This is a genomic window from Kitasatospora sp. NPDC093806 (assembly GCF_040683335.1).
GTDB lineage: Bacteria > Actinomycetota > Actinomycetes > Streptomycetales > Streptomycetaceae > Kitasatospora.
The window spans coordinates 1-55482 of sequence record NZ_JBFBDO010000037.1; the positions used below are offsets into that span (position 1 = coordinate 1).

The following is a 55482-nucleotide window of genomic DNA, read 5'->3' on the forward strand; positions in this document are numbered from 1 at the left end:
TAGTTGTGCTCGTGGTGGGGGTGTTCGGCGTGGTGTATGTTGTCCTGCGGCCTGCTGGCGTGGGAGTGGGCCGCCCGCAGCTCGCTGCGGGCGGCGGTCCAGTCGGGCGGGTTGGGGGCGCGCATGAGAAACCTCCGAGGAAGAGGCGGGGGAGGGATGGAGGGAGACGCGTCGCCGCAGGTCGGTGCCCTGCGGCGTGAGAGGCGGTAGGTGCCTACCGCCCGGCAAACAGTCCGTGCTGACGATCCGTCGGATCGCGACTGAGGCCGACGCTACAGCAAGAGTTCCCTATGTGATACTCATGCACTCAAACATCACTCCCAAGTGGGAAGCCGAGAAGATCGATGGACCGATCCGCCTGCCAGAGGGCAGACTTGGCCCCATCCACGTGAGGAAACGAACGCATGCCGCCACGCCGTCACCCATCCCTGAGGCAACGCCGGCTCGGTGCCGAGCTGCGGAGGATTCGCGAGGCTGCCACGCTCGGCGGTCCGCAACTCGCCAGGATCCTCGACATCGACGTGAGCCAGATCAGCCAGATGGAGTCCGGCCGGATCGGAGTCAGTCGTCAGCGTCTGCGCGCCATCGCCAACGCCTGCAAGTGCCTCAACGATCCCCTGATCGACGCGTTGGGCAACATGACGCAGGATCGGACGAAAGGATGGTGGGAGGAGTACCGCGGCCTGCTCCCCAGCCCCTTCCTCGAATCCGCGGAGCATGAGGATTTCGCCGCAGGACCGATCAAGGTGTGGACGTGCGCATTCCTGCCGGGGCTCCTGCAGACCGGCGACTATGCGAAGGGGATGTTCGGTCGGACGATCCCGCCGCTCACCGTTCAAGAGGTCGATCTGCGGACCGCCTTCCGGACGCAGCGGAGGAACATCCTCCTCCGGAATCCTCAGAGGAAGCTGGAGGCATACCTCCACGAGTCCTGCCTGGTCACACGCTTCGGCGGCACCGCCGTACTGCGGCAGCAGCTCGACTGTCTGGTCGATGACTCGCTCAGGGACAACATAAGCATCCGCGTGATCCCCTTCAGCGTGGACACCCATCCGGGGCCGATCGAGAGCATCATCTACAGCTTCGGCGAGGTTCCGGAGCTTGATACCGTCGAAATGGAGTCCTCGCGCGGCCCGTTCTTCTTCGACGCGCCGAGCGAACTCGGCTCCTACCGTGCCATCTTCGACCGCATCGAGAAGGCCGCGCTCACCGATGAGGAATCACGCGAGCTGATCGTTCGGACGGCCCGAGACCTGTGAGGACCGAAATGCATCAGCGCAACTGGCGGAAGTCTTCCTTCAGCAGCTCGAGTGAGAACTGCGTGGAGGTCCGGACCATGGACGGGATGGTCGAAGTCCGCGAGTCCGATGACGGTGACATCGTCATCCGCACCACCCCTGCTGGTTTTGCCCGGTTCCTTCGGGGTGCCAAGGCCGGTGAGTTCGACCATCACGCCCATTAGTGCATCTCTACTGCACAGGAAGTCGGCCCGTCCGACTTCCTGTGCAGTGGAGGTGAACGGCGGCGGCCCCTCGCAGAAGCGAGGGGCCGCCACCGTTCGGTTCCCGGTTCCTCCTACTCCGTGGCCGGGGGCGGGCCGGCGGCTTCTAGGCGGTGGACGAGGGCGCGGAGGGCGCGGAGTTCGTGGTCTAGGGCGTGGGCGCCGTTGGGGGTGAGGGTGATCCAGGTGCGGGGGCGGCGGCCGGCGTAGCCCTTGTTGACGGCGACCAGGCCGGACTCCTCCAGGACCTTGAGGTGGCGCGAGAGGTTGCCGTCGGTCAGGCCCAGCTCCTGCTTGAGGAAGGCGAACTCGACGCTCTCGGCCTCGCGGGCGATGGCCAGGATGCCGAGCCGGACCCGCTGGTGGACGGTGTCGTCCAGGGCCAGGGTCGGGTGCCGCTCCTCGGTCTCGTCCGCAGTGCTCATGGGGTGACCGTACGGGATGCGGCGGGCGTGCGGCGTTCCGCGGTCCACTGGGCCAGGCCGGCGGCGAGCAGGAGGGCGGCGAGCACCAGCGCCTTCGGCTGCGGGCCGTCGAGCCAGCCGCTGCCGGAGCGGCCGAGCCACGGCAGCCAGCCGCTGTCCCAGTCGGCCCCCAGGTAGAGGGTGAGCAGCACGGTGTGGACGAGGCCGGTGCCGGCCACCAGCGGGCTGCGTTCGGTCAGGCCGAGGACGAGCAGGCCGACGCCGACCACGTACCAGGGGGAGGCGTAGTCGTTCCCGAGTATGGAGAGCGAGAACGGCACCCGGTGGGCGAAGACCAGCGTGAGCACGACGGCGATGACCAGGACCGTGGCGATGGCCGTGCTGCTGAGCCAGGCGTTGCGGTGCGGGACGATGCCGCGGGCCTCGCCGCGCCGCCGGTACCAGCGGGCCAGGGCGAACCAGGCCAGCGGGAGCAGCGCGAACCAGATCCCCCAGCCGAGGAAGCGCAGGATCGCACCGTCGAAGTCACCCCGCTGGCACGGGCCGTCCATGCTGTGGGAGACGCAGAGATCGATGTACTCCGAGTAGGCGAAGTACGGGTACGAGGTGATGCTCCGCCCGTTGGCGCCGAAGTTGTAGGCCTGCCCGGCGATCGGCACCGCCGCCAGGGCGAGCAGGCCGAAGCCGAGCAGCGGGACGCCCGCGCCGCGCAGCCGGGTGCGGGCCCGGGCGCGTAGTCCCTCGGTGGCGGCGAGCAGTCCGGCCGGGTCGTCCCGGTGCAGTGTGTCCATGTTCCACCCCTCGTGACGTCGTGTCAGTGCACACACTTTGCATCGCAAAGTAGATTGCGGTCAAGAGTTCATGGCAGAGCAAAGCAAAGGGCCCGTCGCGGCGTGCGCGACGGGCCCGAAAGAGGGGTGAGGCTCAGGCGGAGAGGGACTCCAGGACCCGCTCCAGGGAGGTGCCGAGGTTCCAGCGGGTGGCCAGGGACTCCAGGGTCATCGGGTCCAGCGGCTCGGTGGGGAGTGTGGCATCGAAGGCGGGGATCGGGATGTCGGCGGCGACCCGGACCACGGTCGGGGCGACGTCGAGGTAGGGGGCGGCCTCGACGATGTTCCGGCGGCGGGCCGGGGTGAGCTTGGACGCCGGGTCGAGCGCGGCGGCCCGGATGTCGGCCAGCTCGCCGTACTCGTGGATCAGCTGGGCCGCCGTCTTCTCGCCGATGCCCTTGACGCCGGGCAGGCCGTCGCTGGCGTCCCCGCGCAGGGCGGCCAGGTCGGCGTATTGGGCGCCGCGCACGCCGTACTTCTCCAGCAGCAGCGCGTCGTCGGTGACCTGCAGGTTGCCCATCCCCTTGACCGGGTAGAGCACGGTGATCGCGCGGGCGTCGTCCACCAGCTGGAAGAGGTCGCGGTCGCCGGTGACGATCTGGACCGGGCCGGTGGCGCGGGCGGTGAGGGTGCCGATCACGTCGTCCGCCTCGTAGCCGGGGGAGCCGATCCGGGCGATGCCGAGCGCGTCCAGGACCTGCTCGATCACCGGGACCTGCGGGGCGAGGGTGTCCGGCACCTCCTCCTCGCCGTCCTCGGCGGCCTCGGCGACCCGGTGGGTCTTGTAGGAGGGGATGAGGTCCACCCGCCACTGCGGGCGCCAGTCGGCGTCCATGCAGGCGACCAGCTGGTCGGGCCGGTGGTCCTGGACGAGCCGGGCGATGAAGTCGAGCAGGCCCCGGACGGCGTTGACCGGCTCACCCTGCGGGGACCGCAGGGTGTCCGGCACGCCGTAGTAGGCCCGGAAGTAGAGGCTGGCGGAGTCGAGCAGCATCAGGCGGGGTGCGGTCACGCCTCCGATCATGCCGTACCGGGCGGACAGGGAACGCGGTCAGTGCTCGTGCGGGCCGGCGCGGTGGACGGGGCCGTGGGCGTCGGCGCAGTGTTCGGGGGTGAGGTCGCCAGGGGTGGTGATCTGGAGCAGCGCGCCCGCCTCGTCCTCGCCGACGTGGTCGACCTGGAGGGTGCTGTGGGTGATGCCGTACTCGTCGGCGAGCCGGCGCTGGAGTTCGCGCCGGACGGCGTGGCAGTCGCCGCCGGGGGTGACCAGGATGTGCGCGGAGAGCGCCGGCTGGTTCGAGGTGATCTCCCAGATGTGCAGGTCGTGGATCTCCTCGACGAGCGGCTGGGCGACCAGCCGGTCCGCCACCGCGTCCGGGTCGACGCCGGCCGGGGCGGCCTCCAGGAAGATCCGCCCGGAGTCCCGGACCAGGCCGATGCCGGCCTTCAGCATCAGCGCCACCACGATCAGCGAGGCGATCGAGTCGGCCCGCGCGAAGCCGGTGGTCACCACGATCACGCCGGCCACGGCGGTCGCGATGAACGCGTACAGGTCGGTGAGCACGTGCTGGAAGGCGCCCTCGACGTTCAGCGAGCTGCGGTTGGCCTTGGACATGCACCAGGTGGCGGCCAGGTTGACGACGATGCCGATCAGCGCGGTGATCAGGACCAGCGAGCCGGTCACCTCCGGCGGCTCGAACAGCCGGGTGATCGCCTCGTAGCCGAGCCAGGCCGAGAGGACGAGCAGGGTCACCCCGTTGGCCTGGGCGGAGAGGATCTCGGCGCGCTTGAGGCCGTAGGTGTAGCCGCCGCGCGCCGGGCGGGCGGAGAGCCGCATGGCGATCAGGGCGAGGACGATCGACGCGGCGTCGGTGAGCATGTGCGCGGCGTCCGAGATCAGGGCCAGCGACTGGGCGGCGAAGCCGACCACCACCTCGCCGGCCATGAACACCACGATCAGTGCGAGGGCGCTGAGCAGCCAGCGGCGGTCCGCGTCGGCGGCGACGCCGTGCGAGTGGCCGCCGTGGCCGCCGTGTGAGTGCCCGCCATGGCTGTGGCCGTGGTTGTGGCTTTTGCCCGGCTTGTGGTCATGCTCATGATCATCGTGGGAGTGCTCGTGGCCGACCATCGAAGTCCTCTCCTGGAGCTCCTGAACGCACGGGGGTAAGGGGCGGAGCGCACGACGGCCCCGCACTCGAAAGTGAACCGCAGATCGAACGAAGATCCAAAGGCTGCATTGGAGACCGTTGTCATTGCCGTCGCCGCCGCCGGGCCGTAACCCCCGTCGGGTATCGTCACGCCGCCGCTGAACAGGGGAGACGCGCATGGAGCCGACCGGACGGGTGAGCCTGGGGACGATCGCCCGCGAATGGGGCCGGATCGGGGTCACCGGCTTCGGCGGACCGCCCGCGCACATCCTGCTGCTGCGCCGGCTCTGCGTGGAACGGCGGCGCTGGCTGACCCCGGCGGAGTTCGAGGACGGCATCGCGGCCACCAACCTGCTCCCCGGTCCGGCCTCCACCCAGCTCGCCATCCTCACCGCCTGGCGGCTGCGCGGCACCCCGGGCGCGCTGGTCGGGGGAGTCTGCTTCATCGCCCCCGGACTGGCGCTGATCCTCGCCCTCGCCGTCCTCTTCCTGGCCGGCGACCCGCCGCTCTGGGTGCTCGGCGCGGCCGCCGGCGCCGGGGCGGCCGTCCCGGCGGTCGCCGTGCAGGCCGCCACCTCGCTGATCCCCGGCAGCTTCACCCGGGCGGGCCGGAGCCGGGCCGCCCGCGCCCGGTGGGCGGGGTACGCGCTGGCCGGCGCCGGCGCGGCGGTCCTCACCGGGCCCTGGCTGGTCCTGGTGCTGATCGCGGCGGGACTGGCCGAGGTGGCGGTCCGTGCCCGGGGCCGCCGGGACATGGACGGCGGGCCGGGGCGGAAGGCGCGCCGGTCCGCCGCCCTGCCGCTGGCCGCCGGGCTGCCCGCGCTCGGCGGGCTCGCCGCGGTGGCCTGGGTGGCGTTCAAGGTGGGGGCGCTCTCGTACGGGGGCGGATTCGTGATCATCCCGCTGATGCGGGACGACGCGGTCAACCGCTACCACTGGATGACCGACGGACAGTTCCTCAACGCCGTCGCCCTCGGCCAGGTCACCCCCGGGCCGGTGGTCCAGACCGTGGCCGTGGTCGGCTACGCGGCCGCCGGGATCGCCGGCGGGCTGCTCGCGGCGGCGGTCGCCTTCGCGCCGTCCTTCCTGTTCGTGATCCTCGGCGGCCGCCACTTCGACCGGCTGCGGGCGGACCGGCGGGTGCAGGACTTCCTCACCGGCGCCGGACCGGCCGTGATCGGCGCCATCGCCGGTTCGGCGCTGCCGCTCGCGGCCGCGCTCGGGTACGGCTGGCAGTGGGGCGTGCTGGCCGGGGCGCTGCTCTGGCTGGTCGCCGCCCGGCGCGGGGTGGTGCTCGCGCTGCTGGCGGCCGGGGTGGCGGGCGTGCTCGCCACGGCGGCCGGACTGCCCCCGGCGTGACGGCCGTGGCCGCGCGAGCGTCCGTCGACCCCGCGCGTGTGCCCGCCACCCCCGCGCGGGCGGCCGTCCGGTCGCCGGCGTGAGCTCCGGCGCGACCTCACCGCCACCGGCGTGAACCACGCGAAAGGGGCTCACCCGACCGAGTGAAGCCGGTTTGCGCGCCCCCGTGCGCCTGCGCCACGATCGACGCCCGTGAAGATCGACACGGCCGGAGCCGTCCACTGGCTCGCCGAACTGGAGCCCATCGTCGAGGTGCTGATGAACCGTCATCTCGCGACGGCGCGCGAGTGGTTCCCGCACCAGTACGTGCCGTGGAGCCTCGGCCGCGACTTCGACGGCCCGCTCGACGGCGAGCCCTGGCGGCCCGAGCACTCCACGCTCGCCCCGGCCGTCCGCTCCGCCCTCGTCGTCAACCTGCTCACCGAGGACAACCTCCCCGGCTACCACTGGACCATCGGCGCCCAGACCTCCCGCGACGGCGCCTGGGGCGCCTGGCTGCACCACTGGACCGCCGAGGAGGACCGGCACGCCTGCGCCATCCGCGCCTACCTGCACGCCTCCCGCGCCGTCGACCCGATCGCCCTCGAACGCGCCCGGATGGCCCAGGTCGCCACCGGCGCCGTCCCCGAACCGACCGGCGCGCTCGGCGTCGTCTGCTACGCCGCCGTCCAGGAACTCGCCACCCGGGTCAGCCACCGCAACACCGGCCGGCTCAGCGGCGACCCGGTCTGCGACCGGCTGCTCGCCCGGGTCGCCCAGGACGAGAACCTGCACATGGTCTTCTACCGCGAACTGCTCCGCGCGGCCCTGGAGCTGGCCCCCGGCCAGGTGCTCACCCGGCTCGATGCCACCGTCCGCGCGTTCGCCATGCCCGGCCAGGGCATGCCCGGGTACGCCCGGCTGGCCGGTGAGATCGCCGTGGCCGGCGTCTACGACCTGCGGGTCCACCACGACGAGGTGCTCGTCCCGCTGCTCCGCGCCCTCGGGGTGTTCGAGCTCACCGGCCTCGGCCCGGCCGGCGAACAGGCCCGCGAACGGCTCGCCGACCACCTCGCCCGGCTGGACGCCCGCGCCGCCCGGTTCGTCGAACGCCGCGAACAGGCGCTCGCCGTCCGCGCCGCCCGCCGCGAACGGGCCGCCACCGCCTGACCGGCGCCGCCGGGCGCCACCCGGCACGCCATCGCGACCCGCCCCCCAAGAGCAGGAGAGGCATGACCGCCACCACCGTCGGCATCGGCACCAGCGCCGCCGACATCGAGTTCCACTACGACCTCGGCAACGAGTTCTACGCCCTCTGGCTCGACGAGACGCGCACCTACTCCGCCGCCGTCTGGGACGGCATCGACCCCGCCGAACCCCACACCACCGCCCTGCCCCGCGCCCAGCGCGCCAAGCTCGACCTGCACCTCGACCTGGCCGGGGCGCCCCGTCCCGGCACCGGCGGCACCGCCTCGACCCCCAGTACCGGACTGCGGCTGCTCGACGTCGGCTGCGGCTGGGGCGGCCTGCTCGCCCACGCCGTCCGCACCGGCCGGGCCGCCGAGGCCACCGGGCTCACCCTCTCCCGCGCCCAGCACGCCCACGTCCGCTCCCTCGGCCTGCCCGGCGTCGACGTCCGCCTGGAGGGCTGGGACCGGCACCACCCCGAGCGGCCCTACGACGGCATCGTCTCCGTCGGCGCCTTCGAACACTTCGCCACCGCCGACCTCGACGCCGCCGGTCGGCTCGCCGCCTACCGCGCCTACTTCGAACGCTGCCACGGCTGGCTGCGCCCCGGCGCCCGGATGTCGCTGCAGACCATCGCCTATGACGGGGTGGCCGGCGGGGACGGCCCGGTCGGCTCCTTCGTCGCCGCCGAGATCTTCCCCGGCGCGGTGCTGCCCCGGCTGGGCGAGATCGTCCTCGCCAGTGACCCGTACTTCGCCGTCACCACCGTCCGCGCCTCCGCCGAGGACTACGCGCGCACCCTGGCCGCCTGGTCCGCCCGGCTGCTGCGGGCCCGCGCGGCGGCGGAGGAACTGGTCGGCCCGGACGGCTACCACCGCTACCGGCGGTACCTGCGGGCCTGCGAGGTCACCTTCCTGCGCGGCGCCGCCACGCTGTACCGGATCGGCTTCCGGCGGCGTGACGAGCCGCTCCGGCTGCCGGTCTGAGGCCCGCGTGCACCCCACGACCGCCGAGGCACCCGGCCCCGCCACGCCGCCCGGCCCCGCCGAGGCCCCCACCGGGGCCACCGCTCCCGCCGAAGCTCCCGCTCCCACCGAAGCCGCGGCTCCCACCGGCGGCCCGGATCCCGCACCGGTCGGGCGACGGCGGGCCTGGGCGGCGGTGGCCGTCGTCTGCGCCGCGCTCTTCCTGCTCGGGCTGGACTTCACCGTCCTCAACGTGGCGATCCCCGGCCTGCGCGCCGACCTCGGCCCCACCCTCGCCGAGACCCAGTGGATCGTCGACGGCTACGCACTCGCCCTCGGCGGCTGCGTGCTCGCCGCCGGCGCCCTCGGCGACCGCTACGGCCGGCGGCGCGCCTTCGCCGCCGGACTCGTCCTCTGCTCGCTCGCCTCGGTGGCCGGCGCGCTCGGCCGCGACCCGGCCGAACTCGTCGCCGCCCGCTGTGCGATGGGCCTCGGCGCGGCGCTGTTCATGCCCGCCACCCTCTCCACCGTGGTGCACGTCCTGCGCGCGCCGGACGACCGGCGGCGGGCGATCGGCATCTGGGCGGCGGTGGCCGGCGTCGGCGCCCTGTTCGGTCCGGTGGTCGGCGGCTGGCTGGTGGAACGGCACGGCTGGCAGGCCGCGTTCTGGCTCAACCTCCCCGTGGTGGCGGTGCTGCTGGCCGTCACCCCGGTGGTGCCGGAGTCCCGCGACCCCGGGGCCCGTCCGCTGGACCGGCTCGGCGTGCCGCTCTCCTGCGCCGCCCTGCTCGCCCTGGTCTGGGGCATCATCGAGGCGCCCGGCCGGGGCTGGACCAGTCCGGCCGTGCTCGCCGCCCTGGCCGTCGCCGGGGTGCTGTTCGCCCTCTTCGCCCGCCGCCAATTCCGTTGCGAGGAAGCGATGGTGCCGGTCCGGTTGCTGCGCGGGGGACCGGTCTGGCCGGCCACCCTCTGCCTGGCGCTGATGTCCTTCGCGATGTTCGGGGCGATGTTCCTGCTCACCCTCTACCTGCAGCAGGTGCGCGGCCTCTCCGCCTGGCAGGCCGGACTGCGGATGGTGCCGCTCTCGCTGGGCCTGGCCGTCGGCGCCGTGCTCGGACCGGTGGTCGCCCGGCACGCCGGCGCCCGCGTCCCGGCCGCCGCCGGACAGCTGCTGATCGCCGTCGGATTCGTCCAACTGGCGGGTCTCGGTGTGGAGTCGGGGGACGCGCCGCTGTTCGCCTTCGAGGCGGTCTCCGGGCTCGGCGCCGGACTGCTGGCGCCGGTCGCCACCGAACTCGTGATGAGCGCCGTCCCGGCCGCCATGGCCGGCGTCGGCTCGGCCCTCAACGACGCCACCCGGCAGGTCGGTTCGACCCTCGGGGTGGCGGTGCTCGGCTCCGTCCTGGCGACCACCGCGGCCGACGCGCCGCCCGGCGACCGGGCCGCGTTCACCGACGGCCTGACCGCCGCCGCCCAGGTCGGCGGGGCCGTCGCGGCGCTCGCCGTGCTGCTCGCCTGGCTCCGGCTGCCCGGCCGCGAGCCCGTGCCCGTGCCCGAGGCCGGCCCCGGATCCGAACCCCGCCTGGAAGCCGAGAGCCAACCCCGACTCGACTGAACCGCACCACCGTTCGTCCGTCCCCGAAGCGAAGAACCGAAAGGGCCTCCCGTGTCCGACACCTTCACCGTCCTGCGCGACTGCCTGGTCCAGGAGTTCGACGTCTCCGCCGCCGTGGTGACGCCCGGCGCCACGCTCGCCTCGCTGGAGCTCGACAGCCTCGCCCTGGTCGAACTCTCGCTGCTGGTCGAGGAGCGGATCGGCGTCACCGTCAGCGACATCCGCCCCGAGTCCACCCTCGGCGACCTGGCCGCCCACGCCGACGCCAAGCTGACCGATGCCAACCAGAGCGACGCCCACCTGACCGATGCCAAGCTGATCGCGGGCACCGTCAGTTGAGCACGCACGCGAAGCCCGGCCGGGCGGTGGCCGTCACCGGACTCGGTCTGGTCACCCCGGCCGGCTTCGGCACGGCGGCGAGCTGGGCGCGCCTGCTCGACGGCACGCCGACCGCCCGCACCGACCCCCGGCTCACCGGGCTGACCGTCGACTTCTCCTGCCAGGCCGAGGACTTCGACGCACCCGCCCGGCTCGGCGGCCGGCTCGCCCGGCGCCTCGACCGGTTCTCCCAACTCGCCGTCCTGGCGGCCCGCGAGGCCGTCGCCGACGCCCGGCTCGACCCGGCGGAGTGGGACGGGTGCCGGGTCGGCGTGGTGCTCGGCGTCAGCGCCAACAGCACCCACACCTACGAGACCGAGTACGCCCGGCTCGCCGACGGCCGGGCCGACCGGGTCTCCCCGCTGATGCTGCCCCGCTCCATCCCCAACATGGCGGCCGGCGAGGTCGGCCTCGACCTCGGCGCGCGCGGCCCCAACCTCACCACCAGCACCGCCTGCGCCTCCGGCACCACCGCCCTCGCCCTGGCCTGCGACCTGCTCCGCGCGGGCAGCTGCGACCTCGTGCTGGCCGGCGGCACCGACAGCGGCCGCGCCCCGATGATCTCCACCGCCTTCGACCGGCTCGGCGCGCTCTCCCGGCGCCGGCACGACCCGGCCGGTGCCTCCCGCCCGTTCGACGCCGACCGGGACGGCTTCGTCCTCGGCGAGGGCGCGGGCGTCCTGGTCCTGGAACGGGTCGCGCACGCCCGGGCGCGCGGCGTCCGCCCACGCGCCTACCTGGTCGGCCACGGCTCCACCGCCGACGCCCACCACTTCACCGCCCCCCACCCCGAGGGCGACGGCCTGGCCCGCGCGGTCGAGGCGGCGCTCGCCGACGCCGGACTCGCCCCGCACGACATCGGCCACGTCAACGCGCACGGCACCGGCACCCGGCTCAACGACACGGCGGAGGCGGCGGCCCTGCACCGGGTCTTCCACCGGCCGCCGCCGGTCACCGCCGTCAAGAGCGTGATCGGCCACGCCATGGGCGGCGCCGGGGCGATCGAGGCGGCGGTCACCGTGCTCACCCTCCAGCACGGGCTGATCCCGCCCACCGCCAACCTCGACCGACCGGACGGGGCGCTCGGCCTCGACGTGGTCGCCAAGGTGCCGCGCCGCCTCGCGCTGCACGCCGCGCTCTCGGTCTCCAGCGGCTTCGGCGGCCAGAACGCGGCGGTCGTCCTCACCGCCGCCTGACGCTGGCCCTCACCCCTTCTCCCTCCCTCTCCCCGGAGCCCCGTCATGCCCGCCGCCCCGGCCTCCTTCCCCTCCCGCCCCTCCCGTCGGCCGCTCGCCCGGGCACGGCTCGCCGCCGCCCGGCTGTACAGCGGGCTGCTGATGAGCCGCCCGCCCGCCGACTGGTCCGTCCCGCCCGCCGACGGCCGCTACGGACCGCCCGAACCCGCCGACCACCGGCCGCTCACCCTGCTCATGCTCGGCGACTCGCTCGCCCGCAGCCTCGGCGCCGGCCGCCCCGAGGAGACCCTCGGCGCCCGCCTCGCCCAGGCCCTCGGCGAGCACCTCGACCGGCCGGTCGACCTGCGCGTCCACGCCCGGGTCGGCGCCACCACGGCGGCCCTGCGGCACCAGGTGACGCGGGCCGAACGGCTCCGGCCGGGCATCGCGGTCCTGATCGTCGGCGGCAACGACGTCCTGCTGCCGCTCCCGGTCGGCCGGGCCGGGCGGCGCTTCGCGCTGTTACTGCAACGGCTCCGCGAGACCGGCTGGCACCCGGTCGTCGTCCCCTGCCCCAACCCCGGCTACGCCCCCGGCTTCCGCGCCCCCGTCCGCCTGCTCGGCGCGCCCCGCTCCCGCCGCCTCGCCCGCCGCCAGACCCGCGCCGCGGAACGCACCGGCACACCGCTGGCACCCTCCTCCGGCCCGGAGTTCCGCGACCACGCCGACCGCCTGCTCGGCCCGGACGGGGTCCACCCCACCGCCCAGGGCTACGCCGACCACGCCGCCCGCATGCTCCCCGCCCTCCTCACCGCCGCCACCCACCTCCCCACCCCGATCCCCGCCTGACCCCACCACGAAGGCCCCCACCCGGTCTCCACCCCGCTTCGTTCATCCATCAGGCGTGTGGGGCCCGCACAGGATGGGTGGGGTCCGTCGGGGCGGGGGCCTCGTCCCGGCTCGGGGGTGTGGGGCCCGCACAGCATGGGCGGGCCCCACCAGGGGCGCGGGGAACTGCGCGGGGCGGTAGGTACGGGCCCGTCACCCGTCCGCCGTTCCCCGGCCCCCGGCCTCCGGCCTTCGCCCGGGTGGGGCTACCCCACCTCCACCGGCTCCAGTTGCACCGCCCGGGCCGCCGTGGCGGCGCGGACCAGGGCCTGCATCACGCGGAGGTCGTCCCCCTGCTCCGGGTGCCACTGCACGCCGAGCGTGAAGCCCGGCCCCTCGACCGCCTCCACCGTCCCGTCCGGTGCGTGCGCGCTGACCCGCAGCCCGGTCCCGAGCCGGTCCACCGCCTGGTGGTGGAAGGTCGGCACGTCGAGCTCGGGCTCCGGCAGCAGCCCGCCGAGCAGCGTCCCGGGCACCGGCCGCACCGGGTGCGTCCCGTACTTGCCGGGCGTCCCGCCGTGCACGTCGACCTCGACGACGTCCGGCAGGTGCTGCACCAGGGTGCCGCCGCACACCACGTTGAGCACCTGCATGCCCCGGCAGATGCCCAGCAGCGGCATCCCGGCCGCCAGCGCCGCCCGCAGCAGCGCGCACTCCCAGACGTCCCGTTCGACCGTGTCGACGTCACTCAGCGGGTGCGGCGGCTGCCCGTAGTAGGCGGGGTCGATGTCCGGTCCGCCCGCGATGACCAGCGCGTCGAGGCGGGCGAGGACCTCCGGCGCGCGTTCGGGGGCGTCCGGCGGCAGCAGCACCGCGATCCCGCCCGATTCCTGTACGTACGCGGTGTACCGCTCGGGCACCAGGGCCACCCGGCGGTTCCGCCAGTCGCTCCAACTCACGTCCACCAGATAGGTGCTGACGCCGACAAAAGGCCTGCGATCCATGGCGGGCATTCTCCTCCGGCACCGCCCGCCACGCCGCCAACCTCGCACATCGGCGCGCCACACCCGTCCGCCCTCTTCCGCGCTGTCAGTGGCAGGCCGTACGGTTCGCTGTGACCGCTTGATCTCGCTGAGTGATCGAGGAGGAGGGTGTCCGTCATGCCCGATCCCACCGCCGCCCCCGGCGCCGCGCCCACCACCGCCCCCGGCACCGAGCCGCGCCGGGCCCCGCTGACCCTGGACGAGCTGCGCGCCCTGGTCGACGCCGGCGAGGTCCACACCGTCGCGCTGGGGTTCACCGACATGCAGGGCCGGCTCCAGGGCAAGCGCTTCGCCGCCCGGTTCTTCCTGGACGAGGTGGCCGAGCACGGCGCGGACGCCTGCGAGTACCTGCTGGCCGTCGACATCGAGCTCAACACGGTGGACGGCTACGCCCTGACCTCCTGGGAGGCGGGGTACGGCGACTTCGCGATGCGCCCCGACCTGTCCACCCTCCGGCTGACCCCCTGGCAGCCGGGCACCGCCCAGGTCACCGCCGACCTGGCCGGGCACGGCGGCCACCCGGTGACGGCCGCGCCCCGCCAGCTGCTGCGCCGTCAGATCGCCCGGCTGGCCGAGCACGGGCTGGCCGCGGACATCGGGACGGAGCTGGAGTTCCTGGTTTTCCGGGACACCTACGAGCAGGCCTGGCAGGGCGGCTACCGCGGCCTGACCCCGGCGAACCTCTACAACGTCGACTACTCGCTGCTCGGCACCGCCCGGGTGGAGCCGCTGCTGTCCCGGATCCGCTCCGAGATGGCCGGGGCCGGTCTGGTGGTGGAGTCGGCGAAGGGCGAGGCGAACCTCGGGCAGCACGAGATCGCCTTCCGGTACGCGGACGCGCTCACCACCTGCGACCAGCACAGCGTCTACAAGACCGGGGCCAAGGAGATCGCCGCCCAACTCGGCTGCGCGCTCACCTTCATGGCCAAGTACGACCAGCGCGAGGGCAACAGCTGCCACATCCACCTGTCGCTGCGGGACGCGGTGGGCGCCCCGGCCTTCGCCGCCGCGGACGGCCGGATGACCGACACGATGCGGCACTTCCTGGCCGGGCAGCTGGTCGCGCTGCGCGAGTTCACCCTGCTGTACGCGCCGAACATCAACTCCTACAAGCGCTACCGCCCGGGCTCGTTCGCGCCGACGGCGGTGGCCTGGGGGCGGGACAACCGGACGTGCGCCTACCGGGTGGTGGGCCACGGCGCGGGGCTGCGGATGGAGAACCGGGTGCCCGGTGGGGACGTCAACCCGTACCTGGCGGTGGCCGGCATGATCGCGGCCGGTCTGCACGGGGTGCAGCAGAAGCTGGAGCTGCCCGCGCCGTGCCTGGGCAACGCCTACGCGGTCGAGGAGTACGCCCGGGTGCCCGGTTCGCTGCGCGAGGCGGCCGACCTGTGGGCGTCGAGCGAGCTGGCCCGCGCGGCGTTCGGGAGCGACGTGGTCGAGCACTACCTGCACATGGCCCGGGTCGAACAGGCCGCCTACGACAGCGCGATCACCGACTGGGAGCGCTACCGATCCTTCGAGCGGATGTGAGCACCATCGACACCACCGTGAGCACCACCGCAGGCACCACCACCGTCGTCGACGCCGAGCCCGCCGGCTGCACCGTCCGCAACCCCGCCACCGGCGAGGTCCTCGCCACCGTGCCGGACACCACCCCGGAGCGGCTGGACGCCGCTGTCCGGCGGGCCGTCCGAGCGCAGCGGGGCTGGGCCGCCCTCGCCCCGGGCGAGCGGGCCCGGCTGCTGCGGCGCTTCGCCGACCAGGTCGAGGTGCACGTCCCCGAGCTGGCCGCGCTGGAGGTCGCCGAGGCCGGTCACACCACCGGCAACGCGACCTGGGAGGCGGGCAACGTCCGGGACCTCCTGGAGTACGCGGCCGGGGGAGTGGAGCGGCTGACCGGGCGGCAGATCCCGGTGGCCGGCGGGCTGGACGTCACCTTCCACGAGCCGGTCGGCGTGGTCGGGGTGATCGCGCCGTGGAACTTCCCGATGCCGATCGCCGCCTGGGGGTTCGCGCCCGCCCTCGCCGCCGGGAACGCGGTGCTGCTGAAGCCCGCCGAGGCGACCCCGCTGACCGCTCTGCGGCTGGCCGAGCTCGCCCTCGCGGCCGGGCTGCCGGAGGGCCTGTTCCAGGTGGTGCCGGGGGCCGGGCCGGTGACCGGGCGGGCCCTGGTCGACCACCCGGCGGTGCGCAAGATCGTCTTCACCGGCTCGTCGGTGGTCGGCAAGGAGGTCGCGGCCCGCTGCGCGGCCCGGGTCAAGCGGGTCACCCTCGAACTCGGCGGCAAGAGCCCCAGCATCGTCTTCGCGGACGCGGACCTGGCGGGCGCCGCCGACCCGATGTCCTTCCTCGACAACAGCGGCCAGGACTGCTGCGCGCGCAGCCGGATCCTGGTCCAGCGCGAGGTGATGGACGACTTCCTCGCCCTGCTGCTGCCCGCCGTGGCGGCGGTCCGCACCGGGGACCCGGCCGATCCGCGGACCCAGCTGGGCCCGCTGATCTCGGCCGCGCAGGTCCGCCGGGTGGCCTCGTACGTGACGCCCGAGCTGCCGGTGCTGGCGCGCGGCGAGGTGCCGGCGGGGCCGGGGTTCTGGTACCCGCCGACGGTGCTCGCGCCGACCCGGCCGGACGTCCCGGCGGTCACCGAGGAGATCTTCGGCCCGGTCGCGGTCGTGCTGCCGTTCGAGGACGAGGCGGACGCGCTGCGGCTGGCCAACGCCACCCGCTACGGCCTCTCCGGCTCGATCTGGACCCGGGACCTCGGCCGGGCGCTGCGGCTGGCCCGGGGCGTGGCGGCCGGGAACCTGTCGGTGAACTCGCACTCCTCGGTGCGGTACTGGACGCCGTTCGGCGGCTTCGGCGAGTCCGGGGTGGGCCGGGAGCTGGGGCCGGAGGCGCTGGCGCGCTTCACCGAGACCAAGAACGTCTTCATCCGGACCGAGGAGTAGGAGCCCGCGTTGACCCAGAAGGCCCGGAAGTCCCAGGACCAGGCGGAGTCCCCCGAGGGCGAGGCCCCGGTCTGCCGCCGGCTGGTCGGCCGGACGGCCGTGATCACCGGCGCGGGCAGCGGCATCGGCCTGGCCGCCGCCCGCCGGCTCGCCGCCGAGGGGGCGAAGGTGGTGTGCGCCGACGTCGACGAGACCACCGGCAAGGCGGCCGCCGAGGAGGTCGACGGCCTCTTCGTGCACACCGACGTCACCGACCCGTACATGGTGGAGGCGCTGTTCGACGAGGCCTACGAGACGTACGGCAGCGTGGACGTCGCGTTCAACAACGCGGGCATCTCGCCGCCGGAGGACGACTCGATCCTGACCACCGGCCTGGACGCCTGGCGCAAGGTCCAGGAGGTCAACCTGACCTCGGTCTACCTCTGCTGCAAGGCGGCGCTGCCGTACATGCGCCGGCACGGGCGCGGCTCGATCATCAACACCGCGAGCTTCGTGGCCCGGATGGGCGCGGCGACCTCGCAGATCTCCTACACCGCCTCCAAGGGCGGGGTGCTGGCGATGTCCCGCGAGCTGGGCGTGCAGTTCGCCCGCGAGGGCATCCGGGTGAACGCGCTGTCGCCGGGGCCGGTGGACACCCCGCTGCTGCGCGAGCTGTTCGCCAAGGACCCGGAACGGGCGGCTCGCCGGCTGGTGCACATCCCGCTCGGCCGCTTCGCCCGCCCCGAGGAGATCGCGGCCGCGGTCGCCTTCCTCGCCAGCGACGACTCCTCGTTCATCACGGCGAGCGAGTTCCTGGTCGACGGCGGCATCGCCGGCGCCTACGTCACACCGCTGTAATCGGCCGGTCGCCGGTTGCCGATCGAGGCGGTGATCACCGCCGATCACCTTCTCACCGTAATCTCATGGAAAATGCCGGGAATTGGGCGTCCCGCTGATTTCGCGTTTATCCGGATGCCTTTAGATTCTGTGTCGTGAGTGAGCAGATCCCCGCCGGGTGGTACCCGGACCCGAAGGACATCACCAGCGACCCGAGACCGCAGCGCTGGTGGGACGGGCTGGGCTGGACGGCCAGCACCCGGCCCGCACCCTCGGACGCGCCGCCGCCGGAGCTCCCGGCGGCCGGGGCTCCGGGGCCGGACGCGACCGACGAGACCCGGGCGCCGGAGGGAGAGCTGCCGGAGGGCGGGCCGTCGGTCCGCCACCCCGAGCCGCCCCCCTTCGGCACCGCCTACGGCTCTCCGGTGCCGCCGCTCCCGAAGCGGCGCCGCAAGCCGTCCAAGCTGGTGATCGCGGCGACCGTGGCGGCCCTGCTCGGCCTGGGCGTCGGCTCGGGCGTCACCTACCTGGCGATGGACGGCCACGGCGACCGGCACCGGTCCGCGCGGCCGGCCTTCCCGGTCGGCCCGGGCGGCGACGGCCCGTACGGCGAGGGCCCGTGGAGCGGCCTGCCGGACTTCGGCGGTCCCGGCGGCCAGGGCGGCCAGGGCAACGGCGGTGGCGGCAACGGCGGCAGTGGCGACAGCGGCCAGGGCCAGGGCAAGGGCAACGGAAACGGCAACGGGAACGGCAAGGGGAACGGGAACGGCCAGGGCGGCGACGGCACCGGCCGCAACCGCGACCGGGCCGTGGACGTGGTGAACCGGCTGGTCCTGCCCGTCCCCGCCGGCTGGGAGGGCGGCACCACCCGGGACGGCTACGCCGGGCTCACCGTGGGCTCGTACACCTGCGAGGGCGGTGGCAACTGCTCGCTGGGCGGCGCCAACACCGGCCGGATCGCCGGCGGCGGCACCGACCCGCAGGCGGCGGCCAAGGCCGACATCGAGAAGGCGGCCAAGGACTCGTACAACGAGATCAACTCCCACGAGGAGCTGAAGTCCGAGGCGGTCAAGGTGGACGGGCGGGACGGCTACCTGGTCCGCTGGAAGGTGGACGCCGCCAAGGGCAACGACGGCTACGTGCAGACCGTGGTCTTCCCGTCCGCCGACGGCAAGACGCTGGTCTCGGTGCACTTCGGCTTCGACATCGCCGCCAAGGCGCCCGACGTCTCGCTGATGGACACCATCGTCAAGGGCATCGGCGACTACAGCGGCAAGCTGCCGGCGATCCCGGGCTTCCCGGGCGGCGCGGAGGACGGCGGCCCCGGCACCGCGAAGACCTGACCGGCTCCTCGGCTCACGCACGACGGCACGGCGGCGGCCCGCCCGGAACACTCCGGGCGGGCCGCCGCCGTCCTGCGGGAAATCGGCCGGGGCCGGACCGTACGGGGGAGGGACGGTCCGGTCCCGGCTTCCGGCGGTCAGCCGTCGTGTCGCACAGCCTCGACGCGACGGCGCCGGAGCACCATGCCGGCCCAGCCGACGCCGATCGCGGCGGCACCGGTGAGCAGCAGCGGGCCGGTGGCCGAGCCGCCGCCGAGCGCCGCGCTGTTGCTCGCGACGACCTTGCCGGCCGGCTCGTCGGCGTTGCCGCCGTGCCCGTGGTGGGCGACGGTGGACTTGGACTGGCCGGCGGCGATCTGCGCCTCGCTCGGCGCGGCCGGGGCCTGGGCGGCGAGCGCCTGGACGGCTCCGCCGTCCACGGCCGCCTTGCCGCCGAAGTCGATGTCGGAGCAGCTGTAGAACGCCTCGGGGCTGTCGGTGCGCTGCCAGACCATGTAGAGCAGCTGGCGGCCGGTGCGCTGCGGCAGGTTGCCGCTGTAGTAGTAGTAGCCGTTGTCCGAGGTGCGGCTGGTCGGCACCTGGGCGACCGGCACCGGGTCGAGGTCGGACCACTTGAGCGGCTGGGTCGGGTTCCAGCTCTGCTTGGTGATGTAGATGGTCTGGTTGCCCTGGTGCGGGGCGGTGACCCGGAACTTGAAGTCGACCTTGCCGCTGGTGACCGGGCTGGCGGGCCAGTCGGCGCGCGGCAGGTCCAGCGCCTTGTACTTGTCGCGGTTGGCGGAGCAGAGCTTGCCGTCCGGGATCAGCGCCTGGTGGTGGCCGTCGGCGTTGGCGATGTTGACCTCGTTCCAGTCGTACAGCGGCTGGGTGCCGCTCAGTGCGACGAGGTCCTTGCAGATCTGCGACTTGGGGTTCTCGGGGCCTTCCGCGTAGCACGCCGCGATTCGGCTGACCGGGTTGGTGACGGTGCCGTGCGCGCCGGCCGCGCCGATGCCGACCGACGTGACGGAAAGGAACGCGGCGCCGATGACGCCGACGGACAGGGCGGTTCGCTTCATGGACATGGGGTGGGGACTCCTTGACCGGATACCGGGTCGAGGCGTGGGGGAGTGCCGGACACGTCTGCCCGAGGGGCCCGCCGACCCGGCACGCCGGCCCCTGGGCTGAGCGTATGATTGGACTAGACCAACTGGCAATAGCCCGTTGTGGGCCACTTTTTGACGGACTGTAGCCCTGTGTGCAGCGCAAGGGCCCGATGATGCGCCTGGGTTAGGCGTTCCATCGGGCCCGCTTAAGGTCCGGCCAAGGTTCCCGGCGACGCGCCGGCCCGGGATCAGCCCGCGGGGCGCCCGAACGGGCCGGACTGCCCGCCCGGGAGCGGCCCGTTGACGAAACCGGCCTGGATCACGGTGCCGTGCGAGCCGCCGCTCAGTGTGTTGGTGCTCTGGTACACCGTGATCCCCGGCTGCGGCTGCGCCGTCGCGAACTCGGCCAGGACGGTCCGGAGCAGGTCCGCCGCCTGCGGGTCCTCGCGGAGCAGCCGGCGGATCCGGTTGCGCAGCTCGCCGGTGCAGTCGTCGACCAGCTCGGAGTCGTCGCCCGCCCGGACCACCTCGACCCGGATCTCCTCCAGCTCGGCGGTGACCTCCTCGGTGTCCCGGCCGCGCCCGAACAGCGCGGCCAGCCGCGAACGGGCCTGCGTCCAGGCCTCGGTGGCCATCAGCCCGACCACCGTGCTGGCACCGGTCGTCACCAACTGCGCGATTTCGACCTCCATGGCCTCACCCTCCCGTCGTCCCGGGCACCCCCGTACCCGGCCGGTACCCCCGTACCCCGGTCGCGCCGGTGGAACCGCGCAGCTCAGAGGAAGGTCCGGCCCTCGCCCCGGTAGGTCGGCACGGTGCGCACCACCGCGTCCCCCTCGATCAGGTGCAACTCGGGGAAGCGCTCGCACAGTTCGCCCGCCTTGGCGTGCCGGAACCAGACCCGGTCGCCGATCAGCAGGTCGTCGGCGGCCGCGCCGAGCAGCGGGGTCTGCACCTCGCCCGCGCCCTCCATCGGGTCGTAGCGCAGCCCGGTCGGCAGATACGGCACGGGGGAGCGGTCCGGGCCGGCCGCGCCGGACGCCGGGTAGCCGCCGCCGAGCACCGTCACCACGCCGACCCCGGGCCGGCGGACCACCGGCTGGCCGAACAGCGCGGCCGGCCGGCCCCGGAACGCCCGGTAGTGGTCGAACAGTTGCGGCTGGTACAGGCCGGAGCCGGCCGCCACCTCGGTCACCGCGCGCTCGGCCACCGTGGACTCGACGCTGCCGGTGCCGCCGCCGTTGACGAACTCCAGCTCGGCCACCCGGCGCAGCAGCCGGACCGTCGCGGCCCGCCGCTCGGCGAGTTCGGTGCGGGCGCGGTCCTGCATCAGCCGGATCAGCCGGGAGCGCAGCGGGCGGCCGGGCACCGCGTCGCCGACCCCGGCGACGTGGCCCTCGTAGGCCATCAGCCCGACCACCCGGAAGCCCCGGCGGCGCTGCACCAGTTCGGCGAAGGCGGCGAGGTCCTCGGGCGTGCGCAGCGGGGAGCGGCGGGCGCCGACCCGGACCCGCCCGCCGAGCAGGTGCAGCGCGGTGTCCAGCTCCAGGCAGACCCGCACCTCGGCGGAGCCCGTCCGGGCGGCGTCGATCAGGTCCAGCTGGGCGGGGTCGTCCAGCAGCACGGTGACGGCGCCGGCCAGCGTCGGGTCGGCGGTCAGCTCGGCGAAGCCGGCGCGGTCGGTCGACGGGTAGGCGAGCAGGATGTCGCGCAGGCCGGAGCGGGCCAGCCAGAGCGACTCGGCGAGGGTGAAGCCCATCACCCCGGCGAAGCCGTCCATCGCCAGCGCGCGTTCCAGCAGCGCCCGGCAGCGCACCGACTTGCTGGCGACCCGGATCGGCTTGCCGGCGGCCCGGCGCACCAGGTCGGCGGCGTTGGCGTCGAAGGCGGCCAGGTCGACGACGGCCACCGGGCCGTCCAGGTGGGCGGTGGCCCGGTCGTACCGGGCGCGGTCGGCGGCCGGCGAGGGGGCGGGCACGGTGCGGGCAGCGGCTTCGAGCGTGGCCATGGGCGCAGACTGCCACATCGCACTACCGACGGGTAGGGGATGGACGGGGGACCTTCGGTCCGTGGGGCGACGGGCGGGCGTTGGCATAGGGTCGACCGGGTGGACCGCAAAGACTTCTCCAACCCGGCGTTCGTCGGCAAGAGCATCCCGAACCCCGGCTTCTCCGAGGACGACGGCACCGCCGACCCGGCGCTGACCGCCGCGCTCGCCCGCTGGGAGCGGGACCGCGCGGCCGAGCCGGAGGTGCTCGCCGCGCTGACGCCCACCCGGCTGATGGTGCCGATCGTGGCGATCCTCGGCGAGGTGGAGGTGGACGAGCACGGGCACAAGCACGACAAGTCCAGCGACATGGCGGTGCCGGTGGTCGAGGCCGCCGACGGCCGCCGCGCCCTGCCCGCCTTCACCTCGCTGGCGAGCCTGGCCCGCTGGCGGGCCGACGCCCGCCCGGCGCCGGTGGCGGCCCCGCAGGCCGCGATGGTCGCCTTCTCCGAGCGCGCCGACACCCTGCTGATCGACCCGGCGGGCCCGGTGGCGTTCCAGCTGTCCGGCGCCCGGCTGCGCGCGCTGGCGGAGAACCGGCCCTACCTGCCGCCGGCCGCCGACCCCGAGGTGCGCGAGGCGGTCCGGGCGCTGCTGGCCGCCGAGCCGGCCGTGGTGCGCGGTGTGCTCGCGCCGTACCAGGACACGGACGGGCTGCTCGCGGTGGTGCTGGACGAGGCGCTGGACCAGGCCGGGGTGCAGGAGGCCGCCCAGCGGGTCGGCAAGGCCGTCGCCGCCGACCCGGTGCTGCGGGTCCGGCTGGACCGCGGCCTGAACCTGGCGGTGCTGCCGGCCGACGCGCAGCTCCCGGGCGAGCCGCTGCACCAGCGGTAGCAGGAGACGACGGAGGGGAACATACTCGCGCGAGTATGTTCCCCTCCGTCACTCAAGGGTTCAGGAGTAGACCGGGCCGGTGAACTTCTCGCCCGGGCCGGTGCCCGGCGCGTCCGGGACGAGCGAGGCCTCGCGGAAGGCCAGCTGGAGCGAGCGCAGGCCGTCGCGCAGCGGCGCGGCGTGGAAGTTGCTGATCTCCGGGGCGCCGGCGGTGACCAGCCCGGCCAGCGCGGTGATCAGCTTCCGGGCCTCGTCCAGGTCCTTGTCCTTCTCGCCGCCCTCGGCGAGACCGCACTTGACCGCGGCGGCGCTCATCAGGTGCACCGCGACGGTGGTGATCACCTCGACGGCCGGGACCTCGGCGATGTCCCGGGTGAGGTCGTCGAAGCCGATCGCCTCGTCGTCCGCGGCGGGGTTCTGGGTGGGCTCGCTGCTCAAGGGGGGCTCTTCCGTCGTGCCGGTGTCCGTACACAGGGAGCGTACAAGGAGGGGCACACCGGGGCGGAATGGCGTTCGAGGGCCCGGCGCTGTAAGCTTCGAGACTGACCGGCCAGGCGTCCTCACGGAAGCCCGGCCAGCAAGAGGAGGCTCCACCCAGGAGGCCCGAGAGGGCAACCGCGAAAGTCTCCCACCCGATCGTCCTCACGGTCGACGGGTCCGGTCCGCGACGGGCGCCCAGTGTGCCGACGGTCGCCGCAGCGCCCCTCACCGGGCGTCGCCCCCGGTTGTGTGGAGCCCCGCTTGTACCGAGCGGGGCTTTTTTCGTGTCGCGGTGTGGACGGCCAGTTGGAGCCGGCAACAGCGCAGCACGAATGAAGCCCCGCCCAGTGGTCGAGTCCACTACGTGCGTCCGCCGTCCGACGGCCGCATCGCAGAAGGTGCAACCGAGGAGGCCCCATCAGCACCGAGCCCCGCATCAACGACCGGATTCGCGTCCCCGAGGTGCGACTCGTCGGTCCCAGCGGCGAGCAGGTCGGCATCGTGCCGCTTGCCAAGGCGCTGGAGCTCGCGCAGGAGTACGACCTCGACCTGGTCGAGGTCGCGGCGACCGCCCGGCCGCCGGTGTGCAAGCTCATGGACTACGGCAAGTTCAAGTACGAGTCGGCCATGAAGGCCCGTGAGGCGCGCAAGAACCAGGCGCACACGGTCATCAAGGAGATGAAGCTCCGGCCGAAGATCGACCCGCACGACTATGACACCAAGAAGGGTCATGTCGTCCGGTTCCTCAAGCAGGGCGACAAGGTCAAGATCACGATCATGTTCCGCGGTCGTGAGCAGTCCCGCCCCGAGCTGGGCTTCCGTCTGCTCCAGCGGCTCGCCGACGACGTCCAGGACCTGGGCTTCGTCGAGTCCTCGCCGAAGCAGGACGGCCGTAACATGATCATGGTTCTCGGCCCGCACAAGAAGAAGACCGAGGCGATGGCCGAGGCCCGCGCGCTCGCCGACGCCCGCAAGGCCGAGCGTCAGGGCCGCACCGTCGGCTCCGACGACGCCGACGCCGCGGCCGACGACGCCGCGCTCGAGGCCGAGAACGCCGCGCTCGAGGCTGAGGACGCCGCCGCCGAGGCGGACGACGCCGCCGAGACGGAGGCCGACGAGGCGGAGGCCCCCGAGGCCGCCGCTCCCGTCGAGCAGCCGGCCGAGGCCTCCCAGGGCGCCTGAGCCTTCACCGGCCAGGAGCGCCCGGGAGACCGGCCACCAGGGTGACGGGGCGCCCCGCCCGGTCACCGCAGATCCATCCTTCACGCCCGTGCGGCGCACACCGCGCGGGCGTGGACGGACCGACGAGGAGATACGGCGAAATGCCGAAGCAGAAGACGCACAGTGGCGCCAGCAAGCGCTTCAAGATCAGTGGCTCTGGCAAGGTGCTGCGCGAGCGCGCCGGCCGCCGCCACCTCCTGGAGCACAAGCCCTCGACGCTGACCCGCAAGCTGGCCGGGACGGTCGAGCTGGCCCCCGCCGACGCCAAGAAGATCAAGAAGCTTCTCGGCAAGTGATCGCCCTCCCGCCCGGCGCGAGCCGAGTGCGGGGCAGCTGATCCTTCCCGACCCATTCGAATGACGGACCACGTGAAGTAGTCCGTGGTCCAACCCAAGGAGTAATCAAGTGGCACGCGTCAAGCGGGCAGTCAACGCCCACAAGAAGCGCCGGGTCATCCTGGAGCGCGCCAGCGGCTACCGCGGCCAGCGCTCGCGCCTGTACCGCAAGGCCAAGGAGCAGGTCACCCACTCGCTGGTCTACAACTTCAACGACCGCAAGAAGCGCAAGGGCGACTTCCGTCAGCTGTGGATCCAGCGCATCAACGCTGCGGCCCGTGCCAACGGCATCACCTACAACCGCTTCGTGCAGGGCCTGAAGGCCGCCAGCATCGAGATCGACCGCAAGATGCTGGCCGACCTGGCCGTCAACGACCCGGGCACCTTCGCGTCCCTGGTCGAGGTGGCCCAGAAGGCGCTGCCGGCCGACGTGAACGCCCCGAAGGCCGCCGCGAACGCCGCCTGATCTTCCTGGATCAGTTGAGTTGAGCTGACCGGACCCGCAGGCTCGATCCTGCGGGTCCGGTTTTGCGTTCCCCCCGTTTCGCGGCTGTACAAGAGACGAGATCATGCCGAGCACCGACACCCCCCTGCTCACCTCCCTGCGCTCGCCCCGGGTGGTCGCCGCCCGTCGGCTTGCCAAGCGGAGCCAGCGCGGCAAGGAGCGCCGCTTCCTCGCCGAGGGCCCGCAGGCCGTCCGCGAGGCCGTCGCGTTCGGGCGGCTGCCGGGCTCGGGCGAGCACGCGGTCGTCGAGGTCTACGTCACGCCGGAGGCCGCCGAGCGGCACGCGGGCATCGTCGGGGCCGCCCTCGACGAGGGCCTGCCGGTGCTCACCGCCACCGACGAGGTCATCGCCGGGATCTGCGACACGGTGACCCCGCAGGGCATCGTCGCGCTCTGCCGCTTCATCGACACCCCGTTCGCCGAGGTGCTGGCCGCCCGCCCGAAGCTGGTCGCGGTGCTCGCGCACGTCCGCGACCCCGGGAACGCCGGCACCGTGCTGCGCACCGCCGACGCGGCCGGCGCGGACGCCGTGGTGCTCACCGACGCCTCGGTGGACCTCTACAACCCGAAGGCGGTCCGGGCGTCGGTCGGCAGCCTGTTCCACCTCCCGGTCGCGGTCGGCGTGCCGGTCGAGGAGGCGATCGGGAAGCTGCGCGAGGCCGGCGTCCGGGTGCTCGCCGCCGACGGCGCGGGGGAGCGCGACCTCGACCAGGAGCTCGACGAGGGCACCCTGGGCGCGCCCGGCGCGTGGGTGTTCGGCAACGAGGCGTGGGGGCTCCCGGAGGAGACCCGGGCGCTCACCGACGAGGTCGTGCGCGTCCCGATCCACGGACACGCCGAGAGCCTCAACCTGGCCACCGCCGCCGCGGTCTGCCTCTACGCCTCCGCCCGGGCCCAGCGCTCGCCCGGCGGCTGCCGAAGCGCCGGGTAGGCGCGTCCCGGCGTCGCGGACCCGGGCCGATCCGCAAGACGCGCCCCGCGCCCCCCGAAGTCGCCGCAGGCCCTATTACGAGGGGCTGGGAGACGCTAGGGTCTGCCTCGGTGGGGGGAAAGACACGGTGGGTAATCGGGGAGGACACCCATGGTCGGCAGCGGGCCAGAGCTCGACCCGGACGACCTGCCGGACGGCCTGGTGGTCGCCGACGCCCGGGGCCGGGTGGTCTGCTTCAACCGCGTCGCCGCCCGGCTCACCGGCGTGCACCCGGAGGCCGCGCTCGGCAGCGAGCTGGCCGACGTCCTCCCGCTGGAGGACCTCGACGGCCGCCGCTGGTGGCAGCTGACCGACCCGTACGGCGGCCTGGCGATCCGCACCCGCCAGCCCGAGCGCAACCTGCTGCTGCCCGGCGGCCGTGAGGTGCTGGTCTCCGCCCGGTACGTCCGCCGGTGGCCCCGGGGGCCGGTCGAGCGGCTGGTGATCGCCCTGCGCGGCACCGAGGCGCGCCGCCGCACCGAGCGCAGCCACGCCGAGCTGATCGCCACCGTCGCGCACGAGCTGCGCTCGCCGCTCACCAGCGTCAAGGGCTTCACCGCGACCCTGCTCGCCAAGTGGGAGCGGTTCACCGACGGGCAGAAGCGGCTGATGCTGGAGACCGTGGACGCCGACGCCGACCGGGTCACCCGGCTGATCGCCGAGCTGCTGGACATCTCCCGGATCGACGCGGGCCGGCTGGAGCTGCGCAAGCAGGTGGTCGACCTGGCCGCCGCCGTCCGCCGGCACGTCGAGCGCAAGGTCGCCACCGGCATCCCCGAGGAGCGCTTCGACATCCGGGTCAGCGAGCCGCTGACCGTGCTGTGGGCCGACCCGGACAAGGTCGACCAGGTGCTCGGCAACCTGCTGGAAAACGCGGTGCGGCACGGCGAGGGAACTGTCACCATCGAGGTGGCACCGGCCAAGGAGGTCGTCGAGGCACCCGTCTGGGAGCGCCCCGGCACCCCGCCCCGCATCGTGGAAGGCACAGCGGTCACCGTGAGCGACGAAGGCAGCGGCATCCCCGAGGAGTCGATGCCGCGCGTCTTCACCCGCTTCTGGCGCGGCTCCAAGCGCGGCGGCACCGGCCTGGGCCTGTACATCGTGAAGGGCATCGTGGAGGCGCACGGCGGCTCGATCCGGGTCGACCGGGCGCCCGGCGGCGGGGCCCGGTTCCGATTTATCCTGCCCGCCGGGATCCCCGACTTCATGCTCTGAAAGAGCAGGAACGACGAGCAGAGCATGCTCTGAAGTCTTTTCCGGCAGGGCTTCACGGCAGCCGCGCTACGCGCTGCGACTACACTCGACCTTTGGCGTTGTGGAACGCCCTGCGCGGCCGTGCCGCGGACACCCCCTCCCGAGTACCGAGGCGGGGTTGCCCGTGCCCCGGCCACGCCGGGCGTGACGCGAAGAACGAGCCCCCTTACCTGAGTACGGACGAGCAGGAGCACGGGAAAGATAGAGATGTCGGCACCCAACAAGTCGTACGACCCGGTCGAGGTCGAGGCCCTCAAGCCCGAGGTGGTGGAGGCGGCCCGGGACGAGGCCGTCGCCGCGTTCGCCGCCGCCACCAGCCTCGACGAGCTGAAGCAGGCCAAGGTCGCCCACACCGGCGACCGTTCCGCGCTCTCCCTCGCCAACCGCGAGATCGGCGCCCTGCCCCCGCACGCCAAGGCCGCCGCCGGCAAGCTGATCGGCCAGGCCCGGGGCGCCGTCAACCAGGCGCTCGCCAGGCGGCAGGCCGAACTGGAGGCCGAGCGTGACGCGCGCGTGCTGGTCGAGGAGGCGGTGGACGTCACGCTGCCGTACGACCGCGCCCCGCGCGGCGCCCGCCACCCGCTGACCACCCTGGCCGAGCGGATCGAGGACACCTTCGTGGCGATGGGCTACCAGGTCGCCGAGGGCCCCGAGGTCGAGGCGGAGTGGCTCAACTTCGACGCCCTCAACCTGGGCCCGGACCACCCGGCCCGGTCCATGCAGGACACCTTCTTCGTGCAGGCCCCGGACGGCTCCGCCGACTCCGGCGTGGTGCTGCGCACCCAGACCTCCCCGGTCCAGGCGCGCACCATGCTCGACCGCGAGCCCCCCGTCTACGTCGTCTGCCCCGGCCGGGTCTACCGGACCGACGAGCTGGACGCCACCCACACCCCGGTCTTCCGGCAGGTCGAGGGCCTGGCCGTGGACGAGGGCATCACCTTCGCCGACCTCAAGGGCACCATCGAGCAGCTCGTCTCGACCCTGATCGGCGACGGCCTGGAGCTGCGCTGGCGGCCCTCCTACTTCCCGTTCACCGAGCCGAGCGCCGAGATCGACCTGCAGTGCTTCGTCTGCCGGGGCGAGTCGGTCGGCAACCCGGACAAGCCCTGCCGCACCTGCGGCTCCGAGGGCTGGATCGAGCTCGGCGGCTGCGGCGTCGTCAACCCGCGGGTGCTGGTCGCCTGCGGCGTGGACCCCAACCGCTACAGCGGGTTCGCCTTCGGCCTGGGCCTGGAGCGGATCCTGATGAACCGTCACAACGTCGCCGACATGCGCGACATGGTCGAGGGTGACGTCCGCTTCACCCTCCCGTTCGGGATGGAGATCTGATGCGCGTCCCGCTTTCCTGGCTGCGCGAGTACGTCGACCTGCCGGCCGGCGAGACCGGCCGTGACGTGGCCGAGCGCCTGGTCCGGGCCGGCCTGGAGGTCGAGACCGTCGAGCAGATCGGCGGCGACCTCAAGGGCCCGCTGGTGGTCGGCGAGGTGCTCTCCATCGAGGAGCTGTCCGGCTTCAAGAAGCCGATCCGGCACTGCTTCGTCAACGTCGGCGACGCCAACGGCACCGGCGAGCCGCAGGAGATCGTCTGCGGCGCGACCAACTTCGCGGTCGGCGACAAGGTCGTCGTCGTGCTCCCGGGCGCCGTGCTGCCCGGCCCGTTCCCGATTGCCGCCCGGCAGACCTACGGCCACACCTCGGCCGGCATGATCTGCTCCGCCCGCGAGCTGGGCATGGGCGACGACCACAACGGCATCATCGTGCTCCCGCCGGAGTTCGAGCCCGGCACCGACGCCATCGAGCTGCTCCAGCTCGTCGACGAGGTGCTCGACATCGCCGTCACCCCGGACCGCGGCTACTGCCTGTCCATGCGCGGCGTGGCCCGTGAGGCCGCCGCCGCGTACGGGCTGCCGCTGGCCGACCCGGCGCTGCTCGACGTGCCGCCGGCCAACTCCTTCGGCTACCTGGTCAAGGTCAACGACCCGGCCGGCTGCGACCGCTTCGTGGCCCGCACCGTGGTGGGCCTCGACCCGGCCGCCAAGTCCCCGATCTGGCTCCAGCGCCGGCTGCAGAAGGCGGGCATCCGCCCGATCTCGCTCGCCGTCGACATCACCAACTACGTGATGCTGGAGGTCGGCCAGCCGCTGCACGCCTACGACAAGCAGCGCGTGAGCGGCCCGATCACGGTCCGCCGGGCCGAGCCGGGCGAGACCCTCACCACGCTCGACGGCGTCCAGCGCAAGCTGTCCGTCGAGGACCTGCTGATCTGCGACAACAGCGGTCCGATCGGCCTGGCCGGCGTCATGGGCGGCGCCTCCACCGAGATCCTCGACCCGGCCGCCGGCCCGGGCACCACCGAGGTGATCATCGAGGCGGCGCACTTCGACCCGGTCGCCATCGCCCGCGGCGCCAAGCGGCACAAGCTGCCGTCCGAGGCGTCCAAGCGCTTCGAGCGCGGGGTCGACCCGGAGGCCGCCCGCGCCGCCGCGCAGCGCGCCGTCGACCTGCTGGTGCTGATCGCCGGCGGCACCGCCGAGGCCGGTGTCACCGACATCGCCGCCCCGCACCCGGTGCGCACCATCCTGATCGCCGCCGACCTGCCCGACCGGGTGGCCGGCACCGAGTACGGCCGCGAGACCGTCACCCGGCGCCTGCAGGAGATCGGCTGCTCGGTCGCGGGCGCCGACCACCTGGAGGTCACCCCGCCGACCTGGCGTCCCGACCTCACCGATCCGTACGACCTCGCCGAGGAGGTCATCCGGCTCGAGGGCTACGACAACGTGCCCGCCCGGATGCCCACCGTGCCGCCGGGCAAGGGCCTGACCGAGGCCCAGCGGACCCACCGCCGGGTCGGCGTGGCGCTGGCCGGGGCCGGCTACGTCGAGGTCAACAACTACCCGTTCGTCGGCGAGGCCGCGTTCGAGGCGCTCGGCCTGGAGAAGGACGACCGCCGCCGCCGGACCGTCAAGCTGGTCAACCCGCTCAACGACGAGGAGCCGGCGCTGCGCACCACGCTGCTGCCGGGCCTGCTCGGGGCGCTGCGCCGCAACGTCGGCCGCGGCAACACCGACCTGGCGGTCTTCGAGACCGGCACGGTCTTCCTGCCGAAGGACGAGCTGTCGGTCGCGCCGCGCCCGGCCGTCGACCGCCGTCCGAGCGACGAGGAGCTGGCCGCGCTGGACGCCGCGCTGCCGCACCAGCCGCGCCGGGTCGCCGTCGCGCTGGCCGGCGAGCGGCTGCCCTCCGGCTGGTGGGGCAAGGGCACCGGGGCGGGCTGGGCCGACGCGGTCGAGGCCGCCCGTACGGTGGCCCGCGCCGCCGGCGTCGAGCTGACCGTCCGCCAGGGCCGGCTGCTGCCCTGGCACCCGGGCCGCTGCGCCGAGCTGGTCGTGGCCGGCACCGACCGGGTGGTCGGCCACGCGGGCGAGCTGCACCCGCGCGCCGTCAAGGCGCTCGGCCTGCCGGAGCGCACCAGCGCGATGGAGCTCGACCTCGACCTGCTGACCGCCGACGGCGCCGAGCGGGTCTCGGGCCCGCCGGTCTCCGGCTTCCCGGTGGCCACCCAGGACGTGGCGCTGATCGTCGACGCCGCCGTCCCGGCCGCCGACGTGGAGGCCGCGCTGCGCGCCGGGGCCGGCGAGCTGCTGGAGGCGATCCGGCTGTTCGACGTCTTCACCGGTGAGCAGGTCGGCGAGGGCAAGAAGTCGCTGGCGTACGCGCTGCGGTTCCGCGCCGCGGACCGGACGCTGACCGCCGAGGAGGCCGGCGCGGCCCGCGAGGCCGCCGTGGCCGAGGCGACCGCCCGCACCGGCGCGGTGCTGCGCGGCGCCTGACCGGCACTCGCGGTTCACGAGGCCCCGACCGGGTTTCCCGGTCGGGGCCTTTCGCGTGCCTCTACGGGCAAGACCCTTGCGCCGGAGTGGGCGTGAACGCTTCAATCAAGTTAGGAAACTTTCCTAATTCCTCGTGAGCCCCGGGCATCCTCCTGCCCGGACCAGGGAAACGGAGCGTCAGATGCGCCTCAAGCACCGCACCGTCCGGATCGCCCTCGCCGCCGTGCTGGTCGCCGCCCCGGCCACCGTGGCCGCCGCCGGAGCCGCCCAGGCCGCGGCCCCCGCCGGCACCGTCCGGGTGGCCGCCGTCGGCCTGGACGACCCGCACAAGAAGGACATCGCCATGCAGCTGGTGTCCAGCGCCGAGAACTCCTCGCTCGACTGGAAGGCCCAGTACAAGTACATCGAGGACATCAAGGACGGCCGCGGCTACACCGCGGGCATCATCGGCTTCTGTTCCGGCACCGGCGACATGCTCGACCTGGTCGAGCACTACACCGACCTCAAGCCCGGCAACGTCCTCGCCAAGTACCTCCCGGCGCTGCGCAAGGTCAACGGCACCGAGTCGCACGCCGGCCTCGGCTCCGCCTTCGAGAAGGACTGGGCCACCGCCGCCAAGGACACCGTCTTCCAGCAGGCCCAGAACGACGAGCGCGACCGCGTCTACTTCAACCCCGCGGTCAACCAGGCCAAGGCCGACGGCCTGCGCGCGCTCGGCCAGTTCGCCTACTACGACGCCATCGTCATGCACGGCCCCGGCGACGGCGCCGACAGCTTCGGCGGCATCCGCAAGGCCGCCCTGAAGAAGGCCAAGAGCCCCGCCCAGGGCGGCGACGAGGCCACCTACCTCAAGGCCTTCCTGGAGGCCCGCAAGGTCGCCATGAAGCACGAGGAGGCGCACTCCGACACCAGCCGCGTCGACACCGAGCAGCTGGTCTTCCTGAACGCCAAGAACTTCGACCTCAACCCGCCGCTGAAGTGGAAGGTCTACGGCGACAGCTACGCCATCAACAGCTGACGGAGCACCATGAAGCGGTGGCGGGAGGCGCGCTCGGATCGGGGGGCCTCCCGCCGTCGCGATATTCGGGTGACGCTCGAACGCGTGCGCTGGTAGCGTCCCCGACGTGGCAAAGCTGAACCAGATCATCGCCGTCGAAAAGGGCGTCAAGTCGAAGTCCTTCCAGGAGCTGACGCAGTCCCACCAGGACTTGCAGAAGCCCGCGCTGCTGGCCGGCATCTCCCGGGCCTACCAGCCGAAGGACGAGGAGGGCGAGCAGTTGCCCCCCGAGTCCACCCGTGTCCAGGTCAAGGCCGAGGACGTGCTGCGGGCGACCGCCGCGACCCTCACCCGGCTGTTCGACGTCACCGCCACCAAGGACTGGGCCAACACCGAGGCCCGCGCCGACGTGGTGGTCGACGGTCGCACGCTGGTCGCCGACGCGCCGGTCACCTACCTGCTCTTCCTGGAGAAGCAGCTGGTCGACCTGCGCACCTTCGTCCGCAAGCTGCCGGTGCTTGACGCGGCCGAGGCCTGGAGCCACGACCCGTCCACCGACGCCTGGAAGACCGAGGCGGTGCGCACCCTCCGGACGAAGAAGGTCCCGCGCAACCACGTCAAGGCCGAGGCGACGGAGAAGCACCCGGCACAGGTCGAGGTCTACTACGAGGACGTCGCGATCGGGTACTGGACGACGGTGAAGTTCTCCGGCGCCCTCCCGGCCCGGCGGGTGAACGAGCTCCTGGAGCGGGTCGAGAAGCTCCAGCAGGCCGTCCAGTTCGCCCGCGAGGAGGCCAACGGCGCCGAGGTCACCGACCGGCGGGTCGGCGACGCGGTGTTCGGCTACCTGTTCGGGTAGCCCCATGATCGCCCCCGGGTGAGACCGGGGGTGGCGCGAAGAGCGCAAGCTGAAACTGAGGTTGAAGCTGATATCGGGGAGAGGTGGAGGTTCGAATCCTCCCCCCGGCACCACGTGCCGGGGTGGCCCAATGGCAGAGGCGCCCCGTGAAACTCAGACTCTCGCTCTAATTTCAGCATTCGCCGCCGAGCGCCGGATCGACCGGGTGTGTGCTTGAAGCATTAGGTTGCGGGTTCGACTCCCGTCTGCGCCTCTCCCATGGCGCGGTAGCTTTAATGGCAGAGCGAATGCTGTGAGACTGACCCACACCCTTAAACGTGCCGGTGCGCAGCAATTGGGTGGCATCCAGGAGCCCGGGAGCAGGACACGCTCCCGGGCTCCGTCACGTCCGTGCTCAGGCGGTCGCGGTGGCGGTGTAGTCGTAGAAGCCGCGGCCGGACTTGCGGCCGAGCAGGCCCGCGTCGACCATCCGGGAGAGCAGCGGGGGAGCGGCGTACAGCGGCTCCTTGTACTCGTCGTACATCGACTCGGCGATCGACACGATGGTGTCCAGGCCGATCAGGTCGCACAGCCGCAGCGGACCCATCGGGTGGGCGCAGCCGGCCTCCATGCCCTTGTCGATGTCGGAGGCGGTGGCCACGCCCGACTCGAACATCCGCACCGCGGAGAGCAGGTACGGCACCAGCAGCGCGTTGACCACGAAGCCGGCCCGGTCGCGGGCGCGGATCGGCTCCTTGTGGAGCACCTCGGTGGCGAAGGTCTCGACCCGCTCGGTGGTGGCCGCGGAGGTGGTCAGGGTGGGGATCACCTCGACCAGCTTCTGCACCGGCGCCGGGTTGAAGAAGTGCAGGCCGATCACCTGCTCCGGGCGGGAGGTGGCGGCGGCCAGCTTCACGATCGGGATCGAGGAGGTGTTGGAGGCGAGGATCGCGTCCCGGCGCTCGACCACGCGGTCCAGCGTCTCGAAGATCTTGACCTTGATGTCCTCGCGCTCGGCGACCGCCTCGACCACCAGGTCACGGTCGGCGAAGTCCGCCAGGTCGACGGTGAAGGCGAGCCGGGACAGCGCCTCGTCCCGCTGCTCGATCGTCAGCTTGCCGCGCTTCACGGCGGTGTCCAGCGAGTTGGTCAGCCGGGCGCGGCCGAACTCCAGCGCCTCCCCGCTGGCCTCGGAGACCAGCACGTGCAGCCCCGCCCGGGCGAACACCTCCGCGATGCCCGACCCCATCAGGCCGCAGCCGATCACTCCGACGCGCGCGATGTCACTCACTCAGTTGCCCTTCGGTGGTGCTGGGGGTCGCCCAGCGACAAATGGCCCAGCAAGCTGCTGTTCAGCGGTTGGGAGCACCGGTATGTGCGGACCGGTGCACCGCCCCGACGACGTTACTACTCCGTACCGGCCAGTAGGTCATCCCCTCCCCGGCTCCGACCTCGCCGGACCGGGGGCGGAACCGCCGGTCGTCGGGCTGCGCCGAACGGGTGGGCCCGTCCGCGTCGCGCGCCGCTCCCGGCACCGCCCCGCCCGCCGCCGGACAGAATGCGGGACGGCCCGGGAGCGGGACCCCCGCGGGGTCCGGCGGCAGGCGGTCGACGGACTGGCGAAGGGAACACACGGGATGCCGACGGGATCGCTCACGGGGCAGGTCGCCCTGGTCACCGGCGCCGGGCGGGGGATCGGCCGGGAGATCGCCGTCGGCCTGGCCGCCGAGGGGATGGCCGTCGGCCTGGTCGGCCGCACCCACGAGACGCTCACCGAGACCCTCAAGGAGTGCGTGCGGCACGGCTCCCGCGGCGTCGCCGTGACCGCCGACGTCACCCGCCCCGGCTCGGTCCGCGAGGCGGTCCGGGTGATCGAGCGCGACCTCGGCCCGGTCGACCTGCTGGTCAACAACGCCGGCCAGATCGACCGCTCCGAGGTGCCGCTCTGGGAGACCGACGTCAACCAGTGGTGGCAGGTCGTCGAGGTCAACCTGCGCGGCCCCTACAACCTGCTGCGCTGCGTCCTGCCCGGCATGGTCCAGCGCGGCCGCGGCCGGGTCGTCAACCTCAACTCCGGCTTCGCGCTGCGCCCCGACGGCCGCTACACGGCGTACGCGACCTCCAAGGGCGCGCTGCTCCAGCTCTCCGACAACCTCGCCGACTCGCTCGCCGAGCACCACGTGGTGATCCTCGACATCAGCCCCGGCGCGGTGGCCACCGACATGACGGCCGGCATGCCGATGTTCCGGGACATGAAGACCTGGGGCTCGATCCCGTACATGGTGGCCGTCACCGTGGACGCCGCGCGCGGGCGCTTCGACGCGCTGCACGGGCGGTTCATCCACGCCGGGCGGGACGACCTGGGCGAGCTGGTCCGCCGGGCCGAGGAGATCCGCGGGGCGGACGCCCGCACGCTGCGGCTGCGCCCGTACGGGCCGGAGGACCCGATGGGCTGACCGCCCGGGGCCCGCCGCTACGCGCAGAGGCGGCTGGCGGTCACCGGGGTCAGGCCCGCCTTGCCGAGGCCGTCCAGGATCGCGGGCAGCGCGTCCACCGTGCACTGGTGGCCCAGGTGCAGGGCGACCACCGAGCCGCCGCGCACCGAGCCGAGCACCCGGCGCTGCAGCTCGGCGGCGCTCGGGTCGCCGTAGTCGCGCGGGTCGACGTCGAAGGAGAGCACGTGCTCGTAGCCGACCGCCTTCGCCTGATCGCGCACCATCGGGGTGGCGTACTGGGCGGCGGACGGTCGGAACCAGCGGCCGATCGAGCCGGTGAGCCGCTGCAGCCGCTCCGCGCACTGGGCGATCTCGGCGCGCGCCTTGTCGGGGGTCATCGCGGAGATGTTCTGGTGGTTCTGGGTGTGGTTGCCCAGTTCGTGGCCGCCGTCCAGGATCCGCCGGGCCAGCTGCGGCTGCTGGTCGAGCCAGCTGCCGACGACCATCACGGTGAGGCCGACCCCGCGCTGCTCGGCGATCTCCAGCAGGGCGGTGGCCAGCTTCGGGTCGCCGCTGCCGTGGAAGGTCAGCGCGACGTTGCGGCCGGTGCGCGGCCCGTACGCCACCTCGAACGGGGTGCCGGGCGCCAGTGGCGGCAGCACCGGCGGGGCGGGCGGCGCGGTGGGGGCGGCGGTGGCGGTGGCCTCGGCCGTGGGCGCGGCGGTCGCGGTGGGCTCGGGCGCGGCGGGACCCTCGCCGGCGGCCCAGGCCGGATCGACGGTGCCGGACGGCCCGGACGTCCCGGGGTGCACCGCGAACGGTCCCGGATCGGTCCGGCGGTGCCCGGTCCCGCCACAGGCGGTGAGCAGCCCGCCGGCGGCGGCGAGGGCGGCCAGCTTGGCGGTGGAGCGCAGGACGGTGCGCCGATCGGCAGTCATCGGCAGCCAGCATAGAGACGGCGCGGGCGGGCGGCGACCGGCGGCGCAGCCGGCCGACGGGTGTCGGGCCAGGCCCGGCACACCGCCATTGACGTGCACACACACCATTGTTCGAATGCTGCGGAAACCTGAACTACCGGTATTTCCAAGGCCTTCGTCGGTTACGATCGCGGCGCACCACGCGGCGGCCGCCGCCCACCGGGCCCACCGGCCGCACGGTGCACGGGGAGAAAAGCCAAAAAATCAGGGGGCGGGGAAGATGACCGAGGACACCACGGTGACCGGCACGATAGCGGCCGACTGGGAGTGGGCGCGCGCCGGCGACTGGCAGCCCCCGACCGAACTCGACACCGGCATCCCGCACACCGCCCGGATGTACGACTACTACCTCGGCGGCAAGGACAACTTCGAGGCCGACCGCAAGGCCGCCGAGGCCGCCATCGCCGCCTACCCGGCGCTCCGCCTGCTGGCCCGCACCAACCGCGAATTCCTCGGCCGCGCCGTCGAATTCGCGGCCGGACAGGGAATCCGCCAGTTCCTGGACATCGGCACCGGCATCCCCGCCGTCGGCTCCACCAACGAGGTCGCCCAGCGGGTCGCCCCGGCCGCCCGCGTCGTCTACGTCGACAACGACCCGATCGTCGCCACCCACGCCCGCGCCCTGCTCGCCAGCCACCCGGCCGGCCACACCTCGGTGATCGAGGCCGACCTGCGCGAACCCGAGGCGATCCTCGACCACCCCGGCCTGCGCGCCGCGATCGACCTGCGCGAGCCGGTCGCCCTGATGCTGGTCGCCGTCCTGCACTTCATCCGCGACGAGGACGGCGCCGAACGGATCGTCCGCACCCTGCGGGACGCCCTCGCCCCCGGCAGCGCGCTGATCCTCTCCCACGGCAGCCCCGACTTCGCCTCCCGGGAGAGCGCCGACGAGGGCACCCGCATCTACCGCAGCGCCAGCGCCCCGCTGGTCCTGCGCCCGCGCGCCGCCGTCGAACCCTTCTTCGGCGACTTCGAGTTCACCGGCCCCGGCCTCGTCCAGCTCCCCCTCTGGCGCCCCACCCCCGGCCACGTCCGCACCACCGACCTCCCCGAAGGCTGGCAGGCCGTCTCCGCCTACGCCGGCGTCGCCTTCAAGTCCTGAGCCGAAAACCGGGCGACGGGGGTGGTGGGGCGGTGTTAGTTTGCGACGTATGCGACCCCTGAACGAGACCGAGATCCGCGCGTCCTTCGTCAACTGCTCCAAGGGCGAGGCCCGTCGGCTCAACCTGCCCCGGGGCCTGGCCGAACTGCCGTGGGAGGAGCTGGACTTCCTCGGCTGGCGGGATCAGGGGGCGCCCGACCGGGCGTACCTGGTGGCCGAGCACCGGGGCGAGCTGGTCGGGGTCACGCTGCGGGTGCCGTCCTTCCGGCGGAGCATGACCAAGACCAATGTGTGCTCGCTGTGCGTCACCGCCCACGCGGGGTCCGGCGTCGCGCTGCTCACCGCGCGGCGGGCCGGGGCGGCCGGGCGGGAGGGGAACACCGTCGGCACCTACATCTGCGCCGACCTCGCCTGCTCGCTGTACGTGCGCGGGCGCAAGAAGTCCGCCTCGGTCACCCGGCCCGACGAGTCGCTGCCGCTGGAGGACCAGATCGCCCGGACGGTGCTGAACCTGGACGCCTTCCTCGCCCAGGTCCGCACCGACACCCTCGCCGCGTCCTGACCGCTTCCGGTCCGGCTACTTCCGGCGCAGCTGCTCCAGGTCGCGGCGGTCGCGCTTGGTGGGCCGCCCGGCGCCCCGGTCGCGGACGCCGGGGGCCGCGACCAGCTCGCGCGGCGGGCGCGGCGGGCTGTTGTCCACCAGGCACTCCGCCGCGACGTCCGCGCCGACCCGCTTGCGGATCAGCTTGGTCACCACGACGACCCGCTCGTACCCCTCCTGGCGCACCCGCACCTCGTCGCCCGGCTTCAGCGCCTGCGCCGGCTTGGCCCGCTCGCCGTTGACCCGCACGTGCCCGGCCTTGCAGGCCGCCGCCGCGGCCGACCGCGTCTTGGCCAGCCGCACCGACCAGATCCAGCTGTCCACCCGGACGCTTCCCTCGTCTTCGACCATCCCCCGAGCCTACCCAGAGCGCGGCCGGGGTCAGCGCCGTCCCGGGGCCTCCTGCACGGCCCAGCCGTTGCCGTCCGGGTCGTTGAAGAAGACGAACGAGTTCCACGCCCCGCCGCGGCCGTCCACCCGGGCGCCCGCCTCGAAGTGCTGCACCGGGCTGACCTCCACGCCCCGCGTGTGCAGCTCCGCGTGCGCCCGGTCGATGTCCGGCACCACCAGCTGGAGCCCCTTGAGTGACCCGGCCGGCGCCTCCGTCAGCCCGGTGCCCACCACGATCGAGCAGCTGGAGCCGGGCGGCGTCAGCTGCACCACCCGCACCCCGTCCCGGATCCGGGTGTCGTGGTCGACGGTGAACCCGGCCTGTTCCTCGTAGAAGAGCTTGGCCCGGTCGACGTCCGCCACCGGGACCACCACCACTTCGAGCTTCCAGTCCATGGCCTCGCCCCTTCCGTCGGGCCCTTCCAGTATCGGCCGCCACCCCGGCCCGCGCCCGGCGCCCGCGACCGGCACCGGAGCCCGGCGCCCGACCCCGGCCCGCGCCCGGCGCCCGAGCCCGGCACCGGCCCCGCTGCCGGTCGGCTAGCCTGGGCGGACGATGAACCGCCTCCCCACGCCCGCCGCCGCGACCTCCTTCCCCACCCCCTGGGGCGACCTCGACCTCACCCGTTACCCGGAGGACCCGCGCGAACTGCTGCGCGCCTGGGACGCCGCCGACGAGTACCTGCTGCGGCACCTGGCCGGCGAGGCCGACTCCGCCCAGGGCGAGGCCCTCGACCTGACCGGCCGCGCCGTCACCGTCCTCGGCGACCGCTGGGGCGCGCTCACCACCGCGCTCACCACCGCGCTCGCGGGCCACCGGCCCACCCAGATCAGCGACTCGCACCTGGCCCAGCAGGCCACCCGCGCCAACCTGGCCCGGGCCGGCGCCGACCCCGCCGCCGCCCGCCTGCTCACCACCCGCGACACCCCGCCCGAGCGGATCGACGTCCTGCTGGTGCGCGTCCCGAAGAGCCTCGCCCTGCTGGAGGACCAGCTGCACCGGCTCGCCCCGGCCGTCCACCCGGGCACCGTGGTGATCGGCACCGGCATGGTCACCGAGATCCACACCTCCACCCTCCGGCTGTTCGAGCGCCTGCTCGGCCCGACCCGCACCTCGCTCGCCGTCCGCAAGGCCCGGCTGATCTTCTGCGCCCCGGACGGTTCGGCCGACCCCGGCCCCAACCCGTGGCCGCACCGCTACGCCCTGCCCGGCGACATCGGCCCGGCCTCCGGGCGCACCGTCGTCAACCACGCCGGCACCTTCTGCGCGGACCGCCTCGACATCGGCACCCGGTTCCTCCTCGCCCACCTGCCCACCGCCGCCCCCGGCGACCGGGTGGTCGACCTGGGCTGCGGCAACGGCGTGGTCGGCACCGCGGTGGCGCTGGCCGCCCCGGGCGCGGAGCTGGTGTTCGTCGACGAGTCGCACCAGGCGGTGGCCTCCGCCGAGGAGACCTTCCGCGGCAACCTGGGGCCGGACGCGCCCGCCGAGTTCCTCACCGCGGACGCGCTCGCCGCCGACGCGGTCCCGGCCGGCTCGGTGGACCTGGTGCTCAACAACCCGCCGTTCCACTCGCACCAGGCCACCACCGACGCGACGGCCTGGCGGATGTTCACCGGCGCCAAGCGGGCGCTGCGCCAGGGCGGCGAGCTCTGGGTGGTGGGCAACCGGCACCTCGGCTACCACGTCAAGCTGCGCCGCCTGTTCGGCAACTGCCAGACCGTCGCGGGCAACGCCAAGTTCGTCGTGCTGCGGGCCGTCAAGCGCTGACGGCCATCGCCGGGAGCGGAGCCCAGGCCACCGGCACGTCCCGCATGACCAGCGCGCAGTCCAGTTCGGCGCTGCCCGGCGGGAAGCTCGCCGGGTCGTCGAAGAAGGACGAGGCCGCCGACTCCACCCGGCAGGCCTCCAGCCGCCAGGCGTCGGTGTGCAGCTCCATGCCGTCCAGCCGGACGCCGCCGTCCCGGGTCGCCGAGAACCCCCGGGAGCCGCAGCGGAAGAAGTCCGAGGCCTCGGCCAGGCCGTCGAACAGCCGGCTCTCCGGCAGTTCGGCGGCGAGGTCGACGGCGACCTCGGCCCGCAGCGAGCCGTCCCGGGTCGCGAAGGCGACCCGCAGCCGCTCGGCGCTCTCCTCGACGGTGAAGTCGGCGCGGCCGTGCTCGCCGGGGAAGATCCGGCCGCCGGCCCAGGCGTTCAGCCGGGAGCCGGTGTCGCGGCGCGGGATGTAGACGCCGGTCTCGACGCCGTCCGGCCCGTCCCACTCGACGGCGATCCGGTGCGCGGCGTTCTCGCTGCGCAGCCCGAGCGAGCCGGGCGCCCAGGCCGGGCGGACCCGGCCGAGCCGCACCAGGCACAGACCCGCGACGGCGTGGCCGCGCACCAGCTGCGGGCGCAGCGGCGCGGGGAGCAGCCGGGCGGCCGTCTCGGGGTCGACCCGGTAGTTCACCAGCAGCCGGCGTTCGACGACGCTGGCCAGCCGTGGTTGCCGCAGGCCCGTCATGCCTCGGTCTCCTTCTCGTCGGCCCGGGTGCCCGGGCGCCACTTGGTGTGCCGGAGCACGATCTGCTCGGGGCAGACCGCGCTGAGGAAGCGGCCGACGCTGGCCGCCAGGCGGTCCTCGGCCAGCGCGTAGAGGATCCGGTTGCCGTCCCGGCGTTCGGTGATCAGTCCGGCCGCCTTGAGCACCCCGAGGTGCCGGGAGACCGACGGCGCGCTGATCGAGAACCGGCCGGCGATCCGCCCGGCCGCGAGTTCGCCGCCGCGCAGGTCCTCCAGGATCTGCCGCCGGGTGGGATCGGCGAGCGCCCGGAAGACCCCGCTGTCGTCGTGGGGTTCGGTCATGGGAAAGTGTTTAGCAGATTGGCTAAATGGCTAACAAGCCCCCGGGCGGGCCGGGTTCCCGGTACTCCTTGCATGAATGTTCCGTGCTGCGTATATTCATGCTCCGACGAAGGAGGAACGCCATGGCATTGCGAGTCGCCGTCGCCGGCGCGAGCGGGTACGCGGGCGGTGAGGTGCTGCGCCTGCTGCTCGGCCACCCGGAGGTGGAGATCGGGGCGCTGACCGGCGGCTCGAACGCGGGCACCCGGCTGGGTCTGCTCCAGCCCCACCTGCTGCCGCTCGCCGACCGGGTCCTGGAGCCCACCACCCCCGAGGTGCTGGCCGACCACGACGTGGTGTTCCTGGCGCTGCCGCACGGCCAGTCCGCCGCCGTCGCCGAGGCGCTCGGCGCGAACGTGCTGGTCGTCGACTGCGGTGCCGACTTCCGGCTCAAGGCCGCCGCCGACTGGGAGCAGTTCTACGGCTCCGCGCACGCCGGCACCTGGCCGTACGGCCTGCCCGAGCTGCCCGGCCACCGCGCCGCGCTCAAGGGCTCCAATCGGATCGCCGTCCCCGGCTGCTACCCGACCGCCGTCTCGCTGGCGCTCTTCCCCGCGTACGCGGCCGGCCTCGCCGAGCCGGAGGCGGTGATCGTCGCGGCCTCCGGCACCTCCGGCGCGGGCAAGGCCGCCAAGACCCACCTGCTCGGCAGCGAGGTGATGGGCAGCGTCAGCGCGTACGGCGTCGGCGGCGTCCACCGGCACACCCCGGAGATGTCGCAGAACCTGACCCCGCTCGCGGGCGAGCCGGTCTCGGTCTCCTTCACCCCGACCCTGGTCCCGATGCCGCGCGGCATCCTGGCCACCTGCTCCGCCAAGGCGAAGCCCGGCGTGACCGCCGAGGACCTGCGGTCGGCCTACGCCGAGGCGTTCGCCGACGAGCCGTTCGTCCACCTGCTGGCCGAGGGGCAGTGGCCGCAGACCAGCAGTGTCTACGGCTCCAACGCCGCCCTGGTCCAGGTCGCCCTGGACGAGGCCGCCGGGCGGATCGTCGCGATCAGCGCGATCGACAACCTGGTCAAGGGCACCGCCGGCGGCGCGGTGCAGAGCATGAACATCGCCCTCGGCCTCCCCGAGGAGCTGGGCCTTCCCGTGAACGGAGTCGCACCGTGACCAGCAACGCCGACGTGACCGGCAACGCCGACGTGACCGACCATCAGAACCTTGGTGTGACCGCCGCCAAGGGCTTCCGCGCCGCCGGCGTCACCGCCGGCCTCAAGGCCTCCGGCGCCCCCGACCTCGCGCTGGTGGTCAACGACGGACCCTCGCTCGCCGCCGCCGGCGTCTTCACCGCCAACCGGGTCAAGGCCGCCCCCGTGCTCTGGTCCGAGCAGGTCCTCAAGGGCGGCCTGGTCTCCGCCGTGGTCCTCAACTCCGGCGGCGCCAACGCCTGCACCGGCCCGCTCGGCTTCCAGGACACCCACGCCACCGCCGAGCAGGTCGCCGCCGAGCTGAAGCTCAACGCCGGCGAGGTCGCGGTCGCCTCCACCGGACTGATCGGCGTCCGCCTCCCGATGGACGTCCTGCTGCCCGGCGTGGTCACCGCCGCCGCCGCGCTGAGCGCCACCGGCGGCGAGGCCGCCGCGATCGCCATCAAGACCACCGACACCGTCCACAAGACCGCCCAGGTCACCAGCCCGGCCGGCTGGACGGTCGGCGGCATGGCCAAGGGCGCGGGCATGCTCGCCCCCTCGCTGGCCACCATGCTGGTCGTCCTCACCACCGACGCCGACCTGGACGCCGCCGCCCTGGACGAGGCACTGCGCGGCGCCACCCGCACCACCTTCGACCGGATCGACTCCGACGGCTGCATGTCCACCAACGACACCGTGCTGCTGCTCGCCTCCGGCGCCAGCGGGGTGACCCCGGACCGGGCCGAGTTCGACGAGGCCGTCCGCACCGTCAGCGCCGACCTCGCCCGCCAGCTGATCGGCGACGCCGAGGGCGCGAGCAAGGACATCCGGATCGACGTCACCGGCGCCGCCACCGAGGAGGAGGCCGTCGAGGTCGCCCGGGTGATCGGCCGCAACAACCTGCTCAAGTGCGCCATCCACGGCGAGGACCCCAACTGGGGCCGGGTGCTCGCCGCGATCGGCACCACCGCCGCCGCCTTCGACCCCGACCGCCTCGACGTCGCCATCAACGGCGTCTGGGTCTGCCGCGACGGCAGCGTGGGGGAGGACCGTGATCTTGTCGACATGACCGGCCGCGAGGTCGTGATCACCGCTAATCTCAACGCCGGTGAGGCCGCCGCGAGCCTGTGGACCAACGACCTCACCGCCGACTACGTGCACGAGAACAGCGCCTACTCCACCTGAGCCGGCCCCGGACCAGAGACCCCAGGGACACCACCCGTGCAGATCGCACCCAAGGGCGAACAGGCCCGCAACAACACCGCGTTGCCCAAGGCCATGACGCTCATCGAGGCCCTGCCGTGGCTGGAGCGCTTCCACGGCAAGACCGTCGTCATCAAGTTCGGCGGCAACGCGATGGTCGACGACGAGCTGAAGTCCGCCTTCGCCCAGGACGTCGTGTTCCTCCGCTACGCCGGCCTGCACCCCGTCGTGGTGCACGGCGGCGGCCCGCAGATCAGCGCCCAGCTCGACAAGCTCGGCCTGGAGTCCTCCTTCACCAACGGCCTGCGGGTCACCACCCCCGAGACCATGGACGTGGTCCGGATGGTGCTGGCCGGTCAGGTCCAGCGCGAGCTGGTCGGCCTGCTCAACGAGCACGGCCCGTTCGCGGTCGGCATGACCGGCGAGGACGCGCACACCATGACCGCCGTCAAGCGGTACGCGGTGGTCGACGGCGAGCAGGTCGACATCGGCCTGGTCGGCGACATCGTCAACATCGAGGCCGGCGCCGTGAAGGCGCTGATCGCGGACGGCCGCATCCCGGTGATCTCCTCGATCGCCCGCGGCGCCGACGGCCACGTCTACAACATCAACGCCGACACCGCCGCCGCGGCCCTCGCGGTCGCGCTCGGCGCCGAGATGCTGGTCGTGCTCACCGACGTCGAGGGCCTCTACAAGGACTGGCCGCACTCCGACGACGTGATCAGCCAGCTCAGCGCGGACGAGCTGGAGGGGCTGCTGCCCGAGCTGGCCACCGGCATGCTGCCCAAGATGGAGGGCTGCCTGCGCGCCGTCCGCTCCGGCGTCGGCACCGCCCGCGTGCTGGACGGCCGGGTGCCGCACAGCCTGCTGCTGGAGATCTTCACCGACGAGGGGATCGGCACGATGGTCGTGCCGGACGACGAACCGACCGTGACTGGGGGACTCGCATGACCGCCAACGACGTGACCACCCACGACGCCCAGCCGAAAAGCGCCGCCCAGCCGACCGGTACCGCTCAGCCGACCGGCAACACCGGCCTCACCGAGCGCTACCGGCACGCCTTCACCGAGAACTACGGCACCCCCCGGATCCCGCTGGTCCGCGGCGAGGGCAGCAAGCTCTGGGACGCCGACGGCAAGGAGTACACCGACCTGCTCGGCGGCATCGCCGTCAACGCCCTCGGCACCGCCCACCCGGCGATCGTCGAGGCCGTCACCCGGCAGATCACCACCCTCGGCCACGTTTCCAACCTGTTCACCGCCGAGCCGACCATCGCCCTCGCCGAGCGCCTGCTCCGGCTGGACGGCCGCCCCGGCGGCCGGGTGTTCTTCTGCAACTCCGGCGCCGAGGCCAACGAGGCCGCCTTCAAGATCAGCCGCCGGACCGGCCGGACCCACGTGGTCGCCCTGGAGGGCGCCTTCCACGGCCGCACCATGGGCGCCCTCGCGCTCACCGGCCAGCCCGCCAAGCAGGACCCGTTCCGCCCGCTGCCCGGCGACGTCACGCACGTCCCGTTCGGCGACGTCGAGGCGCTGCGCGCGGCCGTCACCACCGAGACCGCCGCCGTCTTCCTGGAGCCGGTCCAGGGCGAGAACGGCGCGATCCCGCTGCCCGAGGGCTACCTCACCGCCGCCCGCGAGATCACCCGCGCCACCGGCACCCTGCTGATCCTGGACGAGATCCAGACCGGCATCGGCCGCACCGGCCACTGGTTCGCCCACCAGGCCGTCGAGGGCGTCGAGCCGGACGTCGTCACGCTCGCCAAGGCGCTCGGCGGCGGCCTGCCGATCGGCGCGGTGCTCGCCTTCGGGGAGGCCGCCGAGCTGCTCACCCCCGGCCAGCACGGCACCACCTTCGGCGGCAACCCGGTGGTCGCGGCGGCCGCGCTCGCGGTGCTCGACACCATCGAGTCCCAGGGCCTGCTGGAGCATGTCCGCAAGACCGGCGAGCGGCTGCGGCTCGGCGTCGAGGCGATCGGCGACCCGCTGGTCTCGCACGTGCGCGGGGCCGGGTTGCTGCTCGGCATCGTGCTCACCGAGCCGGTGGCGGCCGAGGTCCAGGCCGGACTGCAGGAGGCCGGCTTCCTGGTGAACGCCGCCGTTCCGGACGCGGTCCGGCTCGCGCCGCCGCTGGTGCTCACCGAGCAGGAGGCGGACGCCTTCCTCGCCGCACTGCCGGCCGTCCTCCGGTCGGTCCGCGGGGATGCCCCGGACGCCCCGGACGATGCGAACCGAGCGTAGTCCGGGAGAATAATCACATGACCGTTCCCAACTCCGGCCAACCCGCCGCCGGCCCGACGCCGCAGGTCCCGCAGACCCGCACCGCGCGCCACCGGCGGATCGTGGACCTGCTCACCCGCCAGCCCGTGCGTTCGCAGAGCCAGCTCGCCAAGCTGCTCGCCGACGACGGACTCGTGGTCACCCAGGCCACCCTCTCCCGGGACCTGGACGAGCTGGGCGCGGTGAAGATCCGCAACCGGGACGGCGCGCTCATCTACGCCGTCCCGGCCGAGGGCGGCGACCGCACCCCGCGCGCGCCGATGGGGGAGTCCGCCACCGAGGGCCGGATGGCCCGGCTGGCCGGCGAGCTCATGGTCTCCGCCACCGCCTCCGGCAACCTGGTGGTGCTGCGCACCCCGCCGGGCGCGGCGCAGTTCCTCGCCTCGGCGATCGACCAGGCCGAGGTCTTCGAGATCATCGGCACCATCGCCGGCGACGACACCGTGCTGCTGATCAGCCGGGATCCGTCCGGCGGCCAGGCGCTCGCCGACCACCTGATGCAACTCGCCCAGGCGAAGGCGCAGTAGGCGACGCGGTAGACAGCACCCCCTGTGGGCCCGGTTCCGACCGGGCCCACAGTCGTATCCGGAAGCCGATCCCCGACGGGTTTTGAGTTTCATACGGAGTAGTGCATACTTATGCCTATCGCCGTAAGCCTGTTCGCACAGTTGTGAAGGAGAAAGCCGTGACCGAGCGCGTCGTACTCGCCTACTCGGGCGGTCTGGACACGTCCGTCTGCATCGGCTGGATCGCCGAGGAGACGGGCGCCGAGGTCATCGCCGTCGCCGTCGACGTCGGCCAGGGCGGCGAGGATCTGGACGTCATCCGCCAGCGCGCGCTGGACTGCGGTGCCGTCGAGGCCGAGGTCGCCGACGCCCGCGACGAGTTCGCCGACGAGTACTGCCTCCCGGCGCTCAAGGCCAACGCCCTCTACCAGGGCCAGTACCCGCTGGTGTCCGCCCTCTCCCGGCCGGTCATCGTCAAGCACCTGGTCGCCGCCGCCCAGAAGCACGGCGCCACCACCGTCGCCCACGGCTGCACCGGCAAGGGCAACGACCAGGTCCGCTTCGAGGTCGGCATCAACTCGCTCGCCCCGGGCCTCAAGTGCATCGCCCCGGTCCGCGACTACGCGATGACCCGGGACAAGGCGATCGCCTTCGCCGAGTCCAAGGGCCTGCCGATCGCCACCACCAAGAAGTCCCCGTACTCGATCGACCAGAACGTCTTCGGGCGGGCCGTCGAGACCGGCTTCCTGGAGGACATCTGGAACGCCCCGATCGAGGACGTCTACGAGTACACCCAGAACCCGGCCACCCCGCGCGAGGCCGACGAGGTGGTCATCACCTTCGACGCCGGCGTCCCGGTCGCCATCGACGGCCGCAAGGTCACCGTCCTGCAGGCCATCGAGGAGCTGAACAAGCGCGCCGGTGCCCAGGGCGTCGGCCGGCTCGACATGGTCGAGGACCGGCTGGTCGGCATCAAGTCCCGGGAGATCTACGAGGCCCCCGGCGCGATCGCGCTGATCACCGCCCACCAGGCGCTGGAGAACGTCACCGTCGAGCGCGAACTCGCCCGCTACAAGCGGCAGGTCGAGCAGCGCTGGGCCGAGCTGGTCTACGACGGCCTCTGGTTCTCCCCGCTCAAGCGCGCCCTGGACGGCTTCGTCAACGAGGCCAACCAGCACGTCTCCGGCGAGATCCGGCTCGTCCTGCACGGCGGCCGGGCCGTCGTCAACGGCCGCAAGTCCGACCAGTCGCTGTACGACTTCAACCTCGCCACCTACGACACCGGCGACACCTTCGACCAGTCGATGTCCAAGGGCTTCATCGAGATCTTCGGCCTCTCCTCGAAGATCGCCGCCCGGCGCGACCTGGCCTGAGCCAACCGCCCCGGCCCCGGCCGCCCCACCCCCGGGGCGCGGCCGGGGCCACCCCCCCAAGACCCACCCGAACAGCAGTGAAGGAGCCGTGCGATGTCCGCCGACCAGACCGCCTCCGGTGGCGACGTCCGCCTCTGGGGCGCCCGCTTCGCCGACGGCCCGTCCGAGGCCCTGGCCAAGCTCTCCGCCTCGGTGCACTTCGACTGGCGCCTCGCCCCGTACGACATCGCCGGCTCCAAGGCCCACGCCCGCGTCCTGCACCAGGCCGGGCTGCTCACCGCGGACGAGCTCGCGGCCATGCTGGACGGCCTCGACCGGCTGCTCGCCGACGTCGAGGCGGGCACCTTCACCGGCACCATCGCCGACGAGGACGTCCACACCGCCCTCGAACGCGGCCTGCTGGAGCGGCTCGGCCCCGACCTCGGCGGCAAGCTGCGGGCCGGACGCTCCCGCAACGACCAGATCGCCACCCTCTTCCGGATGTACCTCCGGGACCACGCGAAGATCATCGGCGGACTGGTGCTGGACCTCCAGCACGCCCTGGTCGGCCTCGCCGAGGCCCACCCGGACACCGCGATGCCGGGCCGCACCCACCTCCAGCACGCGCAGCCCGTCCTCTTCGCCCACCACGTCCTCGCGCACGTGCAGGCCCTCGGCCGGGACGCCGAGCGGCTGCGCCAGTGGGACGCCCGGACGGCCGTCTCGCCGTACGGCTCGGGGGCGCTGGCCGGCTCCTCGCTCGGCCTCGACCCGCAGGCCGTCGCCGCCGACCTCGGCTTCGAGGGCGGCTCGGTCGGCAACTCCATCGACGGCACCGCCTCGCGCGACTTCGTCGCCGAGTTCGCCTTCGTCACCGCGATGATCGGGATCAACCTCTCCCGGATCGCGGAGGAGGTGATCATCTGGAACACCAAGGAGTTCGGCTTCATCACGCTGCACGACGCCTTCTCCACCGGCTCGTCGATCATGCCGCAGAAGAAGAACCCCGACATCGCCGAGCTCGCCCGGGGCAAGTCCGGCCGGCTGATCGGCAACCTCACCGGCCTGCTCGCCACCCTCAAGGCGCTCCCGCTCGCCTACAACCGGGACCTCCAGGAGGACAAGGAGCCGGTCTTCGACTCCTGCGACACGCTGGAGGTGCTGCTGCCCGCCTTCACCGGCATGATGGCCACCCTCACCGTGCACCGGGAGCGGCTGGAGGAGCTCGCCCCGGCGGGCTTCTCGCTCGCCACCGACATCGCCGAGTGGCTGGTCAAGCAGGGCGTGCCGTTCCGGGTCGCGCACGAGGTGGCCGGCGCCTGCGTCAAGGAGTGCGAGGCCCACGGCATCGAACTGGCGGACCTGACGGACGAGCAGTTCGCCGCCATCTCCGCGCACCTGACGCCCGAGGTCCGCACGGTGCTGAACGTGCACGGGGCGATCGCCGCCCGCAGCGGCCGGGGCGGCACCGCGCCGAGCGCCGTCGCGGTCCAGCTCGCCGAGGTCAAGGCGGACCTGGCGGCCCAGCAGGAGTGGGTGACCGGCTGACGGACGGTCACTGACCCGGGAGAGGGGCGCGGCGGAGTCTCCGCCGCGCCCCTCCCGTGCGTACGCGACCGGACGGGCGTAACCGGGGCGGGCCGTGCCCGGTCATCCACGGTATGTACACCGACCTCCCGTCCGTCCCCTCCGCCGAGGACGAGGTCCTCGCCGCGCTGAGTCTCCGCCTCGTCCGGGAGGCCGTCGCCGCCCTGCCCGGCCGCTGCCCGCAGCTGATCGCCGCCCTCGCCGAGGACCCGCCGCCGACCTACCGCGAGCTCTCCGAGCGCCTCGGCATGCCGCGCGGCTCCATCGGCCCGACCCGCTCCCGCTGCCTGGCCTGCCTCCGCGCCCGCCTCCGCGCCGAACGCTACGGCTGACGCGTGACTCTCGCCGCCCACCGCGGCCCGCCCCTCTTTCCTCTCCTCCCACCCTCGCCCCGCCGGGCGTGACCCTCGCCACGTCCGGGCCCCTCCCTCGCCCTTCCCCTCCGCGCGGCCCGCCCCCCTGCCCTCTGCTCCCACCCCCACCCCGCCGGGCGTGACCCTCGCCACGTCCGGCGGCCGGGAGGTTGAGACCAGCTGACACGCGGGTAAGGCGCTGGCGAACGCAACCCTTGACGGTGGCGCGATCGCTCGGATACTGACCGTGAGCGTGCCGCCGCCGACACGGCCCCACCAGGGCCGTGCGGGCTGGTACGTTCGTGCGCCACCCCGGTCTGGGCGGATCCCCGGCCGGGACACCTCCGGCAGGGCAACCGGTGCGACACCCTCACGTTCGCGCGCCGGGCACAACGATGGGGAGGCCCCCGCACATGGGCATGAGCGTGATCATTTCGACCGCCGGGACGGAAGACGCGGAGCAGATCCTCAAGCTCCAGTACCTCGGCTACCAGAGCGAGGCGGAGCTCTACGGCGACTGGGCGATCGACCCGCTGACCCAGTCCCTGGAGAGCCTGCGCGCCGAGCTGACCGAGCAGCGGTTCCTGGTCGCCCGCCTCGGCGACGAGATCGTCGGCACCGTCCGCGGCCGGGTCGGCCCGGACGGCGTCGGCCGGATAGGGCGTCTGGTGGTCCACCCCCGGATGCAGCGGCACGGCCTCGGCGGCCGCCTGCTGGAGGCGCTGGAGCAGCGCCTCGCGGAGGACGGCGCGGTGACCTCCTACCGCCTGTTCACCGGCCACCGCAGCCTGGGGAACCTGCGGCTCTACGCCCGCCAGGGCTACCGGCAGACCACCGTCGAACAGGTCAGCGGCCGGCTCAGCCTGGTGCACCTGGAGAAGCCCGCCCCGACCGCACTGGCCGCCACTGCTTGAGCCCCCCAGCTCCGCCCACCCGACCCGGCGCCGCCATCATTCGGACCACCGAAGGCGGCGCCGGTCGGCGTTTCCGCAGCTCATCGTGATGATCGTCCGCATTGCGGACACCGGGTCCAAATAGTTGGGACCAATTCGAACCATCTGATTTACTGGCTCACATGACTGCGACGACGAACTGGACCCCCACCGGCACACTGCCGGCAGGTGAGCGTGCCATGTGCCGTCGAATGTGTCACCGCTGAGGGCCATCGTTCCCTCCCCCTAGCCACCGGCCGGGGGACCACACCTCGCGCCCCGAAGCGAGACCGGGCCCGCTCCCGTCGAAGTGAGCGCCCAGCCTGCCGTAACCATTCCCCCCTTCCATCCGCCTGCCCACCCACGGGCGGGTGACCGTCACCGGTGACTCGTAAGGGCCACGCCGTCGCGCGGCCCGGCCGTCCACCGGCGACGATCAGGGGGTGGCAGGTCCGGATCCCCCTGGCAGAGCGCCGTCCACGTCGCCGACCGCAACCCGGTACGGCGGTTGCACGCCGTCCGCCCCCGACCCACGGAAGCAGCTGTGATCACCACCACGGACCTCACCAAGGTCTACCGATCCCGCGGCCGCGAGGTGACCGCCCTCGCCGGCGTCGACCTCCACGTCCGCCCCGGCGAGGTCTACGGAGTCGTCGGCACCAGCGGTGCCGGCAAGTCCACCCTCATCCGCTGCGTCAACATGCTGGAGCGCCCCAGCTCCGGGACCGTCACCGTGGACGGCGTCGAGCTCACCGCCCTGTCCGGCGGCGAGAACCGGGCCGGCCGGGAGCTGCGCGAGGCGCGCCGCCGGATCGGCATGGTCTTCCAGCACTTCAACCTGCTGGCCTCCCGGACGGTCCAGCAGAACGTCGAGCTCCCGCTGGAGATCATCGGCCTGGACCGCACCGAGCGCCGCCGCAAGGCCGCCGAGCTGCTCGACCTGGTCGGCCTCGGCGACAAGGCCCGCAGCTACCCCGGCCAGCTCTCCGGCGGCCAGAAGCAGCGCGTCGGCATCGCCCGCGCCCTGGCCGGCGACCCCAAGGTGCTGCTCTCCGACGAGGCGACCTCCGCGCTCGACCCGGAGACCACCCGCTCGATCCTCAAGCTGCTGCGCGACCTCAACCAGCAGCTCGGCCTCACCGTCCTGCTGATCACCCACGAGATGGACGTCATCAAGTCCGTCTGCGACTCCGCCGCCCTGATGCGCGGCGGCCGGGTGATCGAGTCCGGCGAGCTCACCGACCTGCTCGCCAAGCCCGGCTCCGAGCTGGCCCGCGAGCTGTTCCCGCTCAGCGAGTTCGGCACCGGCCACCCCGGCGCCACCGTGCTGGAGATCACCTTCCAGGGCGACACCTCGGCCCAGCCGTTCGTCTCCCAGCTCGCCCGCACCTACCAGATCGACATCAACATCCTCGGCGCCGCCGTCGAGACCATCGCCGGCCGGATGGTCGGCCGGATGCGGGTCGAGCTGCCCGGCAGCCACCAGGACAACGTGGTGCCGATCGGCTTCCTGCGCGAGCAGGGCCTGCAGGTGGACCTGATCGACGCGGCGAACGGAGCGGTGGCATGACCTGGGAGCAGATGCAGGAACTGATGTGGCCCGCCACCTGGGAGACCCTCCAGATGGTCGGCGTCGCCACCGTCGGCACCATCCTCTTCGGCCTGCCGCTCGGCGTGCTGCTCGTCCTCACCGACAAGGGCGGCCTGCTGCAGAACCGGCCGGTCAACAAGGTGCTCGGCGCGGTCGTGAACGTCTTCCGCTCGGTGCCGTTCATCATCCTGATGATCGCCCTGATCTCCTTCACCAAGTGGCTGGTCGGCACCTCGATCGGCTGGGAGGCGGCCACCGTGCCGCTCACCATCGGCGCGATCCCGTTCTTCGCCCGGCTGGTCGAGACCTCCGTCCGCGAGGTCGACCGCGGGCTGATCGAGGCGCTCCAGGCGATGGGCGGCTCCACCTGGACGATCGTCCGCAAGGCGCTGATCCCCGAGGCGCTGCCGGCCCTGGTCGCCTCGACCACCACCACGATCATCGCGCTGATCGGCTACTCCGCCATGGCCGGCGTGGTCGGCGGCGGCGGTCTCGGCACCCTCGCCATCAACTACGGCTACTTCCGCTTCGAGACCGCCTTCATGTGGATCATCGTGGCCGAGCTGGTGATCATCGTCACGATCGTCCAGCTGCTCGGCGACTGGGGCGTCCGCGCCCTCGCCAACCGCGGCCGTGGCGGCGGCCGGACCCGCCTGCTCGGCCGGCGAGGCGGCACCCCCGCCGCCCCGGCCGCCCCCGACGAGAAGCTCGTCGCCCCCTAAGACCACCCGACGTCCGTCCCGGACCCGGCTCCCCGTATCACGCAGAAAGGCACTTTTCGTGCGCAACGCCCTGAAGTTCACCAGCGTCCTCGCCACCGCCGGCATCGCCCTCTCGCTGGCCGCCTGCGGCAGCAACGGCGACTCGAAGTCCTCCTCGGACCCGAACGCCGCGCTCACCGTCGTCGCCAGCCCCACCCCGCACGGCCAGATCCTCAAGTACGTCAAGGACAACCTGGCGGAGAAGGCCGGCCTCAAGCTCACCATCAAGGAGGTCACCGACTACGTGACCCCCAACACCGCGGTGCAGGACGGCTCGGCCGACGCCAACTACTTCCAGCACGTGCCGTACCTGGAGGACTTCAACAAGAAGCACGGGACCCAGATCGTCTCCGTCGAGACGGTCCACCTGGAGCCGCTGGGCCTGTACTCCAAGAAGGTCAAGGCCATCGGCGACCTCAAGGACGGCGCCACCGTCGGCCTGCCGAACGACGCCACCAACGAGGGCCGCGCGCTCAAGCTGCTCGCCGACAACAACGTCATCACCCTCAAGGCCGGCGTCGGCACCGGCGCCACCCCCGCCGACGTCACCGGCAACCCGAAGAACCTCAAGTGGAAGGAGCTGGAGGCCGCCCAGCTGCCCCGCTCCATCGACGACCTCGACGCCGCCGTCATCAACGGCAACTACGCGCTCGACTCCGGCCTCAAGCCCGCCACCGACTCGCTGATCCTGGAGAAGGCCGAGGGCAACCCCTACGCCAACATCCTGGCGGTCAAGCAGGGCAAGGAGAACGACCCGCGGGTCAAGAAGCTCGCCGAGCTGCTGCACTCGCCCGAGGTCAAGAAGTACATCGAGGACACCTTCAAGGGCTCGGTCATCCCGGCGTTCTGAGCCACCGCGTTCCGAACCCCCTCGTGACCGTCCCGCGTGACCCGTCCCGCCGGACCCCGACCGGGCCCCCGCCGCACCCAGGCGGGGGCCCGGTCGGGCAGTATGCACGAGTGACGGTCCGACAGGCCGATTTCTGACGTACCGTCGTCCGGTCCGTGCACCGCGTGACAGCCCGGCGCCGGCGAGGCGTACGGTGTGTCCACGACCCGGCGAGGAGAGACGGCATGGCAGCGAGCTTCCCCGAGACCGCCATCAGCACCGAACGGCTGCTGCTGCGCCCGCTTGCGGAGGACGACGCCCCCGGCCTGGCCGTGATGATGGCCGACGAACTCGTCCTGGCCTGGACGGATCACCCGCACCCCTTCACCGAGGCGCACGCCGCCGAGCTGGCCCGCACCCTCGCCCCCGCCCACCGGGCCGCCGGCCGGGGCATCGTCTTCGCCGTCGTCGAGCACCTCACCCAGCGCCTGGTCGGCCTGGTCGAGCTCCGCAACACCGACTGGCGGCTGCGCTCCACCGAGATCTCCTACGTCACCGCCCCCTGGGCGCGCGGCGAGGGCTACGCGCCGGAGGCCGTCCTCGGCGTCGCCCAGTGGCTCTTCGAGGACCGCGGTTTCCTGCGCCTGGAGATGCGCACCGCCGCCGGCAACACCGCCGCCCAGCAGGTCGCCCAGAAGATCGGCGGCATCAGCGAGGGCGTGCTGCGCAGCGCCTGGATAGTGCGCGGCGAGTCCGGCGAGGTGGTGGAGGAGAGCCGCAGCGACCTCCTGCTGTGGAGCCTGCTGCCCGAGGACATGGAGGCCCCGGAGCCCGCCGTCCCCGGCCGGCCCGGCGACCACCGCTACCCCGGCGACCACCGCTACGTCCTGCGCGACTGAGCCGCGCCCCGGACCCGGCCGCCTCGCCTGGCCCGCCGAGCCCCCCACGCGCCCGGCCGCCCTCCCCAGCCGGCGCCCCGCCCCGCTGCCGGACATGTGTACGAGATGTCGGCGCCGGGGGGATCACACCCGGTAGCCTCTGACCGGCGCCGCATGCGGGCGCCGCCTGTCGGCGCACGGATGGCGAGGGAGAACAGCCGCAGATGGCTGACCGGATCACGGTCATCGGGTGGGACGGCACACCGCTGACCGAGGCCGCCGCCGCGGCCCTCGCCGCGGCGACCCTGGTGGCCGGCGCCCCCTACCAGCTCAAGGCCCTCCCGGTGCCGCCCGCCGCCGAACGCCTCGCGCTCGGCAGCATCCAGCTCGCCGCCCGCCGGATCGCCGAGCACCGCGGCGCCGCCGTGGTCATCGCCGAGGGCGACCCCGGCTTCTTCGGCGTCGTCCGCACCCTGCGCCGCCCCGAGTACGGCCTCGAACTGGAGGTCCTGCCCGCCGTCTCCTCGGTCGCCGCCGCCTTCGCCCGGGCCGGCATGCCCTGGGAGGACGCCCAGGTGGTCAGCGTCCACGGCGGCCGGCTGCGCCGCGCGGCCAACGTCTGCCGGGCCCACCCCAAGGTCGCCGTGCTCACCGCGCCCGGCGCCGGCCCCAGCGAACTCGCCCTCATGCTCCGCGGCGTGCACCGCACCTTCGTGGTCTGCGAGGGGCTCAGCACCCCCGACGAGGACGTCAC

At 73.4% G+C, this 55482-nt stretch carries 56 protein-coding genes (1 of these 56 only partly in view); 41 read left to right on the forward strand and 15 right to left on the reverse strand.

The genetic code is table 11. The annotated features are described in order from the left end of the window. The first annotated feature begins 404 nt into the window (after positions 1-404). Together AB0N76_RS19260 and AB0N76_RS19265 are read left to right on the forward strand one after the other, a co-directional pair. Positions 405-1259, forward strand: coding sequence for a helix-turn-helix transcriptional regulator (locus tag AB0N76_RS19260; RefSeq protein WP_363558661.1), 855 nt, complete (start codon positions 405-407; stop codon positions 1257-1259). Positions 1260-1267: 8 nt separating this feature from the next. Further along, positions 1268-1462 carry a DUF397 domain-containing protein gene (locus AB0N76_RS19265; RefSeq protein ID WP_363558663.1) on the forward strand — a complete coding sequence of 65 codons (195 nt, stop codon included), beginning with the start codon at positions 1268-1270 and terminating at the stop codon, positions 1460-1462. Between the two features lie 113 nt (positions 1463-1575). Here the strand turns inward: AB0N76_RS19265 and AB0N76_RS19270 are convergent, their stop codons facing one another. The 4 genes from AB0N76_RS19270 to AB0N76_RS19285 all read right to left on the reverse strand — a co-directional run bounded on the left by AB0N76_RS19270 (position 1576) and on the right by AB0N76_RS19285 (position 4884). Then, positions 1576-1926, reverse strand: a complete 351-nt coding sequence (locus AB0N76_RS19270; protein ID WP_363558665.1) for a transcriptional regulator — start codon at positions 1924-1926, stop codon at positions 1576-1578. Next, positions 1923-2717, reverse strand: a complete 795-nt coding sequence (locus AB0N76_RS19275; protein WP_363558667.1) for a hypothetical protein — start codon at positions 2715-2717, stop codon at positions 1923-1925. The genes AB0N76_RS19270 and AB0N76_RS19275 overlap by 4 nt, the downstream gene beginning before the upstream one ends. 133 nt (positions 2718-2850) lie before the next feature. After that, positions 2851-3750, reverse strand: a complete 900-nt coding sequence (locus AB0N76_RS19280) for a 5'-3' exonuclease (protein ID WP_363558726.1) — start codon at positions 3748-3750, stop codon at positions 2851-2853. A gap of 57 nt (positions 3751-3807) precedes the next feature. Further along, positions 3808-4884: a cation diffusion facilitator family transporter gene (locus tag AB0N76_RS19285; protein WP_363558669.1), complete on the reverse strand. Its 1077-nt coding sequence runs from the start codon at positions 4882-4884 to the stop codon at positions 3808-3810. Positions 4885-5080: 196 nt separating this feature from the next. On the opposite strand from AB0N76_RS19285, the gene chrA reads away from it, so the two are divergent. The 7 genes from chrA to AB0N76_RS19320 all read left to right on the forward strand — a co-directional run bounded on the left by chrA (position 5081) and on the right by AB0N76_RS19320 (position 12411). After that, positions 5081-6262 (forward strand): chromate efflux transporter, encoded by a 1182-nt coding sequence (gene chrA / locus AB0N76_RS19290; protein WP_363558671.1) that lies wholly within the window; start codon positions 5081-5083, stop codon positions 6260-6262. Positions 6263-6454: 192 nt separating this feature from the next. After that, positions 6455-7411 carry an acyl-ACP desaturase gene (locus AB0N76_RS19295; protein WP_363558672.1) on the forward strand — a complete coding sequence of 319 codons (957 nt, stop codon included), beginning with the start codon at positions 6455-6457 and terminating at the stop codon, positions 7409-7411. A gap of 62 nt (positions 7412-7473) precedes the next feature. Beyond that, positions 7474-8415 (forward strand): class I SAM-dependent methyltransferase, encoded by a 942-nt coding sequence (locus AB0N76_RS19300; protein WP_363558673.1) that lies wholly within the window; start codon positions 7474-7476, stop codon positions 8413-8415. Positions 8416-8422: 7 nt separating this feature from the next. Then, entirely contained in the window at positions 8423-10009 is a 1587-nt protein-coding gene (locus tag AB0N76_RS19305) for an MFS transporter (RefSeq protein ID WP_363558674.1), read from the forward strand. 51 nt (positions 10010-10060) lie between these two features. Further along, positions 10061-10348 carry an acyl carrier protein gene (locus AB0N76_RS19310; RefSeq protein ID WP_363558675.1) on the forward strand — a complete coding sequence of 96 codons (288 nt, stop codon included), beginning with the start codon at positions 10061-10063 and terminating at the stop codon, positions 10346-10348. Next, the gene (locus AB0N76_RS19315; protein ID WP_363558676.1) at positions 10345-11583 is read left to right on the forward strand and encodes a beta-ketoacyl-[acyl-carrier-protein] synthase family protein; all 1239 of its coding nucleotides are present in this window, start codon (positions 10345-10347) and stop codon (positions 11581-11583) included. The genes AB0N76_RS19310 and AB0N76_RS19315 overlap by 4 nt, the downstream gene beginning before the upstream one ends. Before the next feature lie 45 nt (positions 11584-11628). Continuing rightward, complete coding sequence (locus tag AB0N76_RS19320; RefSeq protein WP_363558677.1) at positions 11629-12411, forward strand: SGNH/GDSL hydrolase family protein; 783 nt, start codon at positions 11629-11631, stop codon at positions 12409-12411. Positions 12412-12656: 245 nt separating this feature from the next. On the opposite strand, the gene AB0N76_RS19325 is transcribed toward AB0N76_RS19320, so the two are convergent. Continuing rightward, positions 12657-13394 (reverse strand): gamma-glutamyl-gamma-aminobutyrate hydrolase family protein, encoded by a 738-nt coding sequence (locus tag AB0N76_RS19325; protein WP_363558678.1) that lies wholly within the window; start codon positions 13392-13394, stop codon positions 12657-12659. Between the two features lie 156 nt (positions 13395-13550). Here AB0N76_RS19325 and AB0N76_RS19330 point away from each other — a divergent pair, with 156 nt between their 5' ends. The 4 genes from AB0N76_RS19330 (at position 13551) to AB0N76_RS19345 (ending at position 18543) form a co-directional block, all read left to right on the forward strand. After that, a complete protein-coding gene (locus AB0N76_RS19330) occupies positions 13551-14966 on the forward strand; it encodes a glutamine synthetase family protein (protein WP_363558679.1) in 1416 nt (471 codons plus the stop codon). Between the two features lie 17 nt (positions 14967-14983). Beyond that, the gene (locus tag AB0N76_RS19335; protein ID WP_363558680.1) at positions 14984-16384 is read left to right on the forward strand and encodes an aldehyde dehydrogenase family protein; all 1401 of its coding nucleotides are present in this window, start codon (positions 14984-14986) and stop codon (positions 16382-16384) included. A 9-nt stretch (positions 16385-16393) separates the two neighbouring features. Next, positions 16394-17221, forward strand: coding sequence for a 3-oxoacyl-ACP reductase (locus AB0N76_RS19340; RefSeq protein ID WP_363558681.1), 828 nt, complete (start codon positions 16394-16396; stop codon positions 17219-17221). A 134-nt stretch (positions 17222-17355) separates the two neighbouring features. Further along, on the forward strand, positions 17356-18543 hold the full coding sequence (locus tag AB0N76_RS19345; protein WP_363558682.1) for a DUF2510 domain-containing protein: 1188 nt from the start codon (positions 17356-17358) through the stop codon (positions 18541-18543). Between the two features lie 137 nt (positions 18544-18680). Here AB0N76_RS19345 and AB0N76_RS19350 read toward each other — a convergent pair whose 3' ends face one another. The 3 genes from AB0N76_RS19350 to AB0N76_RS19360 form a co-directional block, all read right to left on the reverse strand. Next, positions 18681-19607: a lytic polysaccharide monooxygenase gene (locus AB0N76_RS19350; protein ID WP_363558683.1), complete on the reverse strand. Its 927-nt coding sequence runs from the start codon at positions 19605-19607 to the stop codon at positions 18681-18683. Positions 19608-19876: 269 nt separating this feature from the next. Beyond that, complete coding sequence (locus AB0N76_RS19355) at positions 19877-20320, reverse strand: hypothetical protein (protein WP_363558684.1); 444 nt, start codon at positions 20318-20320, stop codon at positions 19877-19879. Between the two features lie 83 nt (positions 20321-20403). Further along, positions 20404-21636, reverse strand: a complete 1233-nt coding sequence (locus AB0N76_RS19360; RefSeq protein ID WP_363558685.1) for an amino acid deaminase/aldolase — start codon at positions 21634-21636, stop codon at positions 20404-20406. Between the two features lie 99 nt (positions 21637-21735). On the opposite strand from AB0N76_RS19360, the gene AB0N76_RS19365 reads away from it, so the two are divergent. Next, positions 21736-22509 carry an SseB family protein gene (locus AB0N76_RS19365; RefSeq protein ID WP_363558686.1) on the forward strand — a complete coding sequence of 258 codons (774 nt, stop codon included), beginning with the start codon at positions 21736-21738 and terminating at the stop codon, positions 22507-22509. 60 nt (positions 22510-22569) lie between these two features. Here AB0N76_RS19365 and AB0N76_RS19370 read toward each other — a convergent pair whose 3' ends face one another. Then, positions 22570-22947, reverse strand: coding sequence for a DUF1844 domain-containing protein (locus AB0N76_RS19370; RefSeq protein ID WP_363558687.1), 378 nt, complete (start codon positions 22945-22947; stop codon positions 22570-22572). Positions 22948-23406: 459 nt separating this feature from the next. Here AB0N76_RS19370 and infC point away from each other — a divergent pair, with 459 nt between their 5' ends. From infC to AB0N76_RS19415, 9 genes are all read left to right on the forward strand, one after another. After that, the gene (gene infC / locus AB0N76_RS19375; protein ID WP_363558727.1) at positions 23407-24171 is read left to right on the forward strand and encodes a translation initiation factor IF-3; all 765 of its coding nucleotides are present in this window, start codon (positions 23407-23409) and stop codon (positions 24169-24171) included. A gap of 140 nt (positions 24172-24311) precedes the next feature. Then, positions 24312-24506 (forward strand): 50S ribosomal protein L35, encoded by a 195-nt coding sequence (gene rpmI / locus AB0N76_RS19380; RefSeq protein WP_030055648.1) that lies wholly within the window; start codon positions 24312-24314, stop codon positions 24504-24506. A gap of 109 nt (positions 24507-24615) precedes the next feature. Further along, positions 24616-25011, forward strand: a complete 396-nt coding sequence (gene rplT, locus AB0N76_RS19385) for a 50S ribosomal protein L20 (protein WP_363558688.1) — start codon at positions 24616-24618, stop codon at positions 25009-25011. A gap of 103 nt (positions 25012-25114) precedes the next feature. Continuing rightward, entirely contained in the window at positions 25115-25981 is an 867-nt protein-coding gene (locus AB0N76_RS19390) for an RNA methyltransferase (protein ID WP_363558689.1), read from the forward strand. A gap of 150 nt (positions 25982-26131) precedes the next feature. Continuing rightward, entirely contained in the window at positions 26132-27235 is a 1104-nt protein-coding gene (locus AB0N76_RS19395; protein WP_363558691.1) for an ATP-binding protein, read from the forward strand. A 246-nt stretch (positions 27236-27481) separates the two neighbouring features. After that, on the forward strand, positions 27482-28603 hold the full coding sequence (gene pheS / locus AB0N76_RS19400; protein ID WP_363558693.1) for a phenylalanine--tRNA ligase subunit alpha: 1122 nt from the start codon (positions 27482-27484) through the stop codon (positions 28601-28603). Further along, positions 28603-31104, forward strand: a complete 2502-nt coding sequence (gene pheT, locus AB0N76_RS19405; protein ID WP_363558694.1) for a phenylalanine--tRNA ligase subunit beta — start codon at positions 28603-28605, stop codon at positions 31102-31104. The genes pheS and pheT overlap by 1 nt, the downstream gene beginning before the upstream one ends. Before the next feature lie 181 nt (positions 31105-31285). Beyond that, positions 31286-32122 (forward strand): chitosanase, encoded by an 837-nt coding sequence (locus AB0N76_RS19410; RefSeq protein ID WP_363558696.1) that lies wholly within the window; start codon positions 31286-31288, stop codon positions 32120-32122. 106 nt (positions 32123-32228) lie between these two features. Next, a complete protein-coding gene (locus AB0N76_RS19415; protein WP_363558697.1) occupies positions 32229-32960 on the forward strand; it encodes a hypothetical protein in 732 nt (243 codons plus the stop codon). A 394-nt stretch (positions 32961-33354) separates the two neighbouring features. On the opposite strand, the gene AB0N76_RS19420 is transcribed toward AB0N76_RS19415, so the two are convergent. Then, a complete protein-coding gene (locus tag AB0N76_RS19420; protein ID WP_363558698.1) occupies positions 33355-34230 on the reverse strand; it encodes a 3-hydroxybutyryl-CoA dehydrogenase in 876 nt (291 codons plus the stop codon). 346 nt (positions 34231-34576) lie between these two features. Between AB0N76_RS19420 and AB0N76_RS19425 the strand changes: the two genes are divergently transcribed. Next, entirely contained in the window at positions 34577-35395 is an 819-nt protein-coding gene (locus AB0N76_RS19425) for an SDR family oxidoreductase (protein ID WP_363558700.1), read from the forward strand. Positions 35396-35412: 17 nt separating this feature from the next. On the opposite strand, the gene AB0N76_RS19430 is transcribed toward AB0N76_RS19425, so the two are convergent. Beyond that, on the reverse strand, positions 35413-36312 hold the full coding sequence (locus tag AB0N76_RS19430) for a polysaccharide deacetylase family protein (RefSeq protein WP_363558701.1): 900 nt from the start codon (positions 36310-36312) through the stop codon (positions 35413-35415). 259 nt (positions 36313-36571) lie between these two features. Here AB0N76_RS19430 and AB0N76_RS19435 point away from each other — a divergent pair, with 259 nt between their 5' ends. Together AB0N76_RS19435 and AB0N76_RS19440 are read left to right on the forward strand one after the other, a co-directional pair. Further along, positions 36572-37453: an SAM-dependent methyltransferase gene (locus AB0N76_RS19435; protein ID WP_363558702.1), complete on the forward strand. Its 882-nt coding sequence runs from the start codon at positions 36572-36574 to the stop codon at positions 37451-37453. A 49-nt stretch (positions 37454-37502) separates the two neighbouring features. Beyond that, on the forward strand, positions 37503-38015 hold the full coding sequence (locus AB0N76_RS19440; protein WP_363558703.1) for an FBP domain-containing protein: 513 nt from the start codon (positions 37503-37505) through the stop codon (positions 38013-38015). A gap of 15 nt (positions 38016-38030) precedes the next feature. On the opposite strand, the gene AB0N76_RS19445 is transcribed toward AB0N76_RS19440, so the two are convergent. Both AB0N76_RS19445 and AB0N76_RS19450 read right to left on the reverse strand, forming a co-directional pair. After that, complete coding sequence (locus AB0N76_RS19445; RefSeq protein ID WP_363558705.1) at positions 38031-38405, reverse strand: RNA-binding S4 domain-containing protein; 375 nt, start codon at positions 38403-38405, stop codon at positions 38031-38033. A 30-nt stretch (positions 38406-38435) separates the two neighbouring features. Next, positions 38436-38840, reverse strand: a complete 405-nt coding sequence (locus AB0N76_RS19450; protein WP_363558706.1) for a VOC family protein — start codon at positions 38838-38840, stop codon at positions 38436-38438. Positions 38841-39000: 160 nt separating this feature from the next. On the opposite strand from AB0N76_RS19450, the gene AB0N76_RS19455 reads away from it, so the two are divergent. Next, entirely contained in the window at positions 39001-40215 is a 1215-nt protein-coding gene (locus AB0N76_RS19455; protein ID WP_363558707.1) for a methyltransferase, read from the forward strand. On the opposite strand, the gene AB0N76_RS19460 is transcribed toward AB0N76_RS19455, so the two are convergent. Both AB0N76_RS19460 and AB0N76_RS19465 read right to left on the reverse strand, forming a co-directional pair. Next, positions 40205-40936 carry a DUF2071 domain-containing protein gene (locus AB0N76_RS19460; protein WP_363558728.1) on the reverse strand — a complete coding sequence of 244 codons (732 nt, stop codon included), beginning with the start codon at positions 40934-40936 and terminating at the stop codon, positions 40205-40207. The genes AB0N76_RS19455 and AB0N76_RS19460 overlap by 11 nt on opposite strands. A 5-nt stretch (positions 40937-40941) precedes the next feature. Further along, positions 40942-41286 carry a metalloregulator ArsR/SmtB family transcription factor gene (locus AB0N76_RS19465; protein WP_363558708.1) on the reverse strand — a complete coding sequence of 115 codons (345 nt, stop codon included), beginning with the start codon at positions 41284-41286 and terminating at the stop codon, positions 40942-40944. A gap of 122 nt (positions 41287-41408) precedes the next feature. On the opposite strand from AB0N76_RS19465, the gene argC reads away from it, so the two are divergent. The 14 genes from argC to cbiE all read left to right on the forward strand — a co-directional run. Next, positions 41409-42437, forward strand: a complete 1029-nt coding sequence (gene argC, locus AB0N76_RS19470) for an N-acetyl-gamma-glutamyl-phosphate reductase (protein ID WP_363558709.1) — start codon at positions 41409-41411, stop codon at positions 42435-42437. 32 nt (positions 42438-42469) lie between these two features. After that, positions 42470-43642, forward strand: a complete 1173-nt coding sequence (gene argJ / locus AB0N76_RS19475; RefSeq protein ID WP_363558729.1) for a bifunctional glutamate N-acetyltransferase/amino-acid acetyltransferase ArgJ — start codon at positions 42470-42472, stop codon at positions 43640-43642. A gap of 93 nt (positions 43643-43735) precedes the next feature. Further along, on the forward strand, positions 43736-44611 hold the full coding sequence (gene argB / locus AB0N76_RS19480) for an acetylglutamate kinase (protein WP_363558730.1): 876 nt from the start codon (positions 43736-43738) through the stop codon (positions 44609-44611). Further along, positions 44608-45900: an acetylornithine transaminase gene (locus tag AB0N76_RS19485; RefSeq protein WP_363558710.1), complete on the forward strand. Its 1293-nt coding sequence runs from the start codon at positions 44608-44610 to the stop codon at positions 45898-45900. Before argB ends, AB0N76_RS19485 begins: the two co-directional genes overlap by 4 nt. Before the next feature lie 17 nt (positions 45901-45917). After that, a complete protein-coding gene (locus tag AB0N76_RS19490) occupies positions 45918-46466 on the forward strand; it encodes an arginine repressor (protein WP_363558711.1) in 549 nt (182 codons plus the stop codon). 158 nt (positions 46467-46624) lie between these two features. Further along, the gene (locus AB0N76_RS19495) at positions 46625-47818 is read left to right on the forward strand and encodes an argininosuccinate synthase (protein ID WP_363558712.1); all 1194 of its coding nucleotides are present in this window, start codon (positions 46625-46627) and stop codon (positions 47816-47818) included. A 93-nt stretch (positions 47819-47911) separates the two neighbouring features. Further along, the gene (gene argH, locus AB0N76_RS19500; protein WP_363558713.1) at positions 47912-49345 is read left to right on the forward strand and encodes an argininosuccinate lyase; all 1434 of its coding nucleotides are present in this window, start codon (positions 47912-47914) and stop codon (positions 49343-49345) included. A 113-nt stretch (positions 49346-49458) separates the two neighbouring features. Continuing rightward, on the forward strand, positions 49459-49716 hold the full coding sequence (locus AB0N76_RS19505; protein WP_363558714.1) for a hypothetical protein: 258 nt from the start codon (positions 49459-49461) through the stop codon (positions 49714-49716). Positions 49717-50150: 434 nt separating this feature from the next. Beyond that, the gene (locus tag AB0N76_RS19510) at positions 50151-50651 is read left to right on the forward strand and encodes a GNAT family N-acetyltransferase (RefSeq protein ID WP_363558715.1); all 501 of its coding nucleotides are present in this window, start codon (positions 50151-50153) and stop codon (positions 50649-50651) included. Positions 50652-51213: 562 nt separating this feature from the next. Continuing rightward, a complete protein-coding gene (locus AB0N76_RS19515; protein WP_363558716.1) occupies positions 51214-52239 on the forward strand; it encodes an ATP-binding cassette domain-containing protein in 1026 nt (341 codons plus the stop codon). Continuing rightward, on the forward strand, positions 52236-52982 hold the full coding sequence (locus AB0N76_RS19520) for a methionine ABC transporter permease (protein ID WP_363558717.1): 747 nt from the start codon (positions 52236-52238) through the stop codon (positions 52980-52982). The genes AB0N76_RS19515 and AB0N76_RS19520 overlap by 4 nt, the downstream gene beginning before the upstream one ends. A gap of 58 nt (positions 52983-53040) precedes the next feature. Further along, a complete protein-coding gene (locus AB0N76_RS19525) occupies positions 53041-53871 on the forward strand; it encodes a MetQ/NlpA family ABC transporter substrate-binding protein (RefSeq protein WP_363558718.1) in 831 nt (276 codons plus the stop codon). A 224-nt stretch (positions 53872-54095) separates the two neighbouring features. After that, positions 54096-54749: a GNAT family N-acetyltransferase gene (locus AB0N76_RS19530; RefSeq protein WP_363558719.1), complete on the forward strand. Its 654-nt coding sequence runs from the start codon at positions 54096-54098 to the stop codon at positions 54747-54749. Between the two features lie 203 nt (positions 54750-54952). After that, positions 54953-55482 carry the 5' end (the start) of a precorrin-6y C5,15-methyltransferase (decarboxylating) subunit CbiE gene (gene cbiE / locus AB0N76_RS19535; RefSeq protein WP_363558720.1) on the forward strand. It continues 817 nt past the right edge of the window, so only the first 530 of its 1347 coding nucleotides appear in the window; the start codon lies at positions 54953-54955; its stop codon lies off the right edge, out of view.

Bases quoted from the DNA above. Each gene is read 5' to 3' on its own strand.
- AB0N76_RS19260 (WP_363558661.1), top strand. From the start codon at position 405: ATGCCGCCACGCCGTCACCCATCCCTGAGGCAACGCCGGCTCGGTGCC.
- AB0N76_RS19425 (WP_363558700.1), top strand. From the start codon at position 34,577: ATGCCGACGGGATCGCTCACGGGGCAGGTCGCCCTGGTCACCGGCGCC.
- AB0N76_RS19350 (WP_363558683.1), bottom strand. From the start codon at position 19,607: ATGTCCATGAAGCGAACCGCCCTGTCCGTCGGCGTCATCGGCGCCGCG.
- AB0N76_RS19485 (WP_363558710.1), top strand. From the start codon at position 44,608: ATGACCGCCAACGACGTGACCACCCACGACGCCCAGCCGAAAAGCGCC.
- chrA (WP_363558671.1), top strand. From the start codon at position 5,081: ATGGAGCCGACCGGACGGGTGAGCCTGGGGACGATCGCCCGCGAATGG.
- AB0N76_RS19430 (WP_363558701.1), bottom strand. From the start codon at position 36,312: ATGACTGCCGATCGGCGCACCGTCCTGCGCTCCACCGCCAAGCTGGCC.
- AB0N76_RS19360 (WP_363558685.1), bottom strand. From the start codon at position 21,636: ATGGCCACGCTCGAAGCCGCTGCCCGCACCGTGCCCGCCCCCTCGCCG.
- argC (WP_363558709.1), top strand. From the start codon at position 41,409: ATGGCATTGCGAGTCGCCGTCGCCGGCGCGAGCGGGTACGCGGGCGGT.
- AB0N76_RS19280 (WP_363558726.1), bottom strand. From the start codon at position 3,750: ATGCTGCTCGACTCCGCCAGCCTCTACTTCCGGGCCTACTACGGCGTG.
- AB0N76_RS19435 (WP_363558702.1), top strand. From the start codon at position 36,572: ATGACCGAGGACACCACGGTGACCGGCACGATAGCGGCCGACTGGGAG.
- AB0N76_RS19275 (WP_363558667.1), bottom strand. From the start codon at position 2,717: ATGGACACACTGCACCGGGACGACCCGGCCGGACTGCTCGCCGCCACC.
- AB0N76_RS19450 (WP_363558706.1), bottom strand. From the start codon at position 38,840: ATGGACTGGAAGCTCGAAGTGGTGGTGGTCCCGGTGGCGGACGTCGAC.
- AB0N76_RS19390 (WP_363558689.1), top strand. From the start codon at position 25,115: ATGCCGAGCACCGACACCCCCCTGCTCACCTCCCTGCGCTCGCCCCGG.
- AB0N76_RS19300 (WP_363558673.1), top strand. From the start codon at position 7,474: ATGACCGCCACCACCGTCGGCATCGGCACCAGCGCCGCCGACATCGAG.
- AB0N76_RS19270 (WP_363558665.1), bottom strand. From the start codon at position 1,926: ATGAGCACTGCGGACGAGACCGAGGAGCGGCACCCGACCCTGGCCCTG.
- AB0N76_RS19265 (WP_363558663.1), top strand. From the start codon at position 1,268: ATGCATCAGCGCAACTGGCGGAAGTCTTCCTTCAGCAGCTCGAGTGAG.
- pheS (WP_363558693.1), top strand. From the start codon at position 27,482: ATGTCGGCACCCAACAAGTCGTACGACCCGGTCGAGGTCGAGGCCCTC.
- AB0N76_RS19465 (WP_363558708.1), bottom strand. From the start codon at position 41,286: ATGACCGAACCCCACGACGACAGCGGGGTCTTCCGGGCGCTCGCCGAT.
- AB0N76_RS19410 (WP_363558696.1), top strand. From the start codon at position 31,286: ATGCGCCTCAAGCACCGCACCGTCCGGATCGCCCTCGCCGCCGTGCTG.
- argH (WP_363558713.1), top strand. From the start codon at position 47,912: ATGTCCGCCGACCAGACCGCCTCCGGTGGCGACGTCCGCCTCTGGGGC.
- AB0N76_RS19395 (WP_363558691.1), top strand. From the start codon at position 26,132: ATGGTCGGCAGCGGGCCAGAGCTCGACCCGGACGACCTGCCGGACGGC.
- rpmI (WP_030055648.1), top strand. From the start codon at position 24,312: ATGCCGAAGCAGAAGACGCACAGTGGCGCCAGCAAGCGCTTCAAGATC.
- AB0N76_RS19285 (WP_363558669.1), bottom strand. From the start codon at position 4,884: ATGGTCGGCCACGAGCACTCCCACGATGATCATGAGCATGACCACAAG.
- AB0N76_RS19530 (WP_363558719.1), top strand. From the start codon at position 54,096: ATGGCAGCGAGCTTCCCCGAGACCGCCATCAGCACCGAACGGCTGCTG.
- AB0N76_RS19440 (WP_363558703.1), top strand. From the start codon at position 37,503: ATGCGACCCCTGAACGAGACCGAGATCCGCGCGTCCTTCGTCAACTGC.
- AB0N76_RS19330 (WP_363558679.1), top strand. From the start codon at position 13,551: ATGCCCGATCCCACCGCCGCCCCCGGCGCCGCGCCCACCACCGCCCCC.
- AB0N76_RS19445 (WP_363558705.1), bottom strand. From the start codon at position 38,405: ATGGTCGAAGACGAGGGAAGCGTCCGGGTGGACAGCTGGATCTGGTCG.
- AB0N76_RS19455 (WP_363558707.1), top strand. From the start codon at position 39,001: ATGAACCGCCTCCCCACGCCCGCCGCCGCGACCTCCTTCCCCACCCCC.
- AB0N76_RS19490 (WP_363558711.1), top strand. From the start codon at position 45,918: ATGACCGTTCCCAACTCCGGCCAACCCGCCGCCGGCCCGACGCCGCAG.
- AB0N76_RS19325 (WP_363558678.1), bottom strand. From the start codon at position 13,394: ATGGATCGCAGGCCTTTTGTCGGCGTCAGCACCTATCTGGTGGACGTG.
- AB0N76_RS19505 (WP_363558714.1), top strand. From the start codon at position 49,459: ATGTACACCGACCTCCCGTCCGTCCCCTCCGCCGAGGACGAGGTCCTC.
- AB0N76_RS19355 (WP_363558684.1), bottom strand. From the start codon at position 20,320: ATGGAGGTCGAAATCGCGCAGTTGGTGACGACCGGTGCCAGCACGGTG.
- argB (WP_363558730.1), top strand. From the start codon at position 43,736: ATGACGCTCATCGAGGCCCTGCCGTGGCTGGAGCGCTTCCACGGCAAG.
- AB0N76_RS19320 (WP_363558677.1), top strand. From the start codon at position 11,629: ATGCCCGCCGCCCCGGCCTCCTTCCCCTCCCGCCCCTCCCGTCGGCCG.
- pheT (WP_363558694.1), top strand. From the start codon at position 28,603: ATGCGCGTCCCGCTTTCCTGGCTGCGCGAGTACGTCGACCTGCCGGCC.
- AB0N76_RS19510 (WP_363558715.1), top strand. From the start codon at position 50,151: ATGGGCATGAGCGTGATCATTTCGACCGCCGGGACGGAAGACGCGGAG.
- AB0N76_RS19520 (WP_363558717.1), top strand. From the start codon at position 52,236: ATGACCTGGGAGCAGATGCAGGAACTGATGTGGCCCGCCACCTGGGAG.